Annotated in this window: 54 protein-coding genes and 3 pseudogenes; 19 read left to right on the forward strand and 38 right to left on the reverse strand. The window is 58.5% G+C overall.

From position 1 onward, the window contains the following. Positions 1-157, reverse strand: a pseudogene (locus tag DGA31_RS28210) (benzoate 1,2-dioxygenase large subunit); the annotation flags it as partial. A 141-nt stretch (positions 158-298) separates the two neighbouring features. Then, positions 299-1507 carry an ammonium transporter gene (locus DGA31_RS28215; protein WP_056837641.1) on the reverse strand — a complete coding sequence of 403 codons (1209 nt, stop codon included), beginning with the start codon at positions 1505-1507 and terminating at the stop codon, positions 299-301. Between the two features lie 336 nt (positions 1508-1843). Here DGA31_RS28215 and DGA31_RS28220 point away from each other — a divergent pair, with 336 nt between their 5' ends. From DGA31_RS28220 to DGA31_RS28260, 9 genes and pseudogenes are all read left to right on the forward strand, one after another. Further along, complete coding sequence (locus DGA31_RS28220) at positions 1844-2158, forward strand: ElaB/YgaM/YqjD family protein (RefSeq protein WP_056837990.1); 315 nt, start codon at positions 1844-1846, stop codon at positions 2156-2158. Positions 2159-2162: 4 nt separating this feature from the next. Continuing rightward, complete coding sequence (locus tag DGA31_RS28225) at positions 2163-2555, forward strand: phage holin family protein (RefSeq protein WP_056837639.1); 393 nt, start codon at positions 2163-2165, stop codon at positions 2553-2555. Continuing rightward, positions 2552-2908 carry a hypothetical protein gene (locus DGA31_RS28230; protein WP_056837636.1) on the forward strand — a complete coding sequence of 119 codons (357 nt, stop codon included), beginning with the start codon at positions 2552-2554 and terminating at the stop codon, positions 2906-2908. Before DGA31_RS28225 ends, DGA31_RS28230 begins: the two co-directional genes overlap by 4 nt. A gap of 127 nt (positions 2909-3035) precedes the next feature. Then, positions 3036-4199, forward strand: coding sequence for an EAL domain-containing protein (locus DGA31_RS28235; protein ID WP_056837633.1), 1164 nt, complete (start codon positions 3036-3038; stop codon positions 4197-4199). A gap of 66 nt (positions 4200-4265) precedes the next feature. Next, on the forward strand, positions 4266-5597 hold the full coding sequence (locus DGA31_RS28240) for a deoxyguanosinetriphosphate triphosphohydrolase (RefSeq protein ID WP_056837631.1): 1332 nt from the start codon (positions 4266-4268) through the stop codon (positions 5595-5597). A gap of 226 nt (positions 5598-5823) precedes the next feature. Then, a complete protein-coding gene (locus tag DGA31_RS28245) occupies positions 5824-6222 on the forward strand; it encodes a response regulator (protein ID WP_056837629.1) in 399 nt (132 codons plus the stop codon). Between the two features lie 280 nt (positions 6223-6502). Next, positions 6503-7129 carry a response regulator transcription factor gene (locus DGA31_RS28250; protein ID WP_056837628.1) on the forward strand — a complete coding sequence of 209 codons (627 nt, stop codon included), beginning with the start codon at positions 6503-6505 and terminating at the stop codon, positions 7127-7129. 42 nt (positions 7130-7171) lie between these two features. Beyond that, positions 7172-9118: pseudogene (locus DGA31_RS28255) on the forward strand (transporter substrate-binding domain-containing protein); the annotation flags it as partial. A gap of 141 nt (positions 9119-9259) precedes the next feature. After that, positions 9260-10126 carry a DUF2971 domain-containing protein gene (locus DGA31_RS28260; RefSeq protein WP_109514753.1) on the forward strand — a complete coding sequence of 289 codons (867 nt, stop codon included), beginning with the start codon at positions 9260-9262 and terminating at the stop codon, positions 10124-10126. 83 nt (positions 10127-10209) lie between these two features. Here DGA31_RS28260 and DGA31_RS28265 read toward each other — a convergent pair whose 3' ends face one another. From DGA31_RS28265 to DGA31_RS28425, 34 genes and pseudogenes are all read right to left on the reverse strand, one after another. Next, entirely contained in the window at positions 10210-10632 is a 423-nt protein-coding gene (locus tag DGA31_RS28265; RefSeq protein ID WP_109514754.1) for a structural protein, read from the reverse strand. 64 nt (positions 10633-10696) lie between these two features. Further along, positions 10697-11467 (reverse strand): hypothetical protein, encoded by a 771-nt coding sequence (locus tag DGA31_RS28270; RefSeq protein WP_152035087.1) that lies wholly within the window; start codon positions 11465-11467, stop codon positions 10697-10699. A 9-nt stretch (positions 11468-11476) separates the two neighbouring features. Then, a complete protein-coding gene (locus DGA31_RS28275; protein WP_109514756.1) occupies positions 11477-13249 on the reverse strand; it encodes a GDSL-type esterase/lipase family protein in 1773 nt (590 codons plus the stop codon). A gap of 671 nt (positions 13250-13920) precedes the next feature. Beyond that, on the reverse strand, positions 13921-14649 hold the full coding sequence (locus DGA31_RS28285) for a hypothetical protein (RefSeq protein ID WP_109514758.1): 729 nt from the start codon (positions 14647-14649) through the stop codon (positions 13921-13923). Then, positions 14649-15620 carry a hypothetical protein gene (locus DGA31_RS28290; protein WP_109514759.1) on the reverse strand — a complete coding sequence of 324 codons (972 nt, stop codon included), beginning with the start codon at positions 15618-15620 and terminating at the stop codon, positions 14649-14651. The genes DGA31_RS28285 and DGA31_RS28290 overlap by 1 nt, the downstream gene beginning before the upstream one ends. Beyond that, positions 15617-22135 carry a tape measure protein gene (locus DGA31_RS28295; RefSeq protein ID WP_109514760.1) on the reverse strand — a complete coding sequence of 2173 codons (6519 nt, stop codon included), beginning with the start codon at positions 22133-22135 and terminating at the stop codon, positions 15617-15619. The genes DGA31_RS28290 and DGA31_RS28295 overlap by 4 nt, the downstream gene beginning before the upstream one ends. A gap of 87 nt (positions 22136-22222) precedes the next feature. Then, positions 22223-22465, reverse strand: coding sequence for a hypothetical protein (locus DGA31_RS28300; protein WP_109514761.1), 243 nt, complete (start codon positions 22463-22465; stop codon positions 22223-22225). A 210-nt stretch (positions 22466-22675) separates the two neighbouring features. Then, complete coding sequence (locus DGA31_RS29720; protein WP_152035088.1) at positions 22676-22858, reverse strand: hypothetical protein; 183 nt, start codon at positions 22856-22858, stop codon at positions 22676-22678. A gap of 55 nt (positions 22859-22913) precedes the next feature. Then, complete coding sequence (locus DGA31_RS29845; protein ID WP_161959244.1) at positions 22914-23075, reverse strand: hypothetical protein; 162 nt, start codon at positions 23073-23075, stop codon at positions 22914-22916. Between the two features lie 92 nt (positions 23076-23167). Further along, complete coding sequence (locus tag DGA31_RS28310) at positions 23168-23530, reverse strand: hypothetical protein (RefSeq protein ID WP_109514763.1); 363 nt, start codon at positions 23528-23530, stop codon at positions 23168-23170. A gap of 78 nt (positions 23531-23608) precedes the next feature. Then, positions 23609-24082: a phage tail tube protein gene (locus DGA31_RS28315; RefSeq protein ID WP_109514764.1), complete on the reverse strand. Its 474-nt coding sequence runs from the start codon at positions 24080-24082 to the stop codon at positions 23609-23611. A 55-nt stretch (positions 24083-24137) separates the two neighbouring features. Then, positions 24138-24524: a DUF3168 domain-containing protein gene (locus DGA31_RS28320; protein ID WP_109514765.1), complete on the reverse strand. Its 387-nt coding sequence runs from the start codon at positions 24522-24524 to the stop codon at positions 24138-24140. Next, entirely contained in the window at positions 24521-24943 is a 423-nt protein-coding gene (locus DGA31_RS28325; protein ID WP_109514766.1) for an HK97-gp10 family putative phage morphogenesis protein, read from the reverse strand. Before DGA31_RS28325 ends, DGA31_RS28320 begins: the two co-directional genes overlap by 4 nt. Positions 24944-24945: 2 nt before the next feature. Further along, positions 24946-25125 carry a hypothetical protein gene (locus tag DGA31_RS28330; RefSeq protein WP_109514767.1) on the reverse strand — a complete coding sequence of 60 codons (180 nt, stop codon included), beginning with the start codon at positions 25123-25125 and terminating at the stop codon, positions 24946-24948. Positions 25126-25134: 9 nt separating this feature from the next. After that, positions 25135-25455: a head-tail adaptor protein gene (locus DGA31_RS28335; RefSeq protein WP_109514768.1), complete on the reverse strand. Its 321-nt coding sequence runs from the start codon at positions 25453-25455 to the stop codon at positions 25135-25137. Beyond that, positions 25455-25751: a head-tail connector protein gene (locus tag DGA31_RS28340; protein WP_109514769.1), complete on the reverse strand. Its 297-nt coding sequence runs from the start codon at positions 25749-25751 to the stop codon at positions 25455-25457. Before DGA31_RS28340 ends, DGA31_RS28335 begins: the two co-directional genes overlap by 1 nt. Then, a complete protein-coding gene (locus tag DGA31_RS28345; RefSeq protein WP_109514770.1) occupies positions 25751-25930 on the reverse strand; it encodes a hypothetical protein in 180 nt (59 codons plus the stop codon). Before DGA31_RS28345 ends, DGA31_RS28340 begins: the two co-directional genes overlap by 1 nt. Before the next feature lie 38 nt (positions 25931-25968). Next, entirely contained in the window at positions 25969-27132 is a 1164-nt protein-coding gene (locus tag DGA31_RS28350) for a phage major capsid protein (RefSeq protein WP_109514771.1), read from the reverse strand. A 2-nt stretch (positions 27133-27134) separates the two neighbouring features. Further along, entirely contained in the window at positions 27135-27788 is a 654-nt protein-coding gene (locus DGA31_RS28355; RefSeq protein ID WP_241509669.1) for an HK97 family phage prohead protease, read from the reverse strand. A 26-nt stretch (positions 27789-27814) separates the two neighbouring features. Continuing rightward, positions 27815-29086 (reverse strand): phage portal protein, encoded by a 1272-nt coding sequence (locus tag DGA31_RS28360; protein ID WP_109514773.1) that lies wholly within the window; start codon positions 29084-29086, stop codon positions 27815-27817. Continuing rightward, the gene (locus tag DGA31_RS28365) at positions 29086-30807 is read right to left on the reverse strand and encodes a terminase large subunit (RefSeq protein ID WP_109514774.1); all 1722 of its coding nucleotides are present in this window, start codon (positions 30805-30807) and stop codon (positions 29086-29088) included. The genes DGA31_RS28360 and DGA31_RS28365 overlap by 1 nt, the downstream gene beginning before the upstream one ends. Next, positions 30807-31286, reverse strand: coding sequence for a phage terminase small subunit P27 family (locus DGA31_RS28370; protein ID WP_109514775.1), 480 nt, complete (start codon positions 31284-31286; stop codon positions 30807-30809). Before DGA31_RS28370 ends, DGA31_RS28365 begins: the two co-directional genes overlap by 1 nt. Before the next feature lie 225 nt (positions 31287-31511). Then, entirely contained in the window at positions 31512-31901 is a 390-nt protein-coding gene (locus tag DGA31_RS28375) for an HNH endonuclease (protein WP_206606853.1), read from the reverse strand. 135 nt (positions 31902-32036) lie between these two features. Continuing rightward, positions 32037-32165 (reverse strand): hypothetical protein, encoded by a 129-nt coding sequence (locus DGA31_RS30530; protein WP_277749412.1) that lies wholly within the window; start codon positions 32163-32165, stop codon positions 32037-32039. Positions 32166-32193: 28 nt separating this feature from the next. After that, a complete protein-coding gene (locus tag DGA31_RS28385; protein WP_109514794.1) occupies positions 32194-32565 on the reverse strand; it encodes a hypothetical protein in 372 nt (123 codons plus the stop codon). A gap of 41 nt (positions 32566-32606) precedes the next feature. Beyond that, positions 32607-32921: a phage holin, lambda family gene (locus DGA31_RS28390; RefSeq protein ID WP_109512793.1), complete on the reverse strand. Its 315-nt coding sequence runs from the start codon at positions 32919-32921 to the stop codon at positions 32607-32609. A gap of 376 nt (positions 32922-33297) precedes the next feature. Next, positions 33298-33645 (reverse strand): antiterminator Q family protein, encoded by a 348-nt coding sequence (locus DGA31_RS28395; protein ID WP_109514776.1) that lies wholly within the window; start codon positions 33643-33645, stop codon positions 33298-33300. Positions 33646-33648: 3 nt separating this feature from the next. Beyond that, entirely contained in the window at positions 33649-33966 is a 318-nt protein-coding gene (locus DGA31_RS28400) for a hypothetical protein (RefSeq protein ID WP_241509670.1), read from the reverse strand. Next, positions 33960-35255, reverse strand: coding sequence for a tyrosine-type recombinase/integrase (locus DGA31_RS28405; RefSeq protein ID WP_109514777.1), 1296 nt, complete (start codon positions 35253-35255; stop codon positions 33960-33962). Before DGA31_RS28405 ends, DGA31_RS28400 begins: the two co-directional genes overlap by 7 nt. Continuing rightward, a complete protein-coding gene (locus DGA31_RS28410; protein ID WP_109514778.1) occupies positions 35252-35665 on the reverse strand; it encodes a VRR-NUC domain-containing protein in 414 nt (137 codons plus the stop codon). The genes DGA31_RS28405 and DGA31_RS28410 overlap by 4 nt, the downstream gene beginning before the upstream one ends. After that, complete coding sequence (gene dnaB, locus DGA31_RS28415) at positions 35665-37044, reverse strand: replicative DNA helicase (RefSeq protein WP_109514779.1); 1380 nt, start codon at positions 37042-37044, stop codon at positions 35665-35667. Before dnaB ends, DGA31_RS28410 begins: the two co-directional genes overlap by 1 nt. Beyond that, positions 37037-37312, reverse strand: a complete 276-nt coding sequence (locus DGA31_RS30435) for a hypothetical protein (RefSeq protein ID WP_241509671.1) — start codon at positions 37310-37312, stop codon at positions 37037-37039. Before DGA31_RS30435 ends, dnaB begins: the two co-directional genes overlap by 8 nt. 237 nt (positions 37313-37549) lie before the next feature. Then, a pseudogene (locus DGA31_RS30440) lies at positions 37550-37696 on the reverse strand (helix-turn-helix domain-containing protein); the annotation flags it as partial. A gap of 187 nt (positions 37697-37883) precedes the next feature. Further along, the gene (locus tag DGA31_RS28425; RefSeq protein WP_109514781.1) at positions 37884-38132 is read right to left on the reverse strand and encodes a transcriptional regulator; all 249 of its coding nucleotides are present in this window, start codon (positions 38130-38132) and stop codon (positions 37884-37886) included. A gap of 105 nt (positions 38133-38237) precedes the next feature. On the opposite strand from DGA31_RS28425, the gene DGA31_RS28430 reads away from it, so the two are divergent. Both DGA31_RS28430 and DGA31_RS28435 read left to right on the forward strand, forming a co-directional pair. Then, positions 38238-38912, forward strand: a complete 675-nt coding sequence (locus tag DGA31_RS28430) for a LexA family protein (RefSeq protein WP_241509672.1) — start codon at positions 38238-38240, stop codon at positions 38910-38912. Positions 38913-39053: 141 nt separating this feature from the next. Then, positions 39054-39299, forward strand: coding sequence for a DUF1654 domain-containing protein (locus tag DGA31_RS28435; protein WP_161959245.1), 246 nt, complete (start codon positions 39054-39056; stop codon positions 39297-39299). A 506-nt stretch (positions 39300-39805) separates the two neighbouring features. Here the strand turns inward: DGA31_RS28435 and DGA31_RS28440 are convergent. Further along, a complete protein-coding gene (locus DGA31_RS28440) occupies positions 39806-40036 on the reverse strand; it encodes a hypothetical protein (protein ID WP_109514784.1) in 231 nt (76 codons plus the stop codon). 116 nt (positions 40037-40152) lie between these two features. On the opposite strand from DGA31_RS28440, the gene DGA31_RS28445 reads away from it, so the two are divergent. From DGA31_RS28445 to DGA31_RS28475, 7 genes are all read left to right on the forward strand, one after another. Next, entirely contained in the window at positions 40153-40344 is a 192-nt protein-coding gene (locus DGA31_RS28445) for a hypothetical protein (RefSeq protein WP_109514785.1), read from the forward strand. Between the two features lie 111 nt (positions 40345-40455). Further along, positions 40456-41307 (forward strand): ParB/RepB/Spo0J family partition protein, encoded by an 852-nt coding sequence (locus tag DGA31_RS28450; RefSeq protein ID WP_109514786.1) that lies wholly within the window; start codon positions 40456-40458, stop codon positions 41305-41307. A gap of 2 nt (positions 41308-41309) precedes the next feature. After that, complete coding sequence (locus DGA31_RS28455) at positions 41310-41708, forward strand: response regulator transcription factor (protein WP_109514787.1); 399 nt, start codon at positions 41310-41312, stop codon at positions 41706-41708. 22 nt (positions 41709-41730) lie between these two features. After that, entirely contained in the window at positions 41731-42033 is a 303-nt protein-coding gene (locus tag DGA31_RS28460; RefSeq protein WP_109512803.1) for a hypothetical protein, read from the forward strand. 8 nt (positions 42034-42041) lie between these two features. Next, positions 42042-42632, forward strand: coding sequence for a hypothetical protein (locus tag DGA31_RS28465; RefSeq protein ID WP_109514788.1), 591 nt, complete (start codon positions 42042-42044; stop codon positions 42630-42632). Between the two features lie 88 nt (positions 42633-42720). Further along, on the forward strand, positions 42721-43068 hold the full coding sequence (locus tag DGA31_RS28470) for a hypothetical protein (protein WP_109514789.1): 348 nt from the start codon (positions 42721-42723) through the stop codon (positions 43066-43068). Positions 43069-43080: 12 nt separating this feature from the next. Further along, positions 43081-43896, forward strand: a complete 816-nt coding sequence (locus tag DGA31_RS28475) for a DUF2303 family protein (protein ID WP_109514790.1) — start codon at positions 43081-43083, stop codon at positions 43894-43896. A gap of 47 nt (positions 43897-43943) precedes the next feature. Here the strand turns inward: DGA31_RS28475 and DGA31_RS28480 are convergent, their stop codons facing one another. After that, positions 43944-44684, reverse strand: coding sequence for a hypothetical protein (locus tag DGA31_RS28480; RefSeq protein WP_109514791.1), 741 nt, complete (start codon positions 44682-44684; stop codon positions 43944-43946). A gap of 96 nt (positions 44685-44780) precedes the next feature. On the opposite strand from DGA31_RS28480, the gene DGA31_RS28485 reads away from it, so the two are divergent. After that, the coding region (locus tag DGA31_RS28485) for a DUF2786 domain-containing protein (RefSeq protein ID WP_152035089.1) at positions 44781-45196 on the forward strand (416 nt) is incomplete at its 3' end.

Here is a 45196-nt window from a genome sequence, read left to right on the forward strand (position 1 = left end):
TTTCGTGGGCCAGGTAGATCCAGTTGCCTTCGAAGATGTGCTTCATCTCCAGGTCGAACAGGCGCGGATCGGTGAACATCTCCCGCTTGCAGCGGTAGATGCCCTGCTCCTTGTCTTCCAGAAGCTGCGAATTCAGGTAATCAGATCCGAGGGACATGACCTGTGGCCTCCAATTGTTATTGTGCAATTGAGGCCATGGTAGGACGAGGTCGGAAGCCGGAAATATCCAGTTCGTGCAGACCTCTATCCATATCTCGCAAAGTTTCGGCAGCGCGGTGCGCAACACACCGCGCTGTTTTCAGTCCTGGCTGACCGCGCCGATCTTGTGAATCGACAGGTCGGCACCGTAGTACTCCTCTTCCTGGTTCAGGCGCAGGCCGACAATCAGCTTGAGCCCGCCGTAGACGGCAAAGCCGCCGACCAGCGCCACCACCACGCCCAGGCCGGTGCCGATCAACTGGCTGATCAGGCTCACACCGCCCAGTCCGCCCAGCGCTTGCTGGCCAAAGATGCCGCAGGCGATGCCGCCCCAGACGCCACACAGGCCGTGCAAGGGCCAGACCCCCAGCACATCGTCGATCTTCCAGCGCACTTGAGCGGCGGTAAAGGTCCAGACGAACAGCGCACCGGCCATCACCCCGGTCAGCAGCGCACCGACCGGGTGCATGAGGTCGGAGCCGGCGCAGATCGCCACCAGCCCGGCCAACGGACCATTATGCAGAAAGCCCGGGTCGTTACGGCCTGTCAGCAAGGCCGCCACCGTGCCGCCGACCATGGCCATCAGCGAGTTGACCGCCACCAGGCCGCTCACCGCCGGCAAGGTCTGGGCGCTCATGACGTTGAAGCCGAACCAGCCGACAATAAGGATCCAGGAGCCCAGGGCCAGGAACGGAATGCTCGAGGGCGGATACGCCACCAGACGACCGTCGCGATAACGACCGTTGCGCGCCCCCAACAGCAATACTGCTGCCAGTGCCAGCCAGCCGCCCATGGCGTGCACCACCACGGAGCCGGCAAAGTCATGGAAGCCCGCCCCGAAGCGCGCCTGCAACCAGGCTTGCAGGCCATAGTTGCCATTCCACACCATGCCTTCGAACAGCGGGTAGACAAAGGCCACGATCAGCGCCGTGGCGCACAGCTGTGGCACGAAACGCGCACGCTCGGCAATGCCACCGGAAATGATCGCCGGGATGGCCGCGGCAAAGGTCAGCAGAAAGAAGAACTTCACCAGACCATAACCGTGGTCGGCGTTGAGCACCGCCGCCGGCTGCATGAAGGTCACGCCATAGGAAATCCAGTAGCCAATGAAGAAATAGGCCAGGGTCGAGACCGCGAAATCACTGAGAATCTTCGACAGGGCATTGACCTGGTTCTTCTGCCGGACCGTGCCGACTTCCAGAAAGGCGAAGCCGGCATGCATGGCCAGGACCATGACCGCGCCAAGCAGCAGAAACAGGGTGTTGGATCCATGGACCAGGGTGTCCACGGCGCTTTGCAAATTTTCCATTGGAAAGGCAGACCTGCAGGTTCTTGAAAGCACCAAAGCGATACATTCTTCAGCCGGAACGCACCGAACTGGCGCAATACACTGGCAACCCGATCCTTCGGCCATGCCCCGAGCGAGGGCATGAAGTGAAAAATGCTTCGGATATTTCTCGGTTTTTGGAGTTTTGGCGTAGGGTATGCGCCCAACGCCGCGCCCGTTTGGCGCAGTTGCGCCACAACATGCACCATCGCGAAGCAAAAGCTGTACCAGTGCGTTGTTGCCGCAAATGGCAATCGAAGTGAACCTTCCTTGAAACGCTCTACTCTCAATCCCTACATGCCCTTCATGGAGAAAATCATGGCCCGTCGTACGCCTCAAAACGCTCAGGAAATTCTCTTGGCCGACTTCCAGACTCTGGTTGCCGATACCGAAAAGCTGCTTGATCACACCGCGTCCCTGGCCGGCGAACAGGCCGACCTGCTGCGCGACCAGATCAAGGACAGCCTGCTGCGTGCCCGCGAAACCCTGAAACAGACCGAAGACTCCCTGCGCCAACGCGGCGAAGCCGCCGTCATTGCCACCGAAGACTACGTGCAGAACAACCCCTGGCAGTCGGTGGGCATCGCCGCCGGTGCCGGGTTCCTGATCGGCCTGCTGGCCTCCAGGCGTTAAGGCCATGAGTGCGGAAACGGAAGCCGCCGCAGCAAAGGCGGCACAAGGACCCTCACCACGGCGTCTGGGCGCCGCCTTCGTCGGCCTGCTGCACAGTCACATCGAACTGTTCGGCATCGAACTGCAGGAACAGAAGGCCCGTACGCTGCATCTGCTGCTGTTTGCAGGCCTGGCCCTGGTATTTGCCCTGTTGCTGCTGACCGCGCTTTCGGCCCTGGTGCTGATCGTGCTGTGGGACAGCTACCGCATGGTAGGCATCATCGGTCTGTGCGTGTTCTATTTCCTCGCCCTGCTGTTCTTTGCCCTGCGCATGCGGGCGGCGATTTTCGACGAATCCTCGCCGTTCAGTGCCACGCTCGAAGAACTGGCCAATGACCGTGAGCGACTGCTGCCATGAGCGAACCCAAATCACATCAAGGCAATACCCGGCGCGAACTGCGCAAGGCACTGGTGCGTCTGCGCATGGAAATGCACCGTCAGGAAATCCGCCACGAATCCACCCAGATGATGCAGCCCCTGCGTCGGGTACGTGGCATGGCGCATAACCTGCCGGGGACACTGGGTATTCGCCATGCGCCCCTGTGGGGTGTCGGTGCGGTGGCCCTGCTGGGCTTTCTGAGTGGCAAGGGCGCCGGGCGCGAGCGCGTTGCACCGGCACGGGCGGGCGGCCTGAGCCGGCTGGTCAGGCTGAGCGTGACGCTCATGCCGCTGATCAAGCTGGCCATCCAGAGCCGCCTGCGCAAACACTGAGCCGCCTGCGCTCTGCCGCCCTGTTGCGTGCTCTGGCTACAATCTTGCAACACACTCACCCTCAGCGCCTGGGGCCACACCCCGGGCGCTGCTTTGTGTGCACGGTCAATTGTTCAAGGAGCACGTTGTGATCGAAGGGCAACCCATTGCCTGCTTCCAGCCATTCATCGATACCGCCACGGGGCGTATCGCCGGTGTAGAAGCCCTGGGCCGACTGCGCGACGCGCAGGGCAACCTGCAGTCGGTCGGGCCGCTGTTCAACGATCCGGTGCTGCCAGGCGACACCTTGCGTCAACTGGACCGGGACATCCGCGACCATGCCCTGAGCCGGCTGCACGAGGCGCCGCAAGACTGGTTCCTGAGCCTGAACATGTCGCCGCGCTGGATCAGCAGCGTCACGCCCGATGAACCCCTGCCCAGCCTGCAACAGCTTGAACGTCACGGCGTGGCGCCGCAGCGGGTGGTGTTCGAGATCACCGAGCTGGGCGGCGACAGCCAGCGCCTGGGCGAGGTGGTCGATCGCTACCGCAAGGCCGGTGCCCGCATCGCCATTGACGACTTTGGCGCCGGCTACTCGCAACTGGACCGGGTACTGGCCTTGCAGCCGGACATCCTCAAGCTCGACATGCGCCTGTTCCAGGCGGCCGCACGCGGCGGTCCGAGCAGCGACGTGGTGCGTGCCCTGGCGCTGATGGCCGAGAAGACCGGCTGCTGGATCATTGCCGAAGGCGTGGAAACCGAAGCCGAGCTGCATTTCGCCCTGGAATGCGGGGCGCGTTATGTTCAGGGTTACCTGTTTGCCCATGCTGAAGAGCACTTTTTTGCCGCTGACACCTTCGTCGCCACCTTTGCCGCGCTGCGTGATCGCTATGTGCTGCAAAAAGTCGCCGAACGTGCACGACTGATGATCCTGCGCCAACAGCTGGCCCGCCTGATGGGCCTGCTGCAACGCTGGGCACTGGATGATGCGCCGGTCAGTGAGCTGCCCCATCCGCAGGACTATCCCTGGCTGCTGCGCTTCTACCAGTGCGACAAGCATGGCACGCAACTGACACCGAACCTGGAATGGCGCAACGGGGCCTGGCAGGCCGATGCGCGCTACCTGGGGCACAACTGGTCCTGGCGACCCTATTTCTATCATCTGCTGGCCGAGGGCTGGGAAGAACGCCGGCTGATCCTGTCCAACACTTACCGTGATGCCACCAGCAACCAGTACTGCCTGACAGCCGGGCAGTTCTATGCCACCGGCACCCGCCTGCTGCTGATCGACATCGATGCCGCCGGGTGGTGACAGCGCTTGCAGCCAGGCGTGTGAACGTCGAAGCTAGTCCTCTTATGAGTACACGGAGTGAAGGCCTTGGACTGGCAGACCCTGCTTAACCGCGAACGACTCGGCAAACCGCTGCACAGCCCTGAAGAGCTGGGGCGCAGCCCGTTTCACAAGGACCATGACCGGATCATCTTTTCTGGTGCCTTTCGCCGCCTGGGGCGCAAGACCCAGGTGCATCCGATGTCGAGCAACGACCATATCCACACCCGCCTGACCCATTCGCTGGAGGTCAGCTGCGTAGGCCGCTCGCTGGGCATGCGGGTCGGGGAGACCCTGCGCGGGCAATTGCCCGACTGGTGCGACCCGAGCGACCTGGGCATGATCGTGCAATCGGCCTGCCTGGCCCACGATATCGGCAACCCGCCGTTCGGCCACTCCGGTGAAGACGCGATCCGCAACTGGTTCAAGCAGGCGGCAGGCCGTGGCTGGCTGGACGGCATGAGCGAAGTCGAGCGCAACGACTTCCTCAACTTCGAAGGCAATGCCCAGGGCCTGCGGGTACTGACACAACTGGAGTACCACCAGTTCGATGGCGGCATGCGCCTGACCTACGCCACCCTGGGCACTTACCTCAAGTACCCCTGGACGGCGCGGCATGCCGACTCGCTCGGCTACAAGAAACACAAGTTCGGCTGCTACCAGAGCGAACTGCCGGTACTGGAGCAGATCGCCCACAAGCTGGGCATCCCGCAGGTCGAAGACCAGCGCTGGGCCCGGCATCCACTGGTGTACCTGATGGAGGCCGCCGACGACATCTGCTATGCGCTGATCGACCTGGAAGACGGCCTGGAAATGGACCTGTTGCAGTACGCCGAAGTCGAAGCGCTGCTGCTGGACCTGGTGGGCGATGACGTCCCCGACACCTACCGCCAACTGGGTCCCGGCGACTCGCGGCGGCGCAAGCTGGCCATCCTGCGTGGCAAGGCCATCGAACACCTGACCAACGCTGCCGCCCGGGCCTTCGTCAACCAGCAGCAAGCCTTGCTCGACGGCCGCCTGGAGGGCGATCTGGTCGAGCACATGCACGGTCCGGCCAAGCGCTGCGTGCTCAGCGCCAAGGACATGGCACGCAAGAAAATCTTCCAGGACAAGCGCAAGACCCTGCACGAGATCGGTGCCTACACCACCCTGGAAGTACTGCTCAATGCCTTTTGTGGCGCGGCCGTCGAGCAGTTTGGCGGCCGGACACCGTCATTCAAGCACCGGCGCATCCTCGACCTGCTGGGCACGAGCGCACCGGCCCCGGAGGCGCCACTGCACAGTGCCTTTTTGCGCATGATCGACTTCATCGCCGGCATGACCGACAGCTACGCCAGCGAGATGGCACAGGAAATGACCGGCGGCTCGGGGCATCGCTGAAGCCTGAAAGCCGCAACGGTGCAGGGTTTTCCTGCACCGTTGCGCAGCAAAGCACGCTACAAGTTCGGAAACACCCTACGCATTTGTCAGAAATATCCTATCGCCGCCTGAACAAGCGCTCCTGAATAATCCCCCCCATTCTGCGCCCTGCCCGCGTCCCGCAAAGCCTTGCCAAACCGGGCCATGATGCCCGGAGCCCTCCTCTCTGAACCTGCCGGAAGACCCCATGTTCAAGCACAACCTGCGGATCCTGCTGGTGGAAGACCACCCTTTCCAACTGATCGCTACCCAGATCCTGCTCAATAACCAGGGTTACTTCCTGCTGACCCCGGCCCTCACCGCGGCCGAAGCCTTCGCCGCACTTGAACGCAGCCCCGAACCCTACGACCTGCTGCTGTGCGACCAGTGCCTGCCGGATATCGGTGGCCTGGAAGTGATTGATCACGCCTGGCGCAAAGGGCTGGCCCGCCAGGCCATCCTGCTCAGCGGTCTGGAACATGAGCAGTTGCAGGGCCTGGAACAATCGGCCCGGCAGCGTGGCCTGCCGCTGCTGGGCTGCCTGAACAAGCCCCTGCACGGTCCTGACCTGCTGCGCTTGCTAAGCCCACCGGCCACTGAAGACTGAGTCGATGGCGAGCCTGACCTGTAAGTAAGAACTCAAACATTATCGTGTAGGAATTTTCTCTAAAACAATAAACGCCTCCCGCCTGTCTCTTTCCATTACATACTGGCCATTCGCACATTACTTTAACCATTCGCCCTGGACCGGGGCACTAACGTACGCCAATACGTTAATTTCTGTAGGAACTTTCCTATATACATCAACCAACCCTGTTCATTCATGTGACTTGCCAACCATCTGAGCTAATGTGCGCGCTTTCTTCGCTGTCTGTATGGATTGAATTATGAACTCAGTTTTTATCATTGACGACCATCCCGTTATTCGCCTGGCCGTGCGCATGCTGCTTGAAAATGAAAACTACGAAGTGGTCGGCGAAACCGATAATGGCGTGGACGCCATGCAAATGGTGCGTGAATGCATGCCCGACCTGATCATTCTCGACATCAGCATTCCCAAGCTCGATGGCCTGGAGGTACTGGCCCGCTTCAATTCCATGGGGCTGCCCTCGAAAATCCTGGTCCTCACCTCACAGACGCCCAATCTTTTTGCCATTCGCTGCATGCAATCGGGCGCCGCCGGCTATGTGTGCAAGCAGGAAGACCTCAGCGAACTGCTCAGCTCGGTCAAGGCGGTATTGTCCGGCTACAATTACTTCCCGAGCCAGGCGCTCAATACGCCCCCCGGCGAAAATGGCAACCCCAGCGAAATCGAACTGTTCAAACTGGTCAATGATCGCGAACTGATGGTACTGCAACTGTTCGCCCAGGGACGCTCCAACAAGGAAATTGCCAAGGGCATGTTTCTCAGCAACAAGACCGTCAGTACTTACAAGACCCGGCTCATGCAGAAACTCAGGACCAAGACGCTGGTGGAACTTATCGAGATGGCTAAACGCAATGCATTGGTGTGAGTAAAGTGGATGTCGAGGTGTCTTGAAAACAGCTTTAAACGGATGACGTGTCTGCTGCTGGCCTGGGGACTGCACACAAGCGTCATGGCCGCCGCCCCCCTCAACCTGCTGGGGCGCTCCCACCCCACGCACATCGAGGTCAGGCTCGACCGCGCGCAATGGCAATGGGTGCGCAGCCAGAAAGAACTGGTCCTTGGCACCTCTGTTCCCGACTACCCGCCCTTTGACATGACGCTTTCGGGCCGCGACTACGAAGGGGTGACCGCCGACTATGCCGGCATCGTTGCCCAGGCACTGGACGTGCCGATCGTGGTGCAGCGCTTCGACAGCCGCGACGCGGCCATCGAGGCCCTGAGGCAGGGTCAGATCGACCTGCTGGGCAGCGCCAATGGCTTCGAGGCCAGAGAGCGCAATGTCAGCCTGTCCACCCCCTACGCCATTGACCAGCCGGTGTTGATGACCCGCACCGGAGAAACACGCTCGTTGAGCGACGGCCTCAAGGGCATGCGCCTGAGCATGGTCTATCACTACCTGCCACCGGCCGAAATCCAGGCCATGTACCCGGGCGCCACGCTGCAGGTCCATCGCTCGTTCCAGAGTGCCATAAATGCGGTGGCCTTCGATCAGGCCGACGTATTCATCGGCGATGCCGTTTCCACCCGCTACATCATCAACAAGGGCTATCTGAACAACGTGCAGGTGGCCAGCTTCGGCAAGCACGAGGCCAACGGCTTCGGTTTTGCGGTGCGCAGCGATAACACCCGGTTGCTGGAAATCATCAATCAGACCCTGCAAGCGATTGCCCCGGTCGAGCGCTTCGAAATCTCCAGGCGCTGGGGCACCGGCGACCAGCCCATGCCTGGCAGCCCTGCACTGTCGCTCAGCCCGAGCGAACAACGCTGGATCGCGGCGCACCCGCAGGTCCGCATCGTGGTCAATGAAAACCATGCGCCCCTGACCTTTTTCGATGCCGACGGGCAGTTTCGCGGTATTACCGCCGACCTGCTCGACCTCATACGCCTGCGCACCGGGCTGCGCTTCAAGGTCCAGCGCTCACCGGACACCCGCGACATGCTGCGCCAGATCAACCAGGGTGAGGCCGACATGATCGGCGCCCTGATGGTCAGCGACGAACATGCCGCCCAACTGGGCCTGAGCCGCCCCTGGCTGGACAACACCTTTGTGCTGGTGACCCGTCGCAATGCCCCGCTGGCGGCCTGGCCCTTGCAGATGGGCGGCAAGCGCCTGGCCGTGGCCCGGGACAGCCCGCTGCTGTCCTGGCTGCGCAGCCAGCACCCCGACATCGTCATCGTGCCCATCGACAATCCGCTGCAAGCGCTTGAGCTACTGGCCGACGAGCGGGTCGACGGCGCGGCGGTTTCGTTGCTCAGTGCCAACTACTTCCTGGCCTCCGGGCACTTCGCCCAGCACCTGCGCATTACCGCGACCCTGGGTGAACAGCCGGCGCTCATCGCCATGGCCACCGCCGCACAGGCCACCGAGCTGCGCTCGATCCTCGACAAGGCACTGACCGGCATCGCACCGCAGGACATGGCGGCCATCAACGAACGCTGGCGCACCTACAACCCCAACGGGGTCAACTGGCACGCGTATCAGCGCCTGATCTATCGCATCGTGTCCGGCGCAGGCCTGGTGCTGCTGGGACTGCTGGCCTGGAACGCCTGGATGCGCCGCCAGATTCGGCAACGCAAGCTGGCCGAACGTGCACTGAGCGATCAACTGCAATTCATGAACACGCTGCTCGACGGCACGCCGCACCCGATCTATGTCCGTGATCGCGAAGGCCTGCTGCGGCTGTGCAACGACAGCTACCTGCGCACCTTCTCGGCCACCCGCGAAGCAGTCATCGGCCAGTGCGTCACCCAGGGGGTTCTGAGCGATCCGGCCGAAGCGGCCGAGTACGCCGCCGACTACCAGCAGGTCATGGCCACAAATCCTATGAACGGAGAAAGAAAACCCATACAGATCAGCATGTTGAGCCGAAAAAAGCCGTTTTTAACACGGCTTTTTATGTGTGCTTGGCGCCCAGTAAAATCAGTGGGTTATGGTTGGGTTTTGGGGAATAATGCGGGCGCCAGCGCGCAGATAAAATGCTAAGGAGCGTAATCAATGAGCAGCTTTCAAGAACAACTTGGCGCACTATTATTCCGAGACGACCTCTTACTTGAGGATATTCATACTGCACAGAAGTTGAAGTATTCAAAAATACCAAAATCGCTATATAAATATAGAGCACTCAACAAACACTCAATCAAGAACCTTAAGGAGAGATCGTTATTCTGCACCACCGCAAACGCATTCAACGACCCATATGACTGCGCTGTAAATTTCACTACAGGCTCAATCTTAGAAAACAAAAAAACTCATAAACTTCTTAATGAGATCGAGAAAGACTCTATTGATCAAAAAGATAGAATTATTGAGTTCTTAAGAAAAAGCTCAGCCCAGCAAAATGACGAGCATGTTGAGAAGCTTAATAAAACCATACAATCCATGTACAAGATATGCTCTTTGAGCGAACGCGTTGATTCACTGCTCATGTGGGGCCACTACGCTAGCAACCACACTGGATTTGCAATGGAGTATGATTTTTCCAGCCTTCCGGAAGATCATATAATGAGCCTACTATTATGGCCTGTCTTCTATGGAAAAAAAATATACGACGTATCTGGAATTGTTAACTCAGACAAAAAAGAAGGGATAAACAATTTATTTATAGTTGCATCTGCAATGCACAAAGCATTGGACTGGGAGTATGAAAAAGAATGGAGAATAATCATACCTGAAGGCCCCGACACACAAAGCAGAAGCTTATTAGCTCCATTAACCGCCATTCACATCGGCTCAAAAGCAAATAAAAAGGATGAAGTCGAGCTACTAGAAATGGCGAGCGAGTTAGGGATTCCTGCATACAAAATGAAGCTATCGCGCACAGATTACAAGATGGAATCTATTCTACGACAGCAGCCATCTTAATTATAGTCACGGCAGAGCACTTTAAGAAACAGGCCAGCAGCACGCTGAGCGCCGCCAGCCAGGCCCGGCCGCCACCACCCCGATCAAGCCAGCGCCCGCCGCAGCCCTTCGGCAAACACCGCCTCGGGATATTCGAAATTGGCGTTCTCATGCTTGATGATCGCGTGCATCAGGCCACCCAGCACCCGGACATCCTTGATGTTGCGGATCTGCTCAGTGGGTTTCAGGCCGCACCTGGCCGCTACAGCATTGATGTAGGCCCCGGTGTCGTTCTCCACTTCCGGCGCCCAGCGCTTGATGATGGCCTGCACGGTCTGCAGCTTGTGCTTGTTGTAGTAGGTCTGCAGAAGCTTGCCCAGGGCGCGAATGCCGTTCTCGGGCGTGTCGAAGACGGCGAAGCGACCACCGGTGCCGCCCTCCTTGCCGGTCTGGCCAACCCAGTCGTTGGCCTTGTTCCAGTCGATATTGCCTGGGTTTCGGTTGCGCACGCCGCGTGTCGTGGTCATTTCACTTTCCTTTGGACGAAAAAAACCGCTCAATGCGGCCGTGGGATACCGGAATCTGTAGTCGTTAAGCCTCAACCAGATCTTCATAAAGCGTGGCCAGGTAATTGAGGTTGTCGGTGATCTGCTGATCGTTCAGCGCACCGTGCCAGACAGCCAGAACCTTGACCGTCAAGGCGCCCGCCCAGCTCGACGTGCTGACGTAACCAGGGCCGATCAACATGGATCTCGATACTGGCGGCAGGCGCGCGACGGCGGTGGAAGCTCCTGCGCTCAGGACTCCATTGTCCAGGACGAAGACCTTGGTCGATCCGTCCAGGCTGACACGGGCGGCAAACGCGGCGTGACGTGTGGTGCTGATCGAGGCCGGCATCGCCAGCGGCTTCGCTGCCACAGCATTGCCAGTAATGTTGAGAAAGCTGCCGACAGACGCAATGGATGGGTTACTTGCAGTCCCGAAGAAGGCAACGGACTCGCCCTGTGTCGCGTCACCCGGCTTGTAGTTTGAAAACAGCAGCTGACCGTCCAAATAGCTGGCTGCCAGCAGCGGCAGGCACAGTGAGATGACAGTGAATTCGGACGTCTGCGGTAGCTGGGTATCGAGATACCCGAGCTTGGAGACGGTAACGCCATCACTGTTACTTGCAGGTGTGCCATGCACAATCAGCGGAAGCCCATCGTTCGCATGGTTTACCAGGCTCAGCTCAGGCCGAGGGCCGAACGTATAGAGACCGACAAGTCCAGATGCATGCGGGAAAACAGGCGCAACAAAATCACGAATATTCGGATAACCCGAGCCAGGCAAGATCACATCAGTCAGTTTCAAAGCAGTTGTCATAGAACCCCCTTAGAGCAGAATTTTGGAGAGCAGACGCGATGCCAGCGCGTAGGCGCCGCTGTCATTGAGGTGCAAGGTGTCAACCCACATCCCTAACGCATTCATCTTTGCGAACGGCCCCCACTCGTCATGCATGTTGTAAAACTCATGACCATTCGCAATGCAGAACCCATAGAGCGCATCGCGATAGTCAATGAGCGGTCGAACAGCCACCCCGTTGCTGTCAGCCGGCGCGATGAAAACAAACGCACAGTCAGGCGATGCGGCTCTGTACTGGGAGACCAGCGCAGTCAACGACTCGATGTATTTTTCGACTGTCGATGAACTGCGACGGTAATCATTCGAGCCTAGGATCACGACCACAACATCGGGCGCAAAGTCGACCGCGATCGGGCTGATATTGGCGCTGAAACGTGCCAGTTGTTCGCCGTCCAGCCCCGCATTGCCGGCCTTGAGCAGCTCGACACCTACCGCTGCCGGCGTGAATGCACGAAACCCGTTCAGGACGACAGTTCCGGTATTGCCAGTCGTATCGATCTCAAGGCTGTGCACTGCGTCAGCCAGTCCCGAAACACTGACCTTACCCAGGCTGCCTGAGGCGTCCGCTGCCACAACGTTCCAGATGCCACCATCGATCCGCCAGCGGAAAGTCCCGCCGTGCCGGCGATAGTAAATGTCGATGTTCGTGGCCCTGACGTTGCCCACAGTCAGCGTTGCAGTGGCAGTAGCCGCAGAAACATACATGCCATCAATGCCTGTTCCGTAGCTCGGCACAGCACCCGTCGAGGCGTCGTAAAGCGTCCAGCCGTTTCTCAGCAGTGTTGCGCCATCGAACATGTAAATGCCGTTGACGCTGATCCAGCCATAACCTGCCTTGCCAAATAGCGCATGCAGCAGGGCGGCCAGTTGCTGCGGAATCGCGAGGTATTCCGTCCAGCTGTCCCCGGTAATCAGCAAGCGAGCCTGGCCAGCACCCGCTTTTATCTTCGCCAGCCGAGAACGCCAGGCCCAGAGCGAGCGGCCATCCGTTGCCACGGGCAAGGCTGAGGCGGCTGGCTGGTTGGCCGGGGCATACTTTCGATCAAGCCCCAGGGTCGCCTTGAGCGAATCACTGAGGCCGAGCGCGGCCAGCTTCCCGTCTTCAAGCCAGACACCTACGTTGCGTTTCTCGTCAATGAACACAGGCACGAACTTCGCGCTACTTTTGAACGATTCAGTGCCTGCGATAGTTGAAACCAGCAAGGTCGTACTGGGGCCGATTTCTACAACTTCGAATGCACCGTCCGAGAACCAGGCTGGTACATTGTTTTCCTCATCAAAGAACACAGGCACATACTGAGGCCGTACATTCTTTTTCTGCACACCCCCTGCAACGCCTTCAAGCTGCTGCGCCAACTCCTGCACAATTGCTGCCTTCTCTACAGTGATCTGTTCTGAAAGTCCTGCTGCAACCTGACTTTGGGAAGCTGCAAACTCACTGGCCTGCGCAAGTTGCGCGGACAGTACAGCCTCTTCTTTTGCAGCGACAGTAACCGTGGACGCCTGTACAGCTTCTACCCGCGCCTGGTCGGCCTCCGCAGCCCCTGTTAACACCTGCTCTGTTTTAGCGCTGACCAGCTCTGTTTTTGTAGCGACCTGAGTCGCACTATCGTCAACTTGACTGGCCAGCACTTTTACCTCGGCCAAGTCGCTACTGGTTGAGTCCCGAGCCTCTTGAACTTTCCCGAGCATCTCTACTGCCGCGTCGATTTTCGGCCCCGTATGGGCGCTCTCATAGTCCATGCGTCTTTCTCCGGACACAAAAAAACCGCTCTAGGCGGCTTGGGTAAATTCTATTTTTCAGAATGCAGAAAGGATCAGGTTACGTTCCGCCCCTGAGGCGGCATCTACATAAACGCCCGATACTAACCGAGGGTTATCAATGTTGGCTGAATAGATCTGCATGGCGGGCGCAAGCGCCCTCTCGACCCGCGCCACTGGCGCCTCGTCAGGCATATGGCCAACCCAACTACGCGTTGTTCGCGGGGTGATGCCAATGCTCAGTAAAAGCTCGTTACGCGTAACGCACGGGACGTCTACAGGCGCGGCAGGCGAGATGTGGGACTCAAGGCGAACAACGGACCAACTGCGCGCGCGAAAGACCAGCAGCGAAATGAACAGCGCGCTACCCCCGGCCCGCTCCCACTTGGGCAAAGCCAGATCAGGAACGTACCGGGCAGCGCAGATATAATCCTGACTTCTGTTCGCAAAGTGCATCCAGCCTAACGTAGTCATGGCCGTTGGCACTGACTCGTCATACGGCGACATGACTCCCACAACCAGATCACCTGGCTGTATACTAGCGGGAAACCTTGGTTCTGCTTGAACGGCTCCAGTGGCCAACAAATTCGTCACCCCGACAAAGCTCCAGGGCTCAGGCGGCCCCATGTCGCCCCCCATGAGCGCAGCCTCAATCATGAGCGCGCCCCCGCTGATCCGACCCAACCATCCCCGATCCAAATGAGAACCACCGTCGTCCACTGCGTGCCGCGCACCGGCTCCTGGCTGTTGTTCCACAGGATCCCCTCTGGCCAGGTGATAACAGCGGTGCCTGTGATTTGCAGGACCACAGTCATCGCTCGGCCAGCCGCCGGCGGATTAATGAACGAGAGCGCCCTTGGCACACTGGCGTTGACCTTGAAGACCTGCCCGCTGCCAAGATCCAGAACGGACGTGGCGGCACTGACATCCAGGTCGTACTTGCGCAGGCTCGATGAGTATTCGACCCCCGTGCCGTCGCGCTTGGGCATCAGCGGCAAACCGCCCTTGCCGGCCAATGCCGGCAGTCCGGCGGCGGCCTGCGCGGCAGCGGCCGCCGCTTGCGCCGAGTCGCGAAAGGCCCGGCTTCCATCCGCCTGAGTCTTGGCTGCCGCCGCCTGGCTCGCGGCCGTCTGCGCACTTTGACTGGCCGCATTGGCTTTCTGTGTGGCGGCCTGTACCTGCGCCGCCCCTTTGGTTTCGGCCTCTTGTGCGCTGGCTGCTGCGTCATCAGCGCGCTGATCAACAAAGTCCAGCGCCTGGTTCATTTGAGCAGCGAATGGCGGAAGTGCAGTCATGAAGTTGTCGGCCAGCGTGGCAAACGTGCCGGCCGAGTTTTGTCGACTGGGCGGTGTCGGCAACGGTGTAATCGTAGGTGTCGCCATTACACAAGTCCTTCTACAGAAATTGAGCAGTCCGACTGTGTCGGTCCACTGATCACCAGGTTGAAATCCCGGTAGTAGCCATAAATGATGGTGGCCTCGTAGCTCGCTTCGCCGATCCACACCAGAGGCTTTGCGCGGTATCGGGCCAGCGTGCGCTGAACGCTGCCCACCCGGGATGTATCGACCATCACGTCGAACTCGGCTTTCTTGGAAAAGCCCCGCTCAACGATTTTGAAGTTACCGAAGTCATCACGATCCTTCTTGCTGTAGTCGGTAATCCCCACCGACGTCCCGTAGAGGGCCTCTCCCAGACGTGCCATCTTTCCGAAGATCAGCGCCGCCGCCTTGGCCACCCCGCCAGGCTTCGAAATAACGACCTCGATGGTGCCGAAACTCCCGGCGGGTACATCCAGCACCACAAAATCTTCACTCAACTCAACCGGACTGAAGAAGTAGGCATACCAGTCGTCGATACCATCAGTAATCACTGGGGATACCCGCGACTCAAAGATGACGCCCTGATAGGAATCAATCACGCGTACAAGAATCGATGAAGCGTCGATACCGAAGAAGGCAAGAGCGTCCACAGCCCTACCCGGCACAACACTGAGCGAAATGCTTTCCGGGTTGCTGGTCACGCTGCTCATCTTGTCGTCGAACATGGCCCAGCGGTTGGTCGCCCCCAGATCGAGCCACTTGGGTGGATTGGTAGGAGCTGCCGTTGGGCTCACATTCGTATTGGCGACCAGCGCTTCATAGAGGCGGTGCTCCAGCATCACCTTCGCGCCCACTGCGTAAGCCTGGGCTGGGCTCCACAGCGGCTGATCCGTCTCAGGTACGTTGGTGAGCAGGGAAGCCACCATGAATGGCTGGCCGACCTGCACCACCAGCGGCTCTGAATCCGGTGCTACCTGAAACGCCTGCATGGTTGCCAGGCCTGGCGAGATTTCGACCGGCTCAATGATCCTCACGAGAACAAATCCTCTTCCAGTTTGCGAGGCAGAAGGTCGGTGTTGTTCGCCGTCTTCATTGTGTTTTTGGCAATCGCGAACAGCGCCGCTTTCAGTTCGGCACGCAGCGCCCTCACTTCCTGTGCGGTTGCCTGCCCGTCACCATTATTGGCCAACATGGCAGCGGTCTGGTTGGCGTTATAGATCCGGCTGGGCCCAGTGATCTCAAGCTCAGGGCCGTTTTCGCCGACCAGGCGCAAGCCGCCACCAAAGTCACCGCCCGAGGCATAACCCGGAATCTTGACGGTCTCCCCGTTAAGGCGCCCGCCAGTAGCGATGGTTTGCACCAGGTTGTCGTAAGTCACCGTCCCGTTGGCCAAGGCCTTCGTCCATGTAGCCTTGCCCGATGCATCCAGGCTGCGCCCCAGTACCTTCTGATACACCGCCTCCAGCAGTGCGACATGATTGTCGTAGTTGTTCTGCGCAGCCGAGCCGGTCTCTTTCGCAGACAGCGCCGCAACGATGGCCGAGTTCATGGCCTGCATGGCCGCCGCCACCGACATGACCGAGTTGTCGATGCCATTGAGCGCATCGAGCTGGGCCTGTGCGCTGTTCAGCTGGCTGTCGAACTGGGACATCTGCAGGTCATAGGCCTTCTTCGCTGCCTCAATCTGCTTGTTGAGCGCTTCCACCGATTTCTCGGCGCTGCTGAGTTGCTTTCCGTTGAGCGTATTCAGCTCGGCGACGACATTGGCTGTGCGGCCCTGCTCGCGGTTGAAGTCTTCGAGCGAGGCGTACAGGCCGGTGTCGTTTGTGCTGACGGTGCTCAGCGCATCATCAAGACCCTCGAAGCCGGCAAGAGAGCTGCCTGATCGCGCCTTGGTCAGAGCGCTTTGCAGCGTGGCCTGAGCCTGCACGCGCAGCTGTTTCACCGTTTCGTCTGACGTGCCGGTCAGCGATTTCAGCGCACCTTCGAGCGAAGAGCTCAAGCTCGAAAGATCGCTGATGTTCGCCGTCACAGTGCTGAGCATGTCGCTGAAGGAGGCGGTTCGAGCGTTGTAGGCCTCGGTCGCGGCTTTCTGCTCGGCAGCAATAGCGCGCTGTACAGCCGAGAAACTGGCTGTGGCCGACGACATCAACTGCTCAGCCTGGGCATCAGCGATAGCCTTTGCCGCCTCAGCCGCTACAGCCGCCGCGTCTGCCGCCGCCTGCGCGGTGGCTTCCATCGCGTCAAACACCGTGCCGGCCGCTGCCGCAACGCTCAGCAGCGATTCAAGCATCGCTTTGCCGGCGGCCGACGAGTCTTTCTCGGCCGCCTCTACCATGGTCCGGAACGCATCACGCGTGGCCGGCAGGGTGATGCCAAGCTTCTTGATTTCCGCTGTCGTGTCGGCAATGGCGCGCGCGGTGTTTTCAGACTCGGTGTGGAACGCACCGTAGTAGTCCGACTGGCGCTGCTGAAGGATCGCGTACACCTGCGCCGCGGATTCGGCGTTTGCCGTCATCGCAGTGAATGTCGCGCGCCCCGCCTCGGTCGTCACATCAATGGCTTTGAGCATGTCGCGGAAAGCATCTTCCGTCGCCGGTAGCTGGACGCCCAGGGCAGCAAACTGCTGACGCACGCCCCGGATCGAATCGCTGGCCTGCTGGGTCTCGCTGGTGAAGGCCGTGTAATAGCTGGTGATATTCGCGTTGAGCGTGTCGATGTCGCCCGCTGAGTTGACCAGGCTTTCGACAACCCTGGCGCCAGTGACCGAAAAGGCCGCCGCCTTGACGCCCATCAGATCAAGGCTCGCATTGACGCTGTACAGGTTGTTGACCAGCGTTTGCAGGCTGTCAAACGTCAGCCCGTCCAGGGTCGCTGCCGTAGCCGAGTTGATCGCCGCCACAGCAGAGTCACCGAGACCTGTGAACCAGGCCGTAATATCAGCCTGGATTTCCTCGGTCGTGCGATCTTGAGTGCTGATGTTCAGCCGCTCGACATTCAGACCATCGAGCACTGCCTCATTCAACGTCACGTTCAGCGCGGCGAACAGATCCATCGCACCGATCACGGTGCTGTTGTAAGCAGCGCCAAGCGTTTCGGCCATTTCGGCATCTTGCATCTGGCCATAGACGAAGCGCTTTTTGTTGCTGCCGAACAGGCCGCCTTTCTTCTTCTGGTACTGGAAATCCTCGGCATTGAACTCGCCGCCGGCTACCGACAAAGCCATGCCGGTGTCTTTCGTGGCCCACTTTGTACCGAACAGCTTTTCACCGATGAAGGTCTCGACGGCCGTGGCCAAGGTCGACCCGGAGAGGATCGCCCCCATTTTTCCGCCAAAAATCGACGACGCCATACGGTCGGCCAGGCCGATAGAGGCAAAGGTCAATGCACGGTCGAAACCGACCATGCCCGGGAGCGCCCTGCCCACTTGCGACAGCTTCGAGGTCTGCATGTCGCTGGTGTCGTAGCGCACACCTGCGTCATACAGTTTGCCGCTCTGGTACATGCCCATCAGGATCGCCAGCGGCCCCATCATTGCCGATGTGCTGGCCGCCGCACTGGCCGCCGCCGCGCTTTCAGCAGCTGCGTAGGACACGGTGCCGGTGATCGCGCCGAACTGCGAAGCGTAACCCGCCGCAGCGGCTTCCATGCCCACCGACAGCGATGCAGCGGTGACGCCTTGGGCGCCGACAACGGCTGCCGTTTGCGCCGCTGTGGTGCCGGTGATGGTCGCCATCAGGCTGCTGAATCCGCTGGTGATCGACGCGCCCACGCTCGAAAGCATGGACGTGTAGTAACCAACACCACCGGAGACTGCGCCACCAATACCGCCAGTGGCGTAGCCGCCAGCGATACTGGAGCCGACACCGGTCAGGGAACTCCACGCCTGGTACAGCGACTTGCCAATGCCCGCCAGCGAGCCGCCGCCCAGGCCGCCGATGGAGACACCGCCAGAAGAGCCGCCAACGCTGCCGAGGATCTTGCTCCAGACCGACCCCAGACCCTGCCCGTTATCGGTGCCGGTCAGCCAGTTGCTGATCGACGCCAGCAAGGGCTTCGTGGTCAGCATGTGCATGATCTCGCCAAGGGTTTGTTTGAAACCCTTCTTGAGGTCATCCCACAAGGTGCTGGCCCCGTCGCCGATGTTCGACCAGGCGCTGGCAAAGGCTTGGTCGATCCGGTCAATGGCGCCTTCGGTCATCTGCCCCCAGAGAGTGGCCTTGGAGCGGTTGACTTCATATTCGTTGCCCAGCTTGACCAGTGCATCCTGGTACAGCGCAGCCTTCTCCGGGTACAGCTCCATGGCGCGGTTGAGCGCGTGTTGTTCTTCGGTGTAGTCCTTGAGCAATTTGATCTGGGGGTTGAGCCGGTCGACGATGTCGTTGGCCTTGTTGGCCTGTTCCAGCGCCTTGTTGGCCTCCAGTTGCGCCTTGGTCATTGCGACCAGCTGATCGTACTCCTTGCTGCCCAGGGCGATGTTCTTGCCGGCCAGCTCCGCCTTTACGGCTTTCTCGACGTTGAACGCCTCGACCGCTGACGTTCCGCGCACGGTGGCCTTGGCTTCTTTCTCCAGCCATTCCACTTCGGTGCGCATGTCCGCAATGGTCTTGGCAACCTCCAGACGATCCTGCGCATCGTGCTGGGCGTTGATGGCTTTGGTGACCTTTTCACGGGCGCCGGCGCCGGTCTTGAGCAGTTCCTCTTCAATTGATTGCTGAATGGTCAGTGCGCGAACGTTCTCAGCGCCAGCCAGGTAAGCATCGGCCATTGCATTGGCAGCCTGGATAGAGATACCAGACTTTGCCAGCAGCTCTTCAAGGGCTTTTTTCTGATTTTTCAGAGCAGTCGCAGCAGCATTCGCTGCTTTGTCGACGCGCTTGTTGGCTTCAGTTGTCTGATCGAGCTGTGCAATTGCAGCAGCTGCACGCTGGTCTGGTGTGGCCTGAACCGGTGCGGCGATTACCGGCGCGGTACCGCCATTGGTGAGCAGGCCGTAACCGGTCAGATTCAACTGGGGAGCCTGCGCGCCCATCGCAACGCGAGTGGCCGAGGCGACAGCGAAATTTGCAGCCTGCTCCATGGCCGTAATTTGTCGACGCGAGCTATTTTCGGCTGCGGTAGCTGTATCGGCGTATGCCTTGCTCTGTACCGCCGCCGCCGTCTTTGCAGCATCTTCAGCAGTGTAAAGCGCCGTGAGCTCAGCCTTCAGGCTAGCCTGTTTGACCTTGTCGCCTTCCTTGATTGCATCCTGGTATTTCTTCAGGACATCAGTCTGCTCAGCGATGATTTTGGCCTGAGCTGCCTGCGCAGGCGTGGCTCCCATCTTCGCTGCGGTATAGGCTGCCTCAGCAGTTGCGTTGGCCCCCAGCAAGTCCCGCGTCTTGGTCAACTGCTCAATGTACTTATCCCAAGCATCTTTACTGGCCTGGGTCTGGCCACTGGCAGCTTGAGCGGCCTTGAGTTGATCAGTGCTTGCCGCAGCCTTGCTGCTTGCCGAGTCAATGCCATTGATCTTCCTGCCAAAATCATCAGCTGCTTTGGTATTTTTCTGAAACTCGCTTGCGAGTACTGCCAGCTCCTTACCGAAAGCCGGCGTCAGCTTGGTATTTTCCTCGATCCATGCAGTGACGCTGTTCAGGGTTTTACGCCCCGCCTCAACATCGTCGATCATGCCCCTGAATTCAGCCTTGAAAGGCCCAAGGTTGATGGCGCGCTCAATCTTGTAGGTGTAATCATCCAGCGCACTGCTTGCGGCATCGAGGGCTTCGATCTGCTGTTCGGCCCAGGTGATTTTCTGCAAGCGCTGCTGTTCCGCCGACAAGGCCTTGTACTGGCTAATCGACTCTTCGACAGTTGCGTTGTGCTCGATCAGCGAGCTGGTCGCGCTGTCAGCGCTGCTGCCCACATTGAAGAACGAGTAGGCGACCGCCGCAGTCATGGCGATAAGACCGACAGGCCCGGTCAGGAGCGCCATCAGGCCGCGCCCAGCTGCTGCTGTGAGCAGCATAGCCTTACTCGCACTGGAGGTAGCAGCCGTCGCAGCATCAGAGGCTCGGATTGCAGCGTTGGCGGCCAGGGTTGTTTCAGCTACGCCAGCAGCAGCGGCCGAGCGCGCAGCATAAGCAGCCTGGATCTCGACAGATGCGGCGCTGGTGGTAGCTGCAAGCTGAATCTCAGCCTCCTGAATCTGTCGGATAATCGCGACTTCAGCGAGACGTGCTTCTGCCATACGGCTGCGAGCTGCGGCCCTGCCCTGCTCACTGATTTGCGCCGCCAGACGCTGCTCTTCAAGTACTCGCTCACCCGCCAGCGTGGCCTGAACATATTTCAGGTTGTTGATTTCAGATGTCTGCCGGATACGGTCAGCAGCCACCTTTTGCTCAGCGGCCAGTATCTCGGCACTGGCCCGCGCAAGCATGGCCTGGGCATCGGTCTGACGTGACTTAGCCGTGATCAATGCCTGCTTTGCTGCTACCGCGTCGGCCTCAGCCTGCTTTAGCGTCGCCGATGTCGACGTAGCCAGGTTAACGGCCTGCTGAATCGAAGCCTTGGTCGCAGCTGCAAATCCTATAACCATCTGTCCAGCAGCAAGCGCAAGACGTCCGCCAATGATGATCGCCAGCGTTTCAGCAACGCTCGACACGCGAGCAAACGTCCGCTCTGTCGTAGCAGAATCAGCCGTGAGCGTATCGATCACTTTGGAAACATCCACGATCACACTGGCGACACGCGCACTGGCATTGCCCGCCTGGTCAATTCTGCCAATAAGTTGGGTGTAGGAGTTACCCATTGCCGTGATGGAGTTGCCAATAGTGACCGCCGTCTTCGCGTATAGCTCTTCGACGGCCTTCTGTTGGCTTTGCAGCGCCTTGACGACAGCATCAGCCGTAAGCTTGCCATCGGCACCCAACGTGCGCAGTTGGCCAACCGTCTTGCCCATGCCTGCGGCAATAGCCTGGGCGAGCGCCGGCGCCTGCTCCATAACCGAATTGAGCTCTTCGCCTCGCAGCACACCGGATGCGAAGGCCTGGCCCAGCTGAATAAGGGCAGCATTTGCAGATGAGGCGGACGCCCCGGAGATAGCCAAGGTCTTGCTGATGGTGCCGACAACCCCGGCAACGCCCTCGCCTGTGAGCTTCAGCTCCTTCTGATTGGTCGCAATGCGCTGATAAAGTTCTGCCGTGGCGGTCAGGGGCTGATATGCCTCTTGAGCGATGGTAAACACCGCCTTCTGAGCAGCTGTAAACTCGGCCGCACTCGAAGTGACCAGGCGCAGGCGGCTCGCAATGCTGGCATAGGCGTCGGCCTGAGCCACGAGCGAACTGATGCTCATGCCAGCAGCTACAGCGCCCATTGCATTGCGCAGCATATTGCCAGCAGACAAAGCGCTTTGCCCGGCACGAGCAAATGCCGAATCTACGGTCGCCAGTTGACGATCAATACGCCCGGAGACCTGCGCGACAGTAGAATCGGCACGAGCCATTTCCTGACGCAGCTGTGCCGTGGTCGCTTCGAGACGGATCAGCATCCCCTGGACTTCTTGCGACATTCATCTTTCTCCGAGCGAAAAAAAAACCGCACGCGGCGGACCATAAAACAAAAAACCCGCCGGAGCGGGTCGTATGGAGAGTAAAAACTAACGTTTGCTAAATAAGTAGATCGCTACCCCAATAATGATCAACGCACCCAGAGCAAAGCCCCACAACCCTTGCTGGGTCTTTTCTTCTGCAACTCTCTTGATTTCGTCAGCTTCAGATTTGGCGACTATCGCAGACAAGTCAACTTTTAGCTGACTAGTCAGAGCATTCAACTCTTCGGTATACATATTTATGAACGCCAACTTCTCTTCATCGGAATATCCAGCAAGCATTTTATCCATAGCGTCATGCGCATCGAGATTGAACTGGTAGACATTTCCACCTGACTCAACTATTCGTGCTCGCTCTTGTTGCTCGCGCTCTACAAATGCGCGAATTGCTGACCTGCTTGCAAATACCTTCTCATTTTTATCGAAAATTATTTCTTGGCCTTTGGCAATAGCGCACTGAAACTCAATACTACCGAGCCGCCTGAACTCATCATAATAAGTCTACCTCAACACCTCAGCTTCTTCATCACTAAAAGACTTAACAAACTCATTGAAATCATCTTCTTGAGCTTGCGCGACGATCATTGCATCTTCTCCAGCATTGACCGCTCGCTTAAGGTTTATACGATTTATCTCGGCGGTCGATTTCGCTATTGAGACAATCGGGTCTTCTACAGACTCCACAGGCATCCCTCCCCAGTAATTCAGGGGGAGGTTATCAAATCGCTACATCCATCGGCTATGCCGCATCGGACTTGCGGTTGATTGCCGCTGCTCGAAAGCCCATGCGCAGATCCTTGGCGACCGCCTCCTTGGTGCGCGGCTTTTCGCCTGCGCCGAAAGGGTTGGTGTTGCGCAGAAACTCGACCTTGGCATCCCATGCCATGAGAATTTCAGGCACGGCCGCCGACCAGGCTTCACTCGGCGGCCAGCCCAGACAACCAGTGGCAATGCTGAACAACTCGTCGACATAGCTACCGTTGCCAGCGCGCTTTACTTTTTTGTGCCGGTTTTCGCCGCTTCAGCTTCAGCAGCAGCCTGCTGGTCGGCAGTTTTTGCGGCTGGGTTGAGGCAAGCGCTGAGGAACTCGATCAGCGGTGGGGTAATCATGACGATGCCAGCCTGGAAAATTTCTTCTTCAAGAGCCTCGAATTCGGATGGCTTCAGTGCCAAGTTTGCACCCGCCGCGATGACCTGAACCATAGCAGCCACGCTGAATTTCTGGACTTCGTGCATGGCCGGCATGATGCCGCCAAAGTACTTTTCGATGCGTTTCACGGCTTTCAGGTTGAACGCCAGGGTGTACAGCTCGGTGCCAATTTGAACGTGAACGGTGCCGTGGTCAGTCTTGGACATGAGAATTTCTCTTGATCGAATGAGGGGGGGGGGTTGCAGCCAGCGCCACGCTTGCGGCGCTGGTTGAGCAGTGAGGGATTAAGGGGTCGGCACGACTTCGTAGATGCCGGAGTTGATGCCGACGGTGACGTTGCGCTTGATTACGTCTTCAGCGCCGCCCACGGCTTTGCGGGAGCTCATGACCTTCACGGCGAAGTAATCGACCAGGCCGTCGACGTACTCGACTTTCACCGGGTAATCGAACTGCGAACGGTCTTTCTGCGCCTCGACCAGAGCCAGCTGGCCAGCGTCACCAGAGTCGAAGCCGATTGTCAGCTCGACCGAGCCGGCGTCGGCCAGGCCCTTCAGGTGGCGGGTGCGCGAGTCGGCCAGCGCCGAGAAGGTCACGTCGCCCACCTCGTCGCCGTAATCGCCGATGTTTTCCAGTTCGCCAACCTGGACATAAGTCAGGCCCGCGAACAGGGTTTTGGCGGCCGCTTCGGTCGCCGGGAGCTTGGCCGAGAGGCGCGGACCAATGGAGAGTCGCGTACCGGCAGCGGTATTTACAGGCATGGGTAGTCCTCCTGAGGACAGGTGATAGCCGCAGCGCGGCGGTAATACTTCGGGTTTACGACTGGGTGATGATTCGCAGCGTGACAGAGCCCATGTAGGTCTTGCCGTCCGGCTCCCGGGTGGCCTCGGTGCGCGTCACACGAACCGATACAGCCAGTCCAGACTCAAGCGGCAGCCGCTTTTCATTCAAGGCGCCGGAAATCTCGGCCATGATCCGCTTTACCTCGGCTTGGCCGTGGTATTGCGACCAGACCGACAGGTAGAACAGACGTGTCTGCCGGTTCTTGCCCGATATCGGCGTGGAGTTGCTGGAAAACTCGCGATCCAACGTCACATAGGGGTACGGCATGCCATCGGGAACCGCATCGAACACTGGGCACGACAGATCAACAGTCAATCGCTCGTACAACGCCTTTTGCAGTGCCAGTGATGGATCGCTCATCGTGCCTCACCTGCTGCGCGGGCCAGGGTACTGGTGATGGCCGCCCTGATCAGACGCACAATATCATCGCGGTTTAAATCAACGGATGGGCGCAGCCAAGGATGCGCCGGCCGTGCAGCGATGACGCTATCGCCGCGCTGGTACTGCTTGGTGCCGCGCTCAATGAATATCGCGTAGAACACTTTCTTGTTGGCTCGCTTCCCGCGAATACCGATCTGGGCGTCCAGCCCGCTTTTCGACACAAACGCCTGGAGCGCTTGCTTGGCTTCGCCGGAGTCGACAGGCATAAGCTCTTGCTGGGTGGCCAGCACCAGGTTAGCGGCCTTGACCATGGCAGGCCGCAGGTCGCTTTCCATCTGGTTGCCGATCCGGCGCAGAATGCCACGCAGCTTGAAGTCGCCGCGAGAGCGCCTGGCCATGATCAGGAGGCCTCGACAGGGGCTTTTTCGAGATCCTTGGTCTTACCGGTGGTGGCCGGCACTTCTTCGGCAATCCCGCGCTGGATCAACTCGGCTCCAGTCGCCGCGTTTACGGAGAACTCCGCGCCGGATTCGACATTGCCGAACGGCCCGGAAAGGTTAGCTTTCGCAATCATTTTCATAGTGATTCCTCAGGTATTTGGCTCGCTGGAACACAGCAGCCGGAGCATGCTGTTGACGTTATCGGGCAGCGCCGCCTCGATGGTGTAGGTGATGCCCTTGTGAACCAGGCGCAGACCAGCAACCAAATCGGCAGCAGGCCGGCAGCGGATTTCGGCGGTGATAACACGAGTCATCTGCTGTGCAACGACGTCGGTACGACCACTTGGCAGCGTGATTTCCGCCCAGATCTGCCGCAGCCCAGTCCAGACCATGGAGCCACCGCCCAGGCCATCCGAGACGCGCAAATGCTTCTGTACCCAACAGCGATGTCGCAGGGGACCGGCTCTCATCAGAAACGCTTCCTTGTCCAGAGCAAGGCCTGGACGCCCATTGGCACCTGATTGACAGATACGCCCACCACAACGTCCTCACGGTTTGCGTACCAATGGCCGACCAGCAGCAGAATGGCCTGCTCCACATCCTTGGTGAGAGCCATCTGCCCGGCATCTTCGGGAGTTTCGACAATTCGGCGGTCGCAGTGCTGCTGGACGTACTCAACTGCGGCGTCGACATAGGCGCCGATCAGCAAATCCTCTTCGGTGCCGTCGATGCGCAGATGGGCTTTGACCAGCAGCAGATCGATCATCACTTTGGCTCTTTCTTGAGAGGCTTTTTGACGGGCTCGGCAGGCGCATCGACGACTTCTGCCAGCTCCATGCCCACCAAGGCATTAGCGATATCGTCATCCACTTCGCGCTGTTCGAACTGATCGAAGTTGCCAGCGTGGTAATGAGAAAACTGACGCAGGGCTCGAATCTTGATCATCGGACAAACGGGGCAGTTACCTGCCCCGCCCTCATGGCTCAGGGGGTGACGGTAAAGGCGCCCTTGATGATCGCCGTTTTCCGGTAGTGGGCCAGCGCCAAGCGTTCTTCGCAGAGGATGGTCACCATGTTCTTGACGAAGTTGTCGCGGTCTTCGCGGCTGACCTCGACAGTGGCATCCATGCGGTCCCAGACCTGCGAGGCGAGGTCGAAACCACCTACGGTGAAGGTTCCAACAGCTTGGGCCTTGGTGGCGACCACAGGCAGACCCCACATCACTTTCGCAGCGAATGCAGCCGGCCCGCCGAAGATGTAACGGCCGTCCGAGTCTTTCAGAAGCGCGATGGCGTGCCAGTCGCGAGGGTTGAGAATCAAGCCCGAGGCCTCGAACTCCGACTCACTGGTCTGGAAGATCGCGTGCGCAATCTGATCCGCACGGGTGTCGCCGGTCACGTTCAGGGCGGTGTCGTAAGCCGTGGCAACCTGGTTCAGGCCCAGCAGGTTGTCGCCGGTACCGTCGCCGTTGAGCAACTGGCCTTCTTCAACCAGCGCCAGACCGAACAGCAGGCGGTTGTTCACGTAGGATTCCAGCATCGGCGCGTCGTCCATCACCTGGCGCGAGGCCTGAATCCAGTGCGCGATGGTTTTGACGGTCGCGTTTTCCTTGGTGAAGGTCAGCTGCGATTCCGGCTTGAGAGTGCCCTCGGCCACCGGTGCCGCGCTGTTGGTGAACACGTTTTCACGCACGTATTCCAGCGAGTTGGAGCTGATGCGCCCCTGCGCCAGCAGGTCGCGAATGGTCAAACGGCGCAGGCCTGGCATCAGGATACCCGCGTTACGCTGCGGCTCGATCAACGCGCCAGCCGAGGCAGCGCCGCTGCCCAGGGCTTTATCGAAGCTTTTGACCTCGACTTTGCCAGAAGACTTGCCGTCCCAGGCCTTTTTCAGGTCTTCGGCGGTCTGGGCGGCAAAGCTTTTCTTGTTCGCCGGATTGTCCAGGTTGCCGCCGGCCAGCTTCTGCTCCAGATCGAACAGACGGGTGCCGGATTTGGTCAGCTCTTCCTGAACAGTCGCCAGATCGGTCTGGAGTTTCTTGCTGACCTCGCCGGTCGCGGTGATTTCTTTCTTTTGCGCCTCGAACAGCTCGGTCATGTTGGCCTGAGCGGTTTCAATGGCTTTCTGGATCTGGGCCAGTTCGGACATGATCAATTTCCTACAGATGGGAAGGACTTGATGCGATTCAGGATCGCGGTAATTTCGCCACCTTCGGAATCGCTCCGAACTGCGGACTTGATGCGGGCAATGAATGCCTGCGCTTCGGACTTGGAGAGCCCTGCTGAATCCCTCAGCCAGTTCTCTGCGTCACGGATGCTTTCAATGGCGTCCATGCTCTTGAGCGCGGACACCGTGGCCTGCTCGTTGGCAGGAAAGGTGCAGATGCTGATCTCGCTGAGCCGGGACACGTTCTTGAACGAGTACCCGGTGGCGATCGGCGAAAGATCGTCCTTGGTGGCCGAGAACCCGACCGACATGCCGCCGACCGTGCCGTGCAGCATCGCGGCCTTGAGGGCGTCAGACTGAGGGTTGCCGGGGGTCAGCTCGCCGCGCACCAGCAAGCCGGTGCTGTCCTCGGCCAGGTTCAGCCACTTGCCCACCGGAATCTCGTTGCGCCGATGGTTGAAGAACATCGCCACGGCGCGTGTCTGGGTCTTCAGGGCCTGAGCGAAGGCTCCGGCCTCGATAATGTCGCCATCGCTATCCACGACACCGAACACGCTCGCATACCCCTCGAAAACGCCTTGGGTGCCGCCGGAAGCAAACTTGATAGAGGCCTGATCGAAGGCCAGGGTCTTGCACATACTGGGCATTGCAGCCTCCAGAAAAACTAAACCCCGCTGGGTGCGGGGTTCGTTTTGCCAAGTTGGGTAAGGGGTACGTTCTGCGATTGCCGGGTTGCAACGTCGCCGCCATCGACTGGGGGTCGATTGTTGACTCGACGCCCCTCGTTGATCGTGAGAAGGCCGGTATCGACCAGGGTTTTCATGTAGTTCGCCCTGGCCGTCGAATCACCACTCAGCAAGCCATCGCGGTTGTGTTCGGCGTGAAGCCGCCCAAGGTCGGATGGCTTGACCAGCCAGCGCAGAATGCAGCCTTCCCATATCTCCAGGTACGCATCGAGGCTGTACTGAAGAAAGCCAAGGTTCTGCTGTTCAATACCGGAGCCCCAGCTGGTGGATTTTTCGACATCGCCCACCAGGTGCGGGGGTACGCCAAAGAAGCGCGCCAGCTCGCTGACCTGAAACTTCCGGGCCGCCATCGTTTCTGCATCCTGTGGGCTGACGCCGATGGCCTGGGTGGTAAACCCACCTTCGAGCACCCAAAGCCGCTTTTTGACAGGACCGCCAGAGATCTCCTTGAAGTTTTCCTCGACCTGGGCGCGCTGATCCTTGTTCAGCAGCTTACCGTCGCCAGTCATCAGCAGCTGTGGCGACTTGGCGCCATTGGCGTAGAAGTCGCGCTGCTGGTCTTCCATGGCCACGGCCACACCCGCCGTCTTTGCGGCAAAGGCGATGGGCGACAAGCCCACCAGGCCGTTGAAGCCAAACCCCTTCAGGTGGAAGATTTCGCTCTGTTTGAAGTCGGCATACTCGCTGTCTCGCCGGTAGCGGTAGACGACCCGCTTACCCTCAAGCCGTACGTCCATGTTTACCGACATGAGCGGCACAAGACTGATTACGTCGCCCACCGAGTTGCGCTCAATCAGGGCATAGGCATTGCCGTAGTAGCAAAGCTGCATCGTCATCGAGACACGGAAATCAAAAGCCGTCATGAACTGGTTCGGGCTGTACCGCAGCAAGCGCGCCAAGGGGTTGTCCAGCCCTACCTTCTTCCGGTCATCGTCTTTCGTCTCAAATACATCCAGCGGCATGCAGGCCGTTACGCTGCTGATCAACCGCACGCAGGCAAATACTGTTGAAATCTGTAGCGAGCGCTCGTCATTGACGACCGAGTCGCCCACTACGCCAGAAGCTGATACTGGCCCGGTTTGAGAGCCTTTTTCAGGAGTCATCAGGCGGCCGCCAACGAAAAAGCTCGCCATGCGCGCCCAGAAAGGACTGCGGGTGCGCAGGTCAATGCTGTAGTCGGTGTCTGCCATTACATGCTCATTGGTCTGGAAAGAAAGTCATCGACAGATCCTTGCGGCTCACGATTCGCAAGCACTCGACCTATCGCCATGATCAGCGCCACGGCGCCGTCGATCTTGTTATCATTGCCCTGCTTGATTGCGCGCACAACGTCGTCGTTGCCCGGCAGGAACTTGCCGATCACGTTGCCGATACACCAGGTCATGATCGGGTTGCCGTCATGGTGGAAACGGCCCGATTCAATCGCCGCCTCCAGCTCTTTCATGGGGTCGGAGATGTTTGTGTAGTTCTGGACAATGGTGATCGGCGACAGCCCCTCGTCATCCAACTGGTGACTGAGGTTCGTGGCCCCGTGCGGATCGATAGGGCTCTCGCGCACAGGCGCCAGCTTGTTGGCCTCCTTGCATTCCTCAAGGATGTCCCGGTAGTCGATCTCGGCGCCCTGCGAGGTGTACAGATGGCCGGAGTTGATCCAGGCCTGATACCGCTCATGCATGCGGCGGTTGTCGGTGTCGAAGGCGGTGTCTTCCGGCACCCAGAATCGCGGGGCTACGCAGTAATAGTGAATCTTCCCGTCGATTTCCCGCCAGAACAGCCTGGCCATAGAGTTCATGTCCAGCTTTCGGGCCAGGTCGAGGCCCAGATTGCATTCCTGGCCCTCGAATTGCTCCAGGGCCAGACTCTTGTCTTCGCAGGCCTTCCAGCTTTGCAGGTTGAAGAACCCGGTTTTCGCGCTCACCCAGACGTTGAGATGCTTGGTTTTGAACGTGTTGGTGAAGCGCGCCGAGCGAATGGCTCGCTGCAGTTGGCTCTCCAGGTACTCCGGGAACACGGAGACGCCCATGCAGGGGTTGGCCTTGGCCAGATTCTTCGGATCGGTCCAGTCGTCACCCTCGTCCAGGGTCCAGATGTAGCCGAAAAGCTCTTCGTCCGGCACCGTGCCGTCGAGCATTTCCAGCACCTGGCGGCGCTTGTCGTAGCACGGCCCCTCAATGTTCGCGCCGGCGGTCGTGATGATGAACATCAGCGGCTGCCGGCGGGCGCCCATGCCGGTGAGCATGGTGTCGTACAGCGCGGCGGTTTCGTGCTCGTGAAATTCGTCGATGATCGCGCAGCTGGGCGATGCGCCGTCGCCGGGATCGCCGATCAGGGGTTCAAACCGGCTGTTATCGGCCGGAATGTTCATGTTCGAGGCGTTGATCTCGATGCCGGCCGCGCGGGTCAGCATCGGAGAGCGCTGAATCATCAGCTTGGCAGGGCGAAACACCTCCCAGGCTTGCTTCTCGCTGGTCGCACCAGCGTAAACCTCGGCGCCGAACTCCTTGTCCATCACGAACATGCTGGTTCCGACGCCGGCAGCAATCACGCTTTTGCCGTTCTTGCGCGGCACCTCCCAGTAGCTCTCGCGGAAGCGGCGGTAAGCGCCTTTCTTCCTCACCCAGCCGAACGTGCAGGCCAGGCCGAACAATTGCCACGGCTCCAGGGTGATCAGTTGCCGCCGGTACGCCCATTCACCCTTGGTGTGGGGCAAAAGCTGCATGAATTTCAGCTTTTTCTCGGCCTTGGCCGGGTCGAACTTGTACGGGAAATCTTTCGAGCGGCTCTTGGCAACGTCGTCGAAGTGCCGCTCAATCGCCTGGTGAATGAACCGGCAGGCCGGAAACTTGCCTTTCAGGACAGACCTCGCCCAAACCATCGCCTTGTCGACGTTGGTGTGCGAGGTTTTGGCCATCAGGAGTTCATCAAGTCTGCAAACGGGTTGGTGGGTTCCGGCTTGTTGTTGCCGATGATCTTGGATCTGCTGGCCGGATCGAGGCCCAACATCGAGCCGAAAGTCACCATCTGCCGCATCGCCTCGTTCGCGGCGGTCAGGGCCGGGTTCTTGATGGGGCTGCCCTGGGCGGATGTAACGACAATGCCGTACTGATCAATCGATTCCTGAGCCAGCCGCCAGTTGCCGTATGCCGAGCAAAACGCCTCGACGTTGTGCAGGTCGGTTAACGCCAAGACCTGCGCCGAACACAGTTGCGGGACGATCATCTGCCAGACGCGGCGAGCGTTTTCGCTCAACCATTCAGGCGGGTCGATATTCGTCACGCGGGAAAAATCAGGCTCCCCCTTGTTGAGCGCTCGCTTGCCGGGATTACCCGCCAGAGCCTTCTGGGCCGTGGGTTTGGGACGACGGCCCGACCGTCCCGCGACCCCTGGCATCGGTTAACTCCTGAACTTTATATTTCGCGGCTTTGAAAGAAAGGTGGGGCGGACCATTTCCGAGCAAAAGACTCCGAACTTTTTACCTCCCCCCTCCCGCACAAATACGAACAATTCTCAATTTCAAAAAGAATCATAGAAAAATATGCAAGTCAATATTTATTTTTAAAATATTGATAAATAATTTATGAGAATAATTCTCAAATCAGCACCGGCCAGAATCGTCTATTTGACTGGATAACCATCCAGCCCAACAGCAGGCCGGTAAACGTAACCCAGATCCTCTGCCGTTTTGCGGTTGTGGCAGCCGCTGGGGCCTTTGCAGAGCACCTGACAGTTGTCCTCAATGTCCTGACCGCCCTTAAACAGCGGCACCTTGTGGTCAAGCTCAAAGCCGCTTGGGTAATCAGTGAGCCGACCGCATATGGCACAGGTCGGATTCTTGCTCCAGACACTGAGCCGCCGCTTCTGGAGCGCCCTGCCCGCCATCCGGGGCAACGACTTTTCGGGGCGTTTCACCTTGGCCAGATCCGCATGCTGGTCGCAGTAGGCGGCGTTGCGGTGCAGCGTGTTGCAGCCTGCAAACCTGCATGGCTTCTGGGGGCGCTGCGGCATTGGCTACTCACTCTACGGTTGCGGTCGGCCAGATCACTCTCGCGCATGCCAGTGCTTCGGCGTGACTGAGTTCCGGTCCCATCGGGATCATTGGGAATGGTGGGTAGCCTGGCACTGTCACCGACCAGGACTTATTCACTTGCTCTGGCTACGCAGGATCTGGGCATCGACCTGATCGGCGCATGTGTCCAGCAGGTTGACGGCTCGATCCTTCAGCGCCCATACATCACCGTTCAATTGCAGGTCGGCGTCGGCATCAGTCACCCGTTCGCATGGCACCAGCTCAGGTGGCTCAATTCGAACGGCTGTTGTCTTTGTTACCACCGGTGCTGCGCAGGCCGTCAGGCAGAGGCTGAGCAGCCCAATCACGCACCGGTTTGCTGTTGCGCTTGAGTTTTTCAAAGTCTGCCCTCGCCTGTCTGGCTTTCGTTTCGCTGGCCTGCAACCGCTTGGCCAGATCGGCCTGATAGTCGGCGTTGCGTTTGGCTTCGGCGCGCAGCGTGGTGATCGTTGCTTGGCTCTCAACGTTGGCAGCGACTGCATCAGCCCTGCTCTTTGTCTCGATGGCCAGGTCACCTTGTAGCGTGACGACTCGGACCTGTTGGATGGCGATTAGCAAAGCCATCACGATCGTGATCACTAGGGCGACTGCGATGACGCGCATCACCCCGCCGACCTTGGTCGCGGCGGCTACAGGTTCGAGGCTCATACCGAATCCACCTTGCGATTGAGGAAGCGCATAAGAAACTCCCGCATCACAGTAACGCCAAGAAAGCCGATGGCGCCGCCGGCAACAATGGATGCGCTGGCTGGCCACTCCATCCACTCGATGACGATGGACGCCACGAGACTGAGGCAGCCGCAGATCAACGATTCAAGAATGACGCGCCAAGGCTTGGTCCCCGGAGCGTCGTACAGCACCCGCAGGAATGAAATGACGGTCGCCATAATTACCCCCTGCCACAGCGGATCAGAGAGGGCCAACCAGATTCGGGCCCAGGTGTCTGGTTTGTCAGGCATATGAGCATCCGGTAGCCGTAAACGAAAAAGGCCCGCCGATATGGCGAGCCTTGGAATTTGTGTTTCTTTCATGCAATAAAAAACCCAGCCTTGAGAGCCGGGTTGTTCCCGTACCGCCTTTGCAGAGGATGATCGGTCCGGGAATGCATTATCACCAGGTCAACGGGCAAATACCACACTCGCCCGAGTGAATCCAATCGAAGGCCATGACATCACTATCGCCAGACTCAACCTCATCTGGCCGCTAAAGCCCGAATACGAAAAAGCCCAGCACAATGGCCGGGCTCTATAAAGCAAAAAACCCGCCTTCAAGACGGGCTTTGCACGCGGAAAAACCGCAAAGTAACGAGAAATCTATAGATAGGGACCGGGGCTGTCAAGCGGCCTCTCTGCGTATTTCTAGGGCGCCGTCGATCCAGGCGATTCCGGACTTCCAGAGCTGCCTGGTTTTCTCTTCGCCAAAGCCCAGCTTCTTGCCCACGGCAACCAGAGCGGTATCGCGGGAGGTGTAATAGCGAATGATCACGTTGCCACATTCTGGGTATCGGTTGCGCAGCCTGCCCACCAGGCGATCCATCAACAGCGCCTCATCGTCCGTAATCATCGGATCGGCAACATCGTTTTCACGCGATGCACAGCAGGAAACTCCAGACCCGAGGACGACCCAGCGCCCCCAGTGTTCGAGAAGGTTCTCCACGGTGCGCTCAGGCTTCTTGTAGGTCATGGCTCAATCCCCTGTGTAATTGGTGCCGCCGGCGCCGCGACGGTTGTTCTGTTCGTACTGTTCTTGTGCACAGCCAATCCGGCGGCCCGCCTTGCTGATCTCGTCCAGAGCATCACGCAGTCGGGCATTCAGCACCGGCACGATTTCGCTCGGCGAAAGAGGCTGCAGGGTATGGCCGCAGACCCAGCCCGACCCCATGCAGCGCTCGCAATCCATTTCATGAAAAACGCCGATCCAGGCGCCCTTCCCGCTGCAGATACTGCACTCGACGATGAATTTCAGTTCACGGCGGAGGGCTGGTCCGTGGGTCTTTTTCAGCATTTCGATTCCTCCACTGTTACAGAATCGGGTAAGGCGTTGCAGGCCTTGCCGTTTGTGGCTTGCAGGGCATTACGTGAATCTGCAAATTTGGTCACTGTAAGGTTGTGGATGGCGTGAAAGCCTATGCCGTCGAGCCAGTTGTGCCAGGTCTCCAGCGCGATACGGCGCTGATGCATGGCCTGTGTGTGGATGTACGTTGACGCGATCTTGCCCAGCGAGTGATTGAGCAGCATTTCGGCGATGTGCCCATCGATGCCGAGATCTGTCCAAGCCGTGCGGGAAACTTTGCGCAAGTCGTGACTCGACCATTGCCCCTGCCCCAGCCGGACGAAAACCGAGTTGGCTTGGCTTTCGCTCAGAGGCAGCCCCTTGCGATTGGGGAACAGGTACTTGCCGCTGTAGCCTCGGTGAATCTGGGCGGCGCGATAGGCCATCAGCAGCGCCTGAGCCTGAGCGGTCAGTGGCAACCGATGCTCGGTGCGGGTCTTTGTGTTCGCGGCCGGAATGAACCACTCGGCCTCGGGCAACGAGATATCCGCCCAGCACGCCTGGCGGGTCTCACCCAGCCTTGTGCCATGGGCCAGCATCATCAGCGCGAGCACAGCATCACCAGGTGCACGACCAAAAGCGTCGGCCAGTTGCTGCATGATTTCCGGCAGTTGCACGGAGCGCAGCGCTGATGGCTTGGCCTTGATCCGGGTATTGGTGAAGTCCTTGAACTGCATGCCCGCCATAGGATTGCTGGTCACCAGGCCCAGCTTGAGCGCCTGGCGGAAAGCGGCCAGCAGCAGTGCGAACATCTGGCGGATGTATGACAGCGACAGCGTGGCCTGGGCGGGCCAGATGAATTGCTCATCCAAACTTGCAGCGCTCAGGTCAATAATGGCTTGGCTGCCCAGCATCGGATGCAAGTGCTGTTTGATTGCCGATCTGGACGTGCTCTTGCGCTTTGCTGACAACGATCGGTCGCGGCCCATGCGGTCGTTGTACCAGTTGAGCAACTGACCGACCGTAGAGAACCCGGCGCCGGCTTGGGCAGCAGGATCGGACAGCAGACGCTGACGGATCGCGGGCAGCTCGGCCAGGATCGCAGCGAGCCCAATCTCGGGATAGCGCGCCACCGGGGCCCAGGCCTTGCCCTTGACCAGGTACCACGTTGCGCGAGCGCGGTCTTGATGGAATCGCAGGTACAGGCCAGGGTAGCGAGCATCCCGAATGTCACGCACGATTGGATCAGCGGCCTGGCGGCGAATCTCGGCATCGCTGAATTTCACAGGGCGGGTAATCATGCGGCCACCGTCTTTGGCAGCAGCAGGTATGCCCGCAGCGCCTCCATTGCATCGCGGTGACCACGACACACCACTGCCAAGTAGCCCTGAGCGTTCAGCGCCTGGATGTAACCGTGCTGGCTGTCCGAAACCGCAGCATCGTTCGGCGGCGCGGCCTTGAACTCGATGTACAGGCCAAAGAACCCACCACGCGCCATCGGAAGCACCAGATCAGGTACGCCGGCGCGCACGCCCTGGGCCTTGAGCTTCGCAGCCACGGCCTTAACCCGGTGCCCACCGTTTGGGACATGGAACATCAGGCGTGCAACTTCAGGATGGCGTAGCTTGATTTCGCTGATCAGGGCGGCCTGTTCAAGGCCCTCGCGGTCAACTGGCTTTGCTCGGGCAGGCTTGGCCTGCCATGTCCTCATCAGAAACGCTCCTTGTTAGCGTATCGACTGGACAGCGGGGTCACCTTTGCGGCCTTCTCGACCGGCTCAGGCTTCCAGCCAGCGGCCAGGTTCTCGAAGCGGTTGTACTGGCCGAGGAAAGCGGCTCGTACTGTACCCGTCTCGACGTCCCGACCCTTGCCGACAATGATTTCTGCGATTCCTTTGGCCTCGCTGTGCTCGTTGTAAACCTCATCGCGATACACAAACAGGATCACATCGGCGTCCTGCTCAATGGCGCCGGATTCGCGCAGATCGGATGGAATGGGGCGCTTGTTCGGGCGTTCTTCGCACTTGCGCGAAAGCTGGCTGAGCAGCACGACTGGAATGCCCAGTTCCTTTGCAAGCAATTTGCATCCACGGCTGATGCTGCTCACTTCCTCGGTTCGGTTGCCGCCTTCACCATCAACCAACTGCAAGTAATCGATCACAAGCAGGTCCAGCCCATAACGCTGCTTTTGGCGACGTGCCAAGGAGCGAATACGGCTCACTGTAGTGCCGGCCCGATCAGCGATGAACAGAGAGGCGCGGCTCAATGTGTTTGCGGCGGCCTGCAGCTCGGAGGGGTGGGATTCGCATGCTGTGCCGTTCTTCACAAGGTTGAGCGGTATCCGACCCTCGGCGGCTGTGGCCCTGTCGATCAGCGACCCCTTGTTCATCTCTAGACTGACCACAAAAGCGGATTTGGCCTGTCGAATAGCTACATCCAGCGCGAACCCCATAGCCAGAGTGGTCTTGCCCATGCCTGGGCGGCCGGCAACGATGATCAGCTGGTCTGGCTGCAGCCCGCCCAGCTTTTCGTCGAGGTCTTTCAGTCCCGTAGACAAACCGATCAGGGTTTCACCGCGACTATGCCGGTCGTGTCGGTCCTGCCACACCTCAAGCTGATCGACCAGCACATCGCCGGCCTTGACGATATCGTCATCGCCACTACCCACATCGACGGCCATCGCGGCTGCCTGGATTGCCGCGATCTTCGCCTGGGTATCTTGGTCACCTTGAGCGATATCCATGGCTTGCGAGCCCAGGGCGAACAGAGCGCGGTCAATGGCACGCTCGCGTACGATCCGGGCGTAGGTGCCCGCACTGGCAATGCTTGGGGTGCCACGCACGATCTCAGCGCAGTACGCGAGAGCATTCGTATCATCGAGCACGATGTTGATGTGATCTGCCACTGTCAGGAAATCCACAGCCTTACCGGCTGCTCGACAAGCCATGATTCCGCGAAAGACCTCGGCGTTTTCAGCGTAGTAAAACGCCTCTGGCGAAAGATCGTCGGCCAGGGTATCGATCAGCTCAGGCCGCTGCATCATGGCGCCGAGCAGACCGTGCTCTGCATCGACGTTGTACAAATCACGCATGGTAATTTCCTTCCACGACCTTGACGAAGTTGCTTGGCGCGATCAGCCAATCGAAAGTGGCTCGGAATGGCGCGCTTCCGCCCTTCCCGACTGAGCGGCCCATGAGGAAGTCCGACTGCGCCACCGTAGCGAAGTACTCGACCCAGAAATCGAGGCTCTGGTGAACATAGCTCTGGGTCCACCGAGCACGGAGTTGTTTCTTGCGGGATTCGGATACAAGAACCACCGCAGGGAGTGCAGGACTCAGAACCCGGTTGAACAAATCCACGATGTCCTGAACAGGGCATGACGGCGATTGCGGAACGCGATTGCCACCCTGTGACGGTTCAACTGACGGTTCCTTTACGGTTCTGGGGGCACGTGGTGCCGGGGTGGGGGGCACGTCGTGCCGGGGCGGTGGGGCATCTGGTGCCGGGGGGCATTTGGTGCCGGGGGCATATCGTGCCGGGGTTACCGTGTACCAGGTGGACCGCCCGAAGCGCTGATCGCCTGTAAGCAGACCGGCCTCTTCAAGCCAGCGAATGGCATTTCGTACTGCTCGCTCGGAAAGACAGGTACGGACGCAGATTTTGGCAATCGATGGCCAGCAAACGCCCTCATCGTTTGCATTGTCAGCCAACGAAATCAACACAGATTTTTGTGTAGGGCTCATGCCCTGAAGCGGCCAGCATGCCGCTGTAACGATGGTGCTCACGGCAACCTCGCTTGCGTCAGGTTTGACGACAGGCAAAAAAATGACGCATCAGGTCGAATGTTCATCGCTGATGGCCTCCTACTGGTTAAAAAAACAGCCAAATCAATGCCCTGTTGGCGGATCTAAATAGGGCAGATAATTCAATTCATGGAGTGGCGGCGCACGCCTCTGGATCGCTCGGTTCGAGCGGATAAAGATCGGGGCGAAGGTGGTGGCGGGTGACGCGGCCATCGACTGCGCGCTCGAAGGGGATCACCAGATCCGCTGGAACCCGCTGGTTGCGATGAACGCACTGCCAGATTCGTGGCTGACTTGTATTGCATCGGCGAGCAAGCTCGGCCTGGCCGCCGGCGAGGCGAACAACGGTATCCACCGGTCTTTCTTTATCGGGCATGTCTGCGTGCCTCAAGGAGTCGTGCCCCGAATGATAACTCAAGTTATAGGATGCGCAAACACATGTTATTTGAACACCGATAACCCTTGTTTTACCCTTCTGGGCATGAACACTCCTCAAGAAACCCTAAAAGATCGCGTGTTTAAAACCCGCGAAGCTCGCGGGCTAAGTCAGCAGCAACTAGCAGATAAGGCCGGCGTTAGTCAGGTAACAATCCAGCACCTGGAGAGCGGCAGAAATGCCACCTCAAAGAAAATGGTCGAAATCGCACAGGCTTTGGGGGTATCCGCTGAATGGCTGATGACGGGACGAGACCGCGCAGCTCACCGCAGCGACGCGGAGCCTTCCAATATTCGAATGACTTCTCAGCCAGATAGGTACTACAGGTATCCAGTAATCAGCTGGGTTTCTGCGGGTGCTTGGGCTGAGGCAGTAGAGCCATACGCGCCTGGCTTTTCTGATCGTTATGAACTCTCGGACTATGAAGCGAAGGGGCCGGCGTTCTGGCTTGAAGTCAAAGGGGATTCGATGACTGCCCCTACGGGCATAAGCGTTCCGGAAGGCCAGATGATTCTCGTGGATACCGAGGCTGACGTGAAGCCAGGAAAGCTGGTGATTGCCAAGCTCGCCAACAGCAATCAGGCAACTTTCAAGAAGCTGGTCGATGACGGCGGGGTACGTTATCTCAAGCCGCTGAATACCGCATACCCCATGGTCGCCTGTGAGGAGGATTGCCGAATTATCGGCGTTGCTGTCAGGACGATGAGCATCCTTCCCTGACTGCTTAAAACACACAAGAGCCCGCCTAGCGCGGGCTTTTTTATGCGTAGCTATTCTATCCAGAATATTTCCGACGAGCTGCTTGCGAATAAGCCATACTTAAAATACTGTATATCCATACATGTAAATAAGGAGGTACGCATGACAGCCACAAGACCCCAAGCCAAAGCTCTAGATACTTACGCGATCCTGCTCGAAAAGGTTCGTCGAATTATCGTTTCTCCGGCTGCACAGCGCACTCAGGAGGCCGTGATCTCCATGCATCTCAGCGATAGGCATGAGGATTGGGAGCGCCTAATGACGGAAATATCCGAGACGGACGGCTTGGCTATCACCATGACCGAATCCGGAGATGCATGCCTTACCTGGAAATCCATGCCCGAATAGCCCAACGCCTCAATAAATAACTAAGGTTATTGACACCAGCAAAACATGAGTTATGATTCGATCCATAACTTAGGTTATCGAATCAAGCCGGGTACTCGCCGGCTACCACGGTCAGGGGGAAGCCTGATCCCAGCCCCCTAACGGGGATCGACTGGCTCAGCAATGAGAGCTCTTTAATCAGATTTCACTGGCTGGCCTGCTCACGCGGGCCAGACGGGAAACAATTCGCCCCGCCCTTCCGGCTGAAATAGGAGGGACAGCATCACTGAAGCAACTTCTCGCGAGGGTGCTTTGGGATGACAAGAGGAGATTCGATATGCATCACCCACACCCGAACTCACCAGGAAAGCCGACGATAAGTGCGCCAAGCCTTGTAGGTCGAATCGAAGCGGCATTGATGACGCTAGCGTGTCAGGGAGATCCTGGACTCGCTACAAAAATGTCTTTGATGCACCCCAGTCCGGAACTGAGTCGGTCGGGGTGCAACAAGTACGCAACGATAGTCCTTACTCAGACAATTGCTGCTTTAGTAGAAGCTCTGCCTGCACAGCGCTCTGACCAGATTCAGCTAGAACTAGCAGCATACCTTGAGGAGTTTTACGAACCTCAATAACGCCATGCCACATGCCGTTTTCTAGTTCGATCACATCCCCAGCATCAATGTCCCGACTCGCTTCGTAGACCTTTGGAAGATCCTTACCGAAGTCCCGATCGTGCTTCAACTTGTAGGTGCGCATTGCGTATCGCCCTCCTTTGCAGGCTGTGTTGTTTGAGAGCGCTCAGCCTAGCGCAAGGCCCGTCACCTGGGCAGTGGTGAGCTGGCCGCCGGCCACCACTTCTGAGCGATAAGCCCATGAATCAAAAATCTGAGCAAACCATCGACTTCAAGATCTTCGAAGGCAAGAAGCTTTGCATGGCCGTCGAGAACGGCAACCTGCTGAGCGCCCTGCACCTGGCCGCGCACCGTCTGAGCGGCGCCGAACGCCTGGAGCTGATCGAGAAGCTCAAGAAAACACATGCCGAGCTCGAAGCCCGGTATCGCTGATTCCCCCTCCCACACCGACTGCATTGGCGGGCACCAGGCCTGCACAACCTGCGCGGGGGTTTGGTCACCGGTACTGGTGCCCGACCAATGCAGTTCCCGGAAGCAAATTGCATGGCCAAATCCTTCAGGAAAATGATCGACAGCGGCGAGGTAAAACGCGCTGATGCGATGAAAGTGCAGCTTGAAGATCTGCACGAAGAACCAGGCTTTAACCTGCGCACCGAAGGCGCAGTGCTTGAGGCGAGCATTGATCTGCTGGCTGAGTTCATCGCCAGCGGCGGGCAGATCCCACCGCTTGAGGTTCGCCCTCGCGCCGATGGCGGAGTTTGGGTTGTCGACGGACACCGCCGGCGCCGCGCCCTGCTCAAGCTTGATGCGGCGGGCCGACTGCCGCGCACGCCGAAAAAGAATGACCCCACGATTCTCGAAGCTTGGATTTCGGTCGTGCCCTTCGAGGGCAGCGATGCGGATCGGGTTGCCAGGATCATATCCAGCCAGGAAAACGAGAAGCTCTCTGCGCTGGAGCTGGCCGAAGGTTACAAGCGGCTCCGGGCATTCGGCTGGACCATCGAGCAGATCGCCAAGAAGGTCGGCAAGGCCCGACAAACGATTGAGCAGATCCTGACAATCGGCAATGCCAACACGGATGTTCAGAACCTGGTGGCAGCGGGCCAAGTGTCGGCAACCACTGCCGCTCAGGTAGTGCGAGAGCACGGCGACGAGGCCGGCAAAGTGCTGGGCGCCGAACTGGAGAAAGCCCAGGCACAAGGCAAGAAGAAAGTCACTGCCAAGACGATCAAGGGGCCGGCGATCCCAAAGGCTCAGATTGAGGCAGTTCATGCGGCCTCATGCAAGCTGATTGCATCGCTTGGGCAGATTGACGAACAGGCCGAAACCATCCAGCTCCCAACGGCACTCGTCATGGAGCTACGTCGCACCCTCGAAATCGCGAAGCCGAGATAGCCATGCACATGACCATAACCAGCGGGGAATGGACGGGGCGTCTGGGCTTGAGCCTGGCCCGCCGCGAACTTGAATGCACGCTCGCCGTGGCGAGGGGCATGACAACAAAGGAAATCGCTCAGACGCTTGGAATCTCGCCTGAGACGGTGACCAAGCGCTTGAGCAATGCGATGTTCAAGCTTGGCGTAGCCCGCCGAGCTGCACTGATTGGTGCAGCCATGCAACGCCAGATCATCAGCCACCTGTGCGTGATGCTTGTTGCGCTGATCGCAATGCACTCAACCAACGATGACATGCGCCGGGAACGCAAAGGCCCGGAGCGGCGCGCTGCAGCGTTCGAAACAAAACTCGCTCGCAAGGGCGCAAGCAAAGCCAGGCCCTGCATCGCGATCACCGCGTAGGCCACTCTCGAAGGACTGAATCATGACCCAGCTCATCAACTTGTCGGCCTCCTTACGGGTGGCTGCTGAGGCGCGTTCGGCTATGCAAGCCAGGGCCACTATGGCTACTGAAGAGTTCTACTCGAAGTCTGGTCGAGCAATCCCTACGCCCGCCCCGACTTTTCGTTTCCAGATCAAAAACAAGGCGAAGGCCTTTCACATCTACGACCGCAAGAGCGGCCGTGTTGTCGGGTTCTGCTTCAGCTACCGCGCAGCTCTTGTCTATGCAGACGCAATGGAGCGCGGCGCAGCCCAGCGCCTGGTACCGCGCCGGCTCAACTCGTAGGAGCGGCCATGATCAGCAACGATATATCACTGATCCAGCATAACGCGCCAAAGTCTGCCGAACTGGCCTCTGCAATCGCTGAGTTCTTGGCTCAAGGCGGCGTCATCGAAGAGCTACCCACAAAAATCCACCGGCCTGAGTCTGAGCAAAAGCCGTATGGCCGTGACCACGACGAGCACAAGCAGAAAGCCGTTCGTATCGAGCCTCCAGACACAAAGCCCCGCGCCCAGGCAAGCATCTTGGCCGAGGCCAAGAAAAGAGCACGCAAGGAACTGGAGAAAAAAGTAAGCGACCTTGCAGAGAAGATGACGCTTGCAGATGTAAGTCGCCAGACAGGAATCAGCAAATACAACCTGCGGCGCATGGCCAGTTCATGCGGATTTCAGTTCCAGCAATACGACCCTACACCCCACCTCAAGCCAAACAGCATTGATCGCGCCGACGATGCGATGAATGTCTTGCGCATCAAATATGCACGGGATCGCGGACTTTCACGCAAAGACGCCAGTGACGAGCTGCGCATCAGCTATGCGCTGATGACGCGGCTCATCACTGAATACGCGATTGATTACCCGAAGCAAAAACCGGGACCGAAATGAAGCGCCTCCAAACCCGCGCACGGCATGGCCGGCGTCAGCAATTCATCTACCTGCCGTACAGCGGCATTTCACGCACGGAGCTTTCCCCATGCCCAACCCAACCGACACAGTCGAGTTCCTCAGCGAGCTCAATGGCGGCGCCTTCGCAAGCCAGATCGGTCACGCACTCTCTGAAGTAGCCGCCGGGGTCATAGACAACGGCAAGGCCGGCAAGCTGGTCATTACCCTCGACTTCAAACAAGTCGGTCAGTCCAGCCAGGTGGCGATCAAGCACAAGCTTGATTACAAGGCGCCTACCAAGCGCGGTACGCGCAGCGAAAACACCACGCACGAGACGCCGATGTCTGTCGGCACCGGTGGAAAACTCACCCTGTTCCCTGAAAAGCACGACCAGCTTTTCTCCCGTGAAGAAGCCCCAATCCACCCCCGCCCGTAAAGGAATCGAAACATGTCTTTGAGCAAAGAAGCCATCCAGCTGATCGGCGATAACGCCCTGCTGGCTGCCGGCAAAGAGCTGAATACTTACACCCCTACCCTTGTCATTCCCGAGTCAGCCAAGGTCGTTGACCTGGAGCGCTACCAGGGTGGCCGCTCGCGCTTCCGTGGCGCCTTCAAAACCGACTCGCTGTCTGACTTCGGGGCCTACGTGCAGGACCGCGCCAACCTGGACGCCCAAGGCTTCATCAACCAGAAGGCCATGTCGTGCGAAGTCTTCTTCAATCTGGGCACGGTCGATGAGCCAGGCCACGGTGATGATCGCGCCGTGTTACAACTGCAACCCACTGCCGGTTACAAGGCTGTGGACGGCATCAACGGTTCGCCGATGAGCCAGCGTGACCTCAGCGACTGGATCGAGGACTGGAACCTCAACCTGAAAGCCCATGATGCCGATGGCAACGAAATGGGCATTGCCAAAGTCATCGCGGCGGTGCGCACCATCACGGTCAAGGCGATTTCGGAAAGCGATCACGCTGTAAGCGAAACGAAGTCCAGCCGCAGCGCGATGGACCAGATCGAGGCCAGCAGCAAAGAAACGCTGCCGTCGACCCTGGCCTTTTCTACAGTGCCGTATGACGGGCTGATGGAGCGTACTTTCACCTTCCGCCTATCGGTCATCACCAGCGGTCGTGAGCCGATCCTGAAGCTTCGCTGGATCGCAGAAGAAGTACAGCGCGAAGAGATTGCCCGTGAATTCAAGGGCGTCTTGCAGGGGCTGGTCGAGGACAAGGCATCGTTGTGGCTGGGAAGCTTCGACGGGCGCTGATGGTGTAGGGCCGAGTTTAAGATACCGCTCGGCCCTAAGCTACTTAATCAATGAGCAGAAGCGCAAATATGTTTATTTACGCTCTCTACAAACTCACATATCTGAGGATAGGCTTTTTTAAGTAGCTCAAGGGCATCAGCTCCTGTTATATCCAAATGAAATTCAACCCAATCAAATTCTCTCACCAACTCAAACCCACCATTCAACTGATCTCGCATCTCCTGCGTAGTGGTAGAGTTAGTAAAGACCATCGACCCATTTTTTTCAACACGAACGCCGTCAACAAAATTATTTTCAAAGACCATGTTCTCAGCCCCGAAAGTCCCAAACCCAGGTATATGCACCGTACTTCCGGGTGAGTTCTTTCTTTCTTGAATACTTAAGCCATTGTGCTTATTGAAGTTAGAGAAGCGGCAAAGATCATACAGCCACATATCCCCACATACGTGAGGCTGCATACCTCTAACAAGATTAAAAAGGATAGGCGCTTCCTGCTGGAGAGCCGGCAAACTTTTCCTCAAGCTAACATTAAAATCTTTTTCACTTTTCCCATAAGGAAAATACACCTTATTTTTCTTTCTAGTGTAGGACGCCCATATCCCTTGAGAAGTAAACTCAAGGGCGCTCCTTAAGTTCTCAATTGCGGGCTTCAACTTAACTCGAGGAACCCTATCAATATCTTCATCCCGCCTTGCTGCCAAATAAACACTTTCAAATTCGGCAATATTTTTATTAGCCTCGTCCAAAACCTCTTTGGCATCCTCATATCTTTTCATTTGCCCTATCACTATTAACCTCCTGGATCATGAAAGTGATCCGAGACAATTACACCAAAACATAGATTAATGCCAGCCCAGCAGCGCCTGCGGCTGCCTGGAGAACTCATGTCTACCGAAAAACCCAGCGAAAGCGCGCTTGAGCGCGTGATACGCAAGATCAAGCGCTGCATGGCCTTGGCGCAAAGCTCGAATGAAACAGAAGCGGCCACTGCGCTGCGCCAGGCACAGAGCTTGATGAACAAGTATCAGCTGACCGAAATGGATGTTCAGCTTAGTGATGTAGGCGAAGTCAAATCGTCGCATTCAAGAACAACTCGACGCCCTGCATGGGATCGAGACCTGGGCGCAGTTGTAGCAGACGTCTTCGATTGCAAGGCCCTGACCCTGAAGCATTGGTGTGTAAGCTCACAACGTCCAGTAGAGCGCGCTGTGTTTGTCGGCGTCACACCCTCGCAGCACATCGCTTTGTACGCATACGAAACCCTTCTGACCAAATTGAAGTTGGCCAGAAAGGAGTACGT

This window comes from Pseudomonas ovata, assembly GCF_003131185.1.
In the GTDB taxonomy this organism is placed as follows: Bacteria; Pseudomonadota; Gammaproteobacteria; order Pseudomonadales; family Pseudomonadaceae; genus Aquipseudomonas; species Aquipseudomonas ovata.

Excerpts from the sequence above, each read along its gene's own strand:
- DGA31_RS28245 (WP_056837629.1), top strand. The coding sequence starts at position 5,824 with ATGTTCAAGCACAACCTGCGGATCCTGCTGGTGGAAGACCACCCTTTC.
- DGA31_RS28455 (WP_109514787.1), top strand. The coding sequence starts at position 41,310 with ATGCACATGACCATAACCAGCGGGGAATGGACGGGGCGTCTGGGCTTG.
- DGA31_RS28450 (WP_109514786.1), top strand. The coding sequence starts at position 40,456 with ATGGCCAAATCCTTCAGGAAAATGATCGACAGCGGCGAGGTAAAACGC.
- DGA31_RS28470 (WP_109514789.1), top strand. The coding sequence starts at position 42,721 with ATGCCCAACCCAACCGACACAGTCGAGTTCCTCAGCGAGCTCAATGGC.
- DGA31_RS28350 (WP_109514771.1), bottom strand. The coding sequence starts at position 27,132 with ATGTCCGAACTGGCCCAGATCCAGAAAGCCATTGAAACCGCTCAGGCC.
- DGA31_RS28390 (WP_109512793.1), bottom strand. The coding sequence starts at position 32,921 with ATGCCTGACAAACCAGACACCTGGGCCCGAATCTGGTTGGCCCTCTCT.
- DGA31_RS28460 (WP_109512803.1), top strand. The coding sequence starts at position 41,731 with ATGACCCAGCTCATCAACTTGTCGGCCTCCTTACGGGTGGCTGCTGAG.
- DGA31_RS28425 (WP_109514781.1), bottom strand. The coding sequence starts at position 38,132 with ATGCCCGATAAAGAAAGACCGGTGGATACCGTTGTTCGCCTCGCCGGC.
- DGA31_RS28445 (WP_109514785.1), top strand. The coding sequence starts at position 40,153 with ATGAATCAAAAATCTGAGCAAACCATCGACTTCAAGATCTTCGAAGGC.
- DGA31_RS28225 (WP_056837639.1), top strand. The coding sequence starts at position 2,163 with ATGAGTGCGGAAACGGAAGCCGCCGCAGCAAAGGCGGCACAAGGACCC.
- DGA31_RS28475 (WP_109514790.1), top strand. The coding sequence starts at position 43,081 with ATGTCTTTGAGCAAAGAAGCCATCCAGCTGATCGGCGATAACGCCCTG.
- DGA31_RS28315 (WP_109514764.1), bottom strand. The coding sequence starts at position 24,082 with ATGCCTGTAAATACCGCTGCCGGTACGCGACTCTCCATTGGTCCGCGC.
- DGA31_RS28340 (WP_109514769.1), bottom strand. The coding sequence starts at position 25,751 with ATGATCGATCTGCTGCTGGTCAAAGCCCATCTGCGCATCGACGGCACC.
- DGA31_RS28440 (WP_109514784.1), bottom strand. The coding sequence starts at position 40,036 with ATGCGCACCTACAAGTTGAAGCACGATCGGGACTTCGGTAAGGATCTT.
- DGA31_RS28430 (WP_241509672.1), top strand. The coding sequence starts at position 38,238 with ATGAACACTCCTCAAGAAACCCTAAAAGATCGCGTGTTTAAAACCCGC.
- DGA31_RS28465 (WP_109514788.1), top strand. The coding sequence starts at position 42,042 with ATGATCAGCAACGATATATCACTGATCCAGCATAACGCGCCAAAGTCT.
- DGA31_RS28410 (WP_109514778.1), bottom strand. The coding sequence starts at position 35,665 with ATGAGGACATGGCAGGCCAAGCCTGCCCGAGCAAAGCCAGTTGACCGC.
- DGA31_RS28405 (WP_109514777.1), bottom strand. The coding sequence starts at position 35,255 with ATGATTACCCGCCCTGTGAAATTCAGCGATGCCGAGATTCGCCGCCAG.
- DGA31_RS28300 (WP_109514761.1), bottom strand. The coding sequence starts at position 22,465 with ATGGATAAAATGCTTGCTGGATATTCCGATGAAGAGAAGTTGGCGTTC.
- DGA31_RS28400 (WP_241509670.1), bottom strand. The coding sequence starts at position 33,966 with ATGCTGAAAAAGACCCACGGACCAGCCCTCCGCCGTGAACTGAAATTC.
- DGA31_RS28220 (WP_056837990.1), top strand. The coding sequence starts at position 1,844 with ATGGCCCGTCGTACGCCTCAAAACGCTCAGGAAATTCTCTTGGCCGAC.
- DGA31_RS28285 (WP_109514758.1), bottom strand. The coding sequence starts at position 14,649 with ATGGCGACACCTACGATTACACCGTTGCCGACACCGCCCAGTCGACAA.
- DGA31_RS28385 (WP_109514794.1), bottom strand. The coding sequence starts at position 32,565 with ATGCGCGTCATCGCAGTCGCCCTAGTGATCACGATCGTGATGGCTTTG.
- DGA31_RS28295 (WP_109514760.1), bottom strand. The coding sequence starts at position 22,135 with ATGTCGCAAGAAGTCCAGGGGATGCTGATCCGTCTCGAAGCGACCACG.
- DGA31_RS28260 (WP_109514753.1), top strand. The coding sequence starts at position 9,260 with ATGAGCAGCTTTCAAGAACAACTTGGCGCACTATTATTCCGAGACGAC.
- DGA31_RS28330 (WP_109514767.1), bottom strand. The coding sequence starts at position 25,125 with ATGAAAATGATTGCGAAAGCTAACCTTTCCGGGCCGTTCGGCAATGTC.
- DGA31_RS28265 (WP_109514754.1), bottom strand. The coding sequence starts at position 10,632 with ATGACCACGACACGCGGCGTGCGCAACCGAAACCCAGGCAATATCGAC.
- DGA31_RS28345 (WP_109514770.1), bottom strand. The coding sequence starts at position 25,930 with ATGATCAAGATTCGAGCCCTGCGTCAGTTTTCTCATTACCACGCTGGC.
- DGA31_RS28275 (WP_109514756.1), bottom strand. The coding sequence starts at position 13,249 with ATGGACTATGAGAGCGCCCATACGGGGCCGAAAATCGACGCGGCAGTA.
- DGA31_RS28370 (WP_109514775.1), bottom strand. The coding sequence starts at position 31,286 with ATGCCAGGGGTCGCGGGACGGTCGGGCCGTCGTCCCAAACCCACGGCC.
- DGA31_RS28215 (WP_056837641.1), bottom strand. The coding sequence starts at position 1,507 with ATGGAAAATTTGCAAAGCGCCGTGGACACCCTGGTCCATGGATCCAAC.
- DGA31_RS28435 (WP_161959245.1), top strand. The coding sequence starts at position 39,054 with ATGACAGCCACAAGACCCCAAGCCAAAGCTCTAGATACTTACGCGATC.
- dnaB (WP_109514779.1), bottom strand. The coding sequence starts at position 37,044 with ATGCGTGATTTGTACAACGTCGATGCAGAGCACGGTCTGCTCGGCGCC.
- DGA31_RS28335 (WP_109514768.1), bottom strand. The coding sequence starts at position 25,455 with ATGAGAGCCGGTCCCCTGCGACATCGCTGTTGGGTACAGAAGCATTTG.
- DGA31_RS28250 (WP_056837628.1), top strand. The coding sequence starts at position 6,503 with ATGAACTCAGTTTTTATCATTGACGACCATCCCGTTATTCGCCTGGCC.
- DGA31_RS28320 (WP_109514765.1), bottom strand. The coding sequence starts at position 24,524 with ATGAGCGATCCATCACTGGCACTGCAAAAGGCGTTGTACGAGCGATTG.
- DGA31_RS28270 (WP_152035087.1), bottom strand. The coding sequence starts at position 11,467 with ATGACAACTGCTTTGAAACTGACTGATGTGATCTTGCCTGGCTCGGGT.
- DGA31_RS28365 (WP_109514774.1), bottom strand. The coding sequence starts at position 30,807 with ATGGCCAAAACCTCGCACACCAACGTCGACAAGGCGATGGTTTGGGCG.
- DGA31_RS28375 (WP_206606853.1), bottom strand. The coding sequence starts at position 31,901 with ATGCCGCAGCGCCCCCAGAAGCCATGCAGGTTTGCAGGCTGCAACACG.
- DGA31_RS28355 (WP_241509669.1), bottom strand. The coding sequence starts at position 27,788 with ATGTGCAAGACCCTGGCCTTCGATCAGGCCTCTATCAAGTTTGCTTCC.
- DGA31_RS28360 (WP_109514773.1), bottom strand. The coding sequence starts at position 29,086 with ATGGCAGACACCGACTACAGCATTGACCTGCGCACCCGCAGTCCTTTC.
- DGA31_RS28325 (WP_109514766.1), bottom strand. The coding sequence starts at position 24,943 with ATGGCCAGGCGCTCTCGCGGCGACTTCAAGCTGCGTGGCATTCTGCGC.
- DGA31_RS28395 (WP_109514776.1), bottom strand. The coding sequence starts at position 33,645 with ATGACCTACAAGAAGCCTGAGCGCACCGTGGAGAACCTTCTCGAACAC.
- DGA31_RS28230 (WP_056837636.1), top strand. The coding sequence starts at position 2,552 with ATGAGCGAACCCAAATCACATCAAGGCAATACCCGGCGCGAACTGCGC.
- DGA31_RS28310 (WP_109514763.1), bottom strand. The coding sequence starts at position 23,530 with ATGTCCAAGACTGACCACGGCACCGTTCACGTTCAAATTGGCACCGAG.